Source organism: Sphingobacterium endophyticum, from assembly GCF_009733535.1.
GTDB lineage: Bacteria > Bacteroidota > Bacteroidia > Sphingobacteriales > Sphingobacteriaceae > Sphingobacterium > Sphingobacterium endophyticum.
Genome location: NZ_SMMI01000014.1, coordinates 1 through 57,671, shown reverse-complemented (window position 1 = coordinate 57,671; position 57,671 = coordinate 1). Strand labels below are relative to the sequence as shown.

The 57,671-nt window shown below is 37.8% G+C and carries 43 protein-coding genes; 22 read left to right on the top strand and 21 right to left on the bottom strand.

Features of this window, described 5'->3' with window-relative positions; all coding sequences use genetic code 11:
- The first annotated feature begins 20 nt into the window (after positions 1 to 20).
- Positions 21 to 548, top strand: coding sequence for a hypothetical protein (locus E0Y80_RS15870; protein ID WP_156308656.1), 528 nt, complete (start codon positions 21 to 23; stop codon positions 546 to 548).
- An 84-nt stretch (positions 549 to 632) separates the two neighbouring features.
- Here the strand turns inward: E0Y80_RS15870 and E0Y80_RS15865 are convergent, their stop codons facing one another.
- On the bottom strand, positions 633 to 3,173 hold the full coding sequence (locus E0Y80_RS15865) for a Kelch repeat-containing protein (RefSeq protein ID WP_156308655.1): 2,541 nt from the start codon (positions 3,171 to 3,173) through the stop codon (positions 633 to 635).
- 310 nt (positions 3,174 to 3,483) lie between these two features.
- On the opposite strand from E0Y80_RS15865, the gene E0Y80_RS15860 reads away from it, so the two are divergent.
- From E0Y80_RS15860 to E0Y80_RS15835, 6 genes are all read left to right on the top strand, one after another.
- Positions 3,484 to 6,660: a SusC/RagA family TonB-linked outer membrane protein gene (locus E0Y80_RS15860; protein WP_156308654.1), complete on the top strand. Its 3,177-nt coding sequence runs from the start codon at positions 3,484 to 3,486 to the stop codon at positions 6,658 to 6,660.
- A 24-nt stretch (positions 6,661 to 6,684) separates the two neighbouring features.
- The gene (locus tag E0Y80_RS15855) at positions 6,685 to 8,751 is read left to right on the top strand and encodes a RagB/SusD family nutrient uptake outer membrane protein (protein WP_197091631.1); all 2,067 of its coding nucleotides are present in this window, start codon (positions 6,685 to 6,687) and stop codon (positions 8,749 to 8,751) included.
- Between the two features lie 17 nt (positions 8,752 to 8,768).
- Positions 8,769 to 9,584, top strand: a complete 816-nt coding sequence (locus E0Y80_RS15850; protein WP_156308653.1) for a DUF3823 domain-containing protein — start codon at positions 8,769 to 8,771, stop codon at positions 9,582 to 9,584.
- A 26-nt stretch (positions 9,585 to 9,610) separates the two neighbouring features.
- Positions 9,611 to 11,791 (top strand): hypothetical protein, encoded by a 2,181-nt coding sequence (locus tag E0Y80_RS15845; RefSeq protein ID WP_156308652.1) that lies wholly within the window; start codon positions 9,611 to 9,613, stop codon positions 11,789 to 11,791.
- Between the two features lie 139 nt (positions 11,792 to 11,930).
- On the top strand, positions 11,931 to 12,083 hold the full coding sequence (locus E0Y80_RS15840; RefSeq protein WP_156308651.1) for a hypothetical protein: 153 nt from the start codon (positions 11,931 to 11,933) through the stop codon (positions 12,081 to 12,083).
- 19 nt (positions 12,084 to 12,102) lie between these two features.
- A complete protein-coding gene (locus tag E0Y80_RS15835; RefSeq protein ID WP_197091630.1) occupies positions 12,103 to 12,873 on the top strand; it encodes a CDGSH iron-sulfur domain-containing protein in 771 nt (256 codons plus the stop codon).
- A gap of 52 nt (positions 12,874 to 12,925) precedes the next feature.
- Here the strand turns inward: E0Y80_RS15835 and E0Y80_RS15830 are convergent, their stop codons facing one another.
- From E0Y80_RS15830 to E0Y80_RS15795, 8 genes are all read right to left on the bottom strand, one after another.
- Entirely contained in the window at positions 12,926 to 16,096 is a 3,171-nt protein-coding gene (locus tag E0Y80_RS15830) for an efflux RND transporter permease subunit (RefSeq protein WP_156308650.1), read from the bottom strand.
- A gap of 27 nt (positions 16,097 to 16,123) precedes the next feature.
- Complete coding sequence (locus E0Y80_RS15825; protein WP_156308649.1) at positions 16,124 to 17,284, bottom strand: efflux RND transporter periplasmic adaptor subunit; 1,161 nt, start codon at positions 17,282 to 17,284, stop codon at positions 16,124 to 16,126.
- Positions 17,285 to 17,328: 44 nt separating this feature from the next.
- Positions 17,329 to 18,660 carry a TolC family protein gene (locus E0Y80_RS15820; RefSeq protein ID WP_156308648.1) on the bottom strand — a complete coding sequence of 444 codons (1,332 nt, stop codon included), beginning with the start codon at positions 18,658 to 18,660 and terminating at the stop codon, positions 17,329 to 17,331.
- A gap of 5 nt (positions 18,661 to 18,665) precedes the next feature.
- The gene (locus tag E0Y80_RS15815; protein WP_156308647.1) at positions 18,666 to 19,244 is read right to left on the bottom strand and encodes a TetR/AcrR family transcriptional regulator; all 579 of its coding nucleotides are present in this window, start codon (positions 19,242 to 19,244) and stop codon (positions 18,666 to 18,668) included.
- Positions 19,245 to 19,602: 358 nt separating this feature from the next.
- A complete protein-coding gene (locus tag E0Y80_RS15810) occupies positions 19,603 to 20,037 on the bottom strand; it encodes a c-type cytochrome (RefSeq protein WP_156308646.1) in 435 nt (144 codons plus the stop codon).
- Complete coding sequence (locus E0Y80_RS15805; protein WP_156308645.1) at positions 20,037 to 20,681, bottom strand: SCO family protein; 645 nt, start codon at positions 20,679 to 20,681, stop codon at positions 20,037 to 20,039. Before E0Y80_RS15805 ends, E0Y80_RS15810 begins: the two co-directional genes overlap by 1 nt.
- A gap of 12 nt (positions 20,682 to 20,693) precedes the next feature.
- Positions 20,694 to 21,119: a transposase gene (locus E0Y80_RS15800; RefSeq protein ID WP_156308644.1), complete on the bottom strand. Its 426-nt coding sequence runs from the start codon at positions 21,117 to 21,119 to the stop codon at positions 20,694 to 20,696.
- 10 nt (positions 21,120 to 21,129) lie between these two features.
- Entirely contained in the window at positions 21,130 to 21,651 is a 522-nt protein-coding gene (locus E0Y80_RS15795) for a DUF4442 domain-containing protein (RefSeq protein ID WP_156308643.1), read from the bottom strand.
- Between the two features lie 92 nt (positions 21,652 to 21,743).
- Here E0Y80_RS15795 and E0Y80_RS15790 point away from each other — a divergent pair, with 92 nt between their 5' ends.
- Positions 21,744 to 22,967 (top strand): MFS transporter, encoded by a 1,224-nt coding sequence (locus tag E0Y80_RS15790; protein WP_156308642.1) that lies wholly within the window; start codon positions 21,744 to 21,746, stop codon positions 22,965 to 22,967.
- A 210-nt stretch (positions 22,968 to 23,177) separates the two neighbouring features.
- On the opposite strand, the gene E0Y80_RS15785 is transcribed toward E0Y80_RS15790, so the two are convergent.
- The 3 genes from E0Y80_RS15785 to E0Y80_RS15775 are packed head-to-tail and all read right to left on the bottom strand — an operon-like array spanning position 23,178 to position 25,510.
- Positions 23,178 to 23,807, bottom strand: coding sequence for a uridine kinase family protein (locus E0Y80_RS15785; protein ID WP_156308641.1), 630 nt, complete (start codon positions 23,805 to 23,807; stop codon positions 23,178 to 23,180).
- A 14-nt stretch (positions 23,808 to 23,821) separates the two neighbouring features.
- Positions 23,822 to 24,751: a DPBB and LysM peptidoglycan-binding domain-containing protein gene (locus tag E0Y80_RS15780; protein WP_231596075.1), complete on the bottom strand. Its 930-nt coding sequence runs from the start codon at positions 24,749 to 24,751 to the stop codon at positions 23,822 to 23,824.
- Positions 24,752 to 24,760: 9 nt separating this feature from the next.
- A complete protein-coding gene (locus E0Y80_RS15775; RefSeq protein WP_156308640.1) occupies positions 24,761 to 25,510 on the bottom strand; it encodes a hypothetical protein in 750 nt (249 codons plus the stop codon).
- A gap of 34 nt (positions 25,511 to 25,544) precedes the next feature.
- Here E0Y80_RS15775 and E0Y80_RS15770 point away from each other — a divergent pair, with 34 nt between their 5' ends.
- Positions 25,545 to 26,897, top strand: coding sequence for an NfeD family protein (locus E0Y80_RS15770; RefSeq protein ID WP_156308639.1), 1,353 nt, complete (start codon positions 25,545 to 25,547; stop codon positions 26,895 to 26,897).
- 67 nt (positions 26,898 to 26,964) lie between these two features.
- On the opposite strand, the gene E0Y80_RS15765 is transcribed toward E0Y80_RS15770, so the two are convergent.
- Both E0Y80_RS15765 and E0Y80_RS15760 read right to left on the bottom strand, forming a co-directional pair.
- Complete coding sequence (locus E0Y80_RS15765; RefSeq protein ID WP_156308638.1) at positions 26,965 to 28,521, bottom strand: hypothetical protein; 1,557 nt, start codon at positions 28,519 to 28,521, stop codon at positions 26,965 to 26,967.
- Positions 28,522 to 28,593: 72 nt separating this feature from the next.
- Entirely contained in the window at positions 28,594 to 29,763 is a 1,170-nt protein-coding gene (locus E0Y80_RS15760; RefSeq protein ID WP_231596074.1) for a hypothetical protein, read from the bottom strand.
- A gap of 179 nt (positions 29,764 to 29,942) precedes the next feature.
- On the opposite strand from E0Y80_RS15760, the gene proS reads away from it, so the two are divergent.
- From proS to E0Y80_RS15740, 4 genes are all read left to right on the top strand, one after another.
- The gene (gene proS, locus E0Y80_RS15755) at positions 29,943 to 31,415 is read left to right on the top strand and encodes a proline--tRNA ligase (RefSeq protein ID WP_156308636.1); all 1,473 of its coding nucleotides are present in this window, start codon (positions 29,943 to 29,945) and stop codon (positions 31,413 to 31,415) included.
- Between the two features lie 9 nt (positions 31,416 to 31,424).
- Positions 31,425 to 32,213, top strand: coding sequence for an NAD-dependent epimerase/dehydratase family protein (locus E0Y80_RS15750; protein ID WP_156308635.1), 789 nt, complete (start codon positions 31,425 to 31,427; stop codon positions 32,211 to 32,213).
- Between the two features lie 30 nt (positions 32,214 to 32,243).
- Positions 32,244 to 33,392, top strand: a complete 1,149-nt coding sequence (locus E0Y80_RS15745; RefSeq protein WP_156308634.1) for a cystathionine gamma-synthase — start codon at positions 32,244 to 32,246, stop codon at positions 33,390 to 33,392.
- Positions 33,393 to 33,467: 75 nt separating this feature from the next.
- Entirely contained in the window at positions 33,468 to 33,722 is a 255-nt protein-coding gene (locus E0Y80_RS15740; protein WP_156308633.1) for a hypothetical protein, read from the top strand.
- 140 nt (positions 33,723 to 33,862) lie between these two features.
- Here the strand turns inward: E0Y80_RS15740 and E0Y80_RS15735 are convergent, their stop codons facing one another.
- From E0Y80_RS15735 to E0Y80_RS15725, 3 genes are read right to left on the bottom strand one after another with little or no spacing between them, the layout of a single operon-like run.
- Positions 33,863 to 34,279, bottom strand: a complete 417-nt coding sequence (locus E0Y80_RS15735) for a hypothetical protein (protein ID WP_156308632.1) — start codon at positions 34,277 to 34,279, stop codon at positions 33,863 to 33,865.
- A 44-nt stretch (positions 34,280 to 34,323) separates the two neighbouring features.
- Positions 34,324 to 35,991: a M28 family metallopeptidase gene (locus E0Y80_RS15730; RefSeq protein WP_231596073.1), complete on the bottom strand. Its 1,668-nt coding sequence runs from the start codon at positions 35,989 to 35,991 to the stop codon at positions 34,324 to 34,326.
- A 41-nt stretch (positions 35,992 to 36,032) separates the two neighbouring features.
- A complete protein-coding gene (locus E0Y80_RS15725) occupies positions 36,033 to 36,659 on the bottom strand; it encodes a sprT domain-containing protein (RefSeq protein ID WP_156308631.1) in 627 nt (208 codons plus the stop codon).
- Positions 36,660 to 36,809: 150 nt separating this feature from the next.
- On the opposite strand from E0Y80_RS15725, the gene recN reads away from it, so the two are divergent.
- A complete protein-coding gene (gene recN, locus E0Y80_RS15720) occupies positions 36,810 to 38,462 on the top strand; it encodes a DNA repair protein RecN (protein ID WP_156308630.1) in 1,653 nt (550 codons plus the stop codon).
- Between the two features lie 41 nt (positions 38,463 to 38,503).
- Here the strand turns inward: recN and E0Y80_RS15715 are convergent, their stop codons facing one another.
- The 4 genes from E0Y80_RS15715 to ettA form a co-directional block, all read right to left on the bottom strand.
- On the bottom strand, positions 38,504 to 38,917 hold the full coding sequence (locus E0Y80_RS15715; protein ID WP_156308629.1) for a hypothetical protein: 414 nt from the start codon (positions 38,915 to 38,917) through the stop codon (positions 38,504 to 38,506).
- 135 nt (positions 38,918 to 39,052) lie between these two features.
- Complete coding sequence (locus E0Y80_RS15710; RefSeq protein ID WP_156308628.1) at positions 39,053 to 40,111, bottom strand: response regulator; 1,059 nt, start codon at positions 40,109 to 40,111, stop codon at positions 39,053 to 39,055.
- Positions 40,111 to 41,301 carry a PAS domain-containing sensor histidine kinase gene (locus E0Y80_RS15705; protein ID WP_156308627.1) on the bottom strand — a complete coding sequence of 397 codons (1,191 nt, stop codon included), beginning with the start codon at positions 41,299 to 41,301 and terminating at the stop codon, positions 40,111 to 40,113. Before E0Y80_RS15705 ends, E0Y80_RS15710 begins: the two co-directional genes overlap by 1 nt.
- Positions 41,302 to 41,305: 4 nt before the next feature.
- Positions 41,306 to 42,988 carry an energy-dependent translational throttle protein EttA gene (ettA, locus tag E0Y80_RS15700; protein WP_156308626.1) on the bottom strand — a complete coding sequence of 561 codons (1,683 nt, stop codon included), beginning with the start codon at positions 42,986 to 42,988 and terminating at the stop codon, positions 41,306 to 41,308.
- 179 nt (positions 42,989 to 43,167) lie between these two features.
- Between ettA and E0Y80_RS15695 the strand changes: the two genes are divergently transcribed.
- The 8 genes from E0Y80_RS15695 to E0Y80_RS15660 all read left to right on the top strand — a co-directional run bounded on the left by E0Y80_RS15695 (position 43,168) and on the right by E0Y80_RS15660 (position 56,638).
- Positions 43,168 to 45,729 (top strand): ATP-dependent Clp protease ATP-binding subunit, encoded by a 2,562-nt coding sequence (locus tag E0Y80_RS15695; RefSeq protein ID WP_156308625.1) that lies wholly within the window; start codon positions 43,168 to 43,170, stop codon positions 45,727 to 45,729.
- A 295-nt stretch (positions 45,730 to 46,024) separates the two neighbouring features.
- Positions 46,025 to 46,486, top strand: a complete 462-nt coding sequence (locus E0Y80_RS15690; protein WP_156308624.1) for a Rossmann-fold NAD(P)-binding domain-containing protein — start codon at positions 46,025 to 46,027, stop codon at positions 46,484 to 46,486.
- A complete protein-coding gene (gene hemN, locus E0Y80_RS15685; protein WP_156308623.1) occupies positions 46,446 to 47,810 on the top strand; it encodes an oxygen-independent coproporphyrinogen III oxidase in 1,365 nt (454 codons plus the stop codon). Before E0Y80_RS15690 ends, hemN begins: the two co-directional genes overlap by 41 nt.
- A 14-nt stretch (positions 47,811 to 47,824) precedes the next feature.
- Complete coding sequence (locus E0Y80_RS15680) at positions 47,825 to 50,221, top strand: heavy metal translocating P-type ATPase (protein WP_156308622.1); 2,397 nt, start codon at positions 47,825 to 47,827, stop codon at positions 50,219 to 50,221.
- A 10-nt stretch (positions 50,222 to 50,231) separates the two neighbouring features.
- Complete coding sequence (ccoS, locus tag E0Y80_RS15675; RefSeq protein ID WP_156308621.1) at positions 50,232 to 50,417, top strand: cbb3-type cytochrome oxidase assembly protein CcoS; 186 nt, start codon at positions 50,232 to 50,234, stop codon at positions 50,415 to 50,417.
- A gap of 63 nt (positions 50,418 to 50,480) precedes the next feature.
- Complete coding sequence (locus E0Y80_RS15670; protein ID WP_156308620.1) at positions 50,481 to 50,846, top strand: hypothetical protein; 366 nt, start codon at positions 50,481 to 50,483, stop codon at positions 50,844 to 50,846.
- 132 nt (positions 50,847 to 50,978) lie between these two features.
- Positions 50,979 to 52,070, top strand: coding sequence for an efflux RND transporter periplasmic adaptor subunit (locus E0Y80_RS15665; RefSeq protein WP_231596072.1), 1,092 nt, complete (start codon positions 50,979 to 50,981; stop codon positions 52,068 to 52,070).
- 17 nt (positions 52,071 to 52,087) lie between these two features.
- Positions 52,088 to 56,638 (top strand): efflux RND transporter permease subunit, encoded by a 4,551-nt coding sequence (locus E0Y80_RS15660; protein WP_156308618.1) that lies wholly within the window; start codon positions 52,088 to 52,090, stop codon positions 56,636 to 56,638.
- Positions 56,639 to 57,671: the final 1,033 nt, after the last annotated feature.

The window sequence follows — 57,671 nt, the reverse complement described above, 5'->3', positions numbered from 1 at the left end:
GCTTTTGCTTTCTTTTTTTCATGATAAGCTTTGGTTTTAGCCAAAGCTCTTACTATACCCAATTTCAAGGCGGTGGAAATATAGGTGTTTCAAATCCTAAATATCAAGGTACATTTAATGGATACTCACTGCACTTTATCTTTGGCAAAAACTTCAATGAGAAAGCCTTTATTGGTCTTGGCTTAGGCAATGAAACGCTAAAAGGCGATTATTCAGAAAATGAAAATCAGGGCGGAGAATCCAAAAAACTTAAATATGACCGCAATCTATTCCCCATTTTTATTGATGCGAGATTTCCTTTCAAGGATTTTGCTGAAGCCTCTAGAATAGGCGTTGTTGCGAATGCAGGATATGCACCTAGCATTGGGCCCGTTTATGATAAAGGATTTTTAGGAAAAGTGGGTCTGTTCTATTTATTTGACTCCCTGAACAAAACCAAGTTTACTATTTCTGCAACTTATGTGTACCAACAATTGCATGGAAATTATTATGGTCCTACTTTTTATCATCAACATATCAACCTATCTGCAGGTATAATGTTGAAGTAGGTTTTTCTGAAAGTTTTAATTTTTTAAGAAATCCAATAGAATGTCTGGCAATGATATCTTTCCATAGAAAAAAGGATAGGAGTGCTAAGACTCTTTCCAAAAATGATTAAAAGAAAACCTATATTTTTCTCCCATATTTAATTCAAATTGCTCAGTAAATTTATCAAATATAACTTTTGCTTTGCTTTCAGATTTCAACATATACAATGCATACAGACTTTTTTCTAATGCATTTTCATTAATAGGATCGATTATTAAAATTGTTTCTGCGACGAATGATATCTGACTATAATTTCTCTTCTGGATTTGCTGATTTAGGTCTTTCTCTAATATTTCAATAATAATTTTTTCCGTTTTGGATTTTTCCTCATCTAGAATAGGGTCGTCATGTCCTAATAAAAACTTTCCTTTACGTACGATATTGTAAAAATGATCTGATATTTGACTTTCATCATTAAGTAATTCTTTATTGATTTCAAGATAATCACAGAAACATTCACTGTTAATAATCATTCGGAAGTGCCCATCTTCGAAAACAATCTCAATCCCATCAATTTCTTGGAGCACTTTTCTCAGATTATTAATTGCAACACCTCTAGAAGTTTTTACTTTATCCTTTGGCTTATCAGGCCATAACGAATGACTAAGTAATTTGGAACTTATCCCTACTTCCTTGCTGTGAAATAAAATAAGGCAAAAAACTTGTTGTAGTCTTGTACTTAGTAGGTAAGAAATATCCTTCCCCTTTCTATCAATCAGGGTGAAATCACCAAACAGATAAATACAATTTCGAGTTTGACTTTTTAAAGGAGTAGTGGGATATGTGTCGATTTCAACAACTTGTTTTGTTCTTTTTGCATGAAGAATTCGATACAATAAATAACCAAAAATTAAAATAATAATGATGCAAGCAATTGCATATTGGAAAACTACGTTATGCTTCTTTGCTATTGGGAATGAATGTAATTCCTTAAAACTAATAGCCGGAAAGTTTAGTGTATGAATTATTATTTTTGATCGAATATCATCATCAGATTCTTGAACCAAACAAATTAATTTTTTCAACTGATTATCATAGTATAGTTTGGCTCTTGTACTTATTTTATCCGAATAAATTGGAATTGAATCGCCCAATTGTTCAAACCGTCCATCTTGAAGTGAAAATTTATAAAGTTTTATTAAGGAATGAGTTAAATGCTCAGGGTAACCTAAAACAAATAAGCTGTTAGAATCTTGAATAACTAAGCCCCTTGCAGGAACAAATGGCTTTTCCTTCCAATCAATTTCCCAAAGTTTATCCACTTTATTCGTGCTAGGATTGAGACTATATAAGTCGTAAAAATACCTTCTCCCAACAATGTGTTCCCCAGATTCATTGCCCATCCCACCAAAAATAAAGACCTTATCGAATATTTTTGAGTAGCCCATTGACGTAAAATATCTTGGAAAGATTTGAGGTCCACTGGTTGAAATATTCTGTTTCCATTTATCAGTGCCTATTGTATATTCAGCGAACTTATTGCTATAAGACATATCCCCGAATCCTCCAAAGATTAATAACTTGTGATAATCATTTAGAAAGACATAGCCATGATGATTAAGCTCTTTGTTTAAATTATCGAAACTTTCAATTTTCCATTGATTATTTTCTAGGTCTAAACTTGCCATGGTTGGACCTTTATATGTGGATGAATAAAAAGTTTCATACACATATAATTTGTTGTTTGAAGTATCAATAAATGTATTTCCACGATGTATCTTAACTGGGCAAGGACTGGAGAATTTGATTTTTTTTAGTTCCGAAGTTTGAAGGTTAAAAATTTGAAGGCTATCTCGATTAAAGTAGTAGATTGATTTGGTTTTCGAATTGTATTCAGAACCAGATTCTGAAGAAAATGAAGTAATAAGTCTTTTTTGCCAATGATAAGAATTATTGGATAACCAAATCCCATTATTTACTTCCCCTATTATATCTCCTCTTAAATTATGTAATAAGGTTCCTTTACTTTCCTTAAAAGGGATATATGTTTCCTTTTCACCGTTTCCCAATTTTAGATTTCTAATTGACATGGATGGAACATCAATCATATAATCACTTTTTCCAAAATATATGGTCGGTGTGTAAGGAATTGAAAGATTTGCTTTTGCTACTTGAGGTCTTTGATTAGAAATTTGCAAAATCACTTCCTTGTTTTCTAAATCAAATTTTATTTTAATTGGTATCCAACTGCCAATACTTAATTTTTCACTGGATAGTTCTGATGTTATTAAACTGAATTTGCCCTCTTCATTTAATCTAAAGATTGCTTTGTTGTTCTCCTCATCAAAATAAAGATTGAAAATTGGAGAATCTTCCTTTTCTTTTATCCTAAAAATATAACCAACTGCTGAGTTTTTGGAAATGTTTATTTCAAAGGAAATTTCAAAATACTTATAAGACTCAAAAAATTTAGACGGATAAATTTTTAATGAAGTCCTTTTTTCAATTGCTTGATCCCCTGCAACAAATTTCAACCCTTGACCAATCGATTGCTTGCAAAAAATAACAAAGAGGGTTATCAATAAAACCTTAATAATTCTTTCAGTTTTTTGACGTCTGGCAATATATCTTAAAATTGCTGGCATAAAGGGTTATAAGTATCGGTCTGACTAATTACCAAATATAACTAGAAAATAAATAAGAGGTATAAAACCGATTTAGCTAAACATTTATATAATGTAATTATAAGGTAAATGTTACAGTTATAAACTTGGGAATTATATATGGGTTAATGTTTTTTATTTGGGTTAATGGGGCTTTTTTAACCCAAAAATTAATCCTATTGCATTTATATTGTTTATGAATTTACTGACCAAATAAATTCAAGCTTTATAAATTGAACAAAAACCTATAATAATAAATAAATCTTTATATCAATTTTTTAACTAGCTAATTATGAATGTTCTTTTTTGTAATAGGAGTCCATTGCTGGGGATCTTGCTTGTACTATTTCTATGTACAATTTCTAGCGATTTATGGGCTCAGAGTCAAGTTTCAGGGACTGTAACTAACTCTTCTGGACAACCTATAAGCGGGGTCACTGTTTTAGTGAAGGGGTCTTCTCCTCAAATAGGAACCAGTACGGATGAAGATGGAAAATTTACTTTGCAAACTCCTGCAGAGGCTGTTTTAAGGTTCTCCTATGTAGGCTATGCCACATTGGAAGAGGCAGTTTCCAATAGATCCCAAATCAATATCGTTTTACAAGTTGATGATTCTGCATTAGATGAAGTAGTCGTTGTTGGATATGGTACACAGAAAAAAGTTACTTTAACTGGTGCCGTTTCTGGGGTGAAAGGTTCAGAAATGAGAGTTACAAAAAATGAAAACCCTCAGAATATGCTTGCTGGAAGAATTGCCGGAGTACGTGTTTGGCAAAAAAGTGCTGAACCTGGATCTTACCGAGCAAATTTTGATATCCGTGGTATGGGTGCTCCCTTAGTCATCATTGATGGAGTTCCAAGATCTATTGAAGACTTTCAACGATTAAATCCTAATGATATTGATGATGTATCGGTCTTAAAAGATGCCTCTGCATCAATTTATGGAGTTCGATCAGCAAATGGGGTCATGTTAGTTACCACACGAAAGGGGAAGGAAGGAACAATTTCTGTTGGTTATAATGGCTCCTTTACTTTTCAAAGACCATCAAATATGCCATATCTGGCCAGTGCGGTTGATGCTATGACAATATATAATGAAAGGGCTATGAATAATATAAATGGAGGATCTATTATTTATACTGAAAAAGATTTTGAAGAATTTGCAAATGGAACTCGCAGATCATCTGATTGGACCTCATTAATATTTTCCGAAACTTCTCCTCAAACTGCTCATGATTTAAGTATTTCGGGTGGTAGCAACAAAACTCAATATTATATTGGTGGCGGATATTCCTATCAACAAGGTTTTTTTAAAACTGGAGATTTAAACTACAACAAATTCAACCTAAGGTCTAATATATCAACACAGATTGTTGATGGTCTAAAATTGGATTTGAATATTGCAGGAATGGCCGATCAACAAAATAACCCATACACAAGTGCAGTTGAAATTATCCGTAATTATTGGAAACAAGGAATGCTTTTTCCTGCGTATGCAGATCCAGAAAATACACTGTTGAATTATGAAGGTCTGGACCTGGAACAAAATACTGTCGCCATGATAGATTCTGATATTTCAGGATACAGAAAGTTCAAGAAAAAAACACTTCAAACATCAGCAGCATTAAACTATGATTTTGGTACTATTTCTGAATCCTTACAAGGATTGTCCGCAAAAGCATTACTTTCTTATGATTATAGAACCGATAATAATGGTATTTACAGGAAAGAATATTTTCAATATGCTTTAGACCCAATCAATAATACCTACAATCAAAAGTTATTTGATTTAAGTAGTCCAAATAGATTAAGAAGAGAGTTTTTTGAGAAACAACAAATCCTGAGTCAATTTACTCTTAATTATAACAGACTCTTTGATTCTGGTCATCAAGTAGGTGCTGTCCTTGGTTGGGAGACACAGAAAAATGACGGAGATAACTTCTATGGAATGAAGAATTTAGCTTTTGGGTCGGATATACTTTTGTCAGGTGTTGAAGATGGGCAAATGACATCTATGTCGGGGTCCTTAGCAGATTATTATGACGAGGCAAAACAAGCTGCTTTAGGCCGATTAAATTATGATTACAAAGGCAGATACATTGCTGAATTTCAATTTCGTTATGATGGTTCCTCTAGATTTGCAAAAGGTCACCAATGGGGATTTTTTCCATCGGGATCAGCAGCATGGCGTATCTCTGAAGAGCCTTTTTTTAAATCAATTGATGCATTAAAATTTATCAACCAATTTAAAATACGTGCAAGTTATGGCGTTTTAGGTGATGATTTATCTAGTGGCTGGGATTTTGGCTGGGTTCCAGGATATAATTATCCCGCAACTTCAGGGAATGCCGAAAATGGGTATTATAATCAATATGCTCCTGGATATATTTTTGGAGATAAATTTGTCACCGGGGTTACTCGAAAGGCAATTGCTAATGAACTCCTAACTTGGTATAAAGCTCAAACTTTTAATGTTGGGGTAGATTTTGATGCTTGGAATGATAAGTTTGGATTTACATTGGATTATTTTGATCGAAGAAGAACAGGATTATTCCAAAGACGAAACGGCCTTTTCCCAACAGTAATCGGAGCTATTGCACCAATGGAGAATGCAAATAGTGACCAGCATTATGGTCTTGAATTAGAATTACGCCATAGAAACCAAATTGGCGAATTTGGTTATAGCGTAAAAGCAATTGCAACAATTACAAGAAATAAATATCTAACTGCAGTTCAAAATGGTCCTTATAAAAACTCCTACGATAGATGGAGAAATGACAATTTCAACAACAGGTATCAAGGATTCCAGTTTGGATATGAAGCAGATGGTCGTTTTATGGATTGGAATGATATCAGAAGTTTCCAACTCTATAAGGAAAGAGATGTGCTCCCAGGTGACTATAAATATATGGATTGGAATGGTGATGGAGAAATCTCGGGATTAGATGAGCACCCTTTCGCTTTCGATCAAACCCCTTGGTTGAATTATAGCACAAATCTGCAAGCAAATTACAAGAATTTTGATATTTCTGCACTATTCCAAGGTTCTGCTTTAGGTTCTATGGAGTATAAAGAACCATTATTTGCTATATGGGGTTCTAATGGTGGAGGTACATTAACTCAATATCTAGACCGATGGCATCCTGTTGACCCGACAGCAGATCCTTATGATCCTTCCACAGAATGGGTGCAAGGCTATTATGCATTTACTGGAAGATATCCACGAGCAAATTCTGCATTTAATAGAGTTAGTACAGCTTACCTTAGGTTAAAAAGCTTAGAGTTGGGCTATTCACTTCCTACATTCAATAAGTATCCCAATATGAGGTTACGAATATTTGCGAATACCTATAACTTATTTACAATTACTGCAGTGAAGTTTGTCGATCCTGAACATCCTGATGATGATTTAGGACGTATGTATCCATTGAATAAGACCTATACGATGGGTGTTTCAATGACTTTTTAATTAAGTGTGGTTAAATTAAGAAAAATGAAAATGAAAAGATTAATGATCATTTTGGCGTTAGCAGGTTCTTGTAGCATGCAATCATGTGTTGACTTGGATATTACGCCTAAAAATATTGTCACAGATAATGAATTGTTGAATACTCCTGCAGGAATGGATATATATCTAGCCAGAATTTATAGTATGATGCCTTTCGAGGATTTTAAATATACTGCTGAATGGGGATTCGAATATAATGGTTGGTTAAACTCGGTAGGGATAGAAGGAACGGGTGAAGCAGTAAATCGAGATGGTGTGACCACCTCATTCAGAGGTGAGAGAACTCCTTACTGGGGTAGGGCTTTTGAAACTATTAGAGATGCAAATCATCTCATTGAAAATTTGCCGAAATACAAAGATAATTTTAGTGAAGAATTGTATAACCATTATTTAGGAGAAGCATATTACATAAGGGCTACCGTCTTTTATACGTTAGCAAAAAGATTCGGAGGAGTTCCTCTAGTCACTAAATTAATTCAATATCCAGGAACAGCTGAAGAAATGGAAGTTCCAAGAGCTACTGAAGAGGAAACATGGAATCAAATTTTAGCAGACTTTGATCAGTCTATTTCCTTGTTAATGACAAAAAGTCCTAAAGCTGGATATTCAAATAAATATGTCGCTCTTGCATTCAAATCTGAGGCTATGCTCTATGCAGGATCTGTCGCAAAATATAATCAAAGTGTTTCAGGAAGATTAACGGGTATGGGACGTAAAACAGGGGTTCGTGTTATTGGTTTTGCTGAAAATTCGTGGCAATCTGCTTCAAAGAAATATTTTTCTGAAGCTTATAAAGCAGCCCGAGAAATCATGAAGGATGGCGGATACTCACTGTACAAAAAGAAATGGGCAGCAAATGACCCTGATGCACAATATCAGAATATGCTTGATATGTTCAGTGATTTAAGTAGTCCAGAAAATATTTATGTCAAGGAATATATTTATCCAACTGCTACCCATGCTTTTGATGGATATAATCTTCCATTTACTTTTAGAGCTCCTTTATCTGCGGGAACATGTCCAACTTTAGACTTTGTTGAACTATTTGATGGTTTCGATAGATATCCAGATGGCAGTATTAGGGTAACAACTGGAAATAATAATACTTCTGGCGATTATATAATGTATGATAGCCCATTAGAATTCTTTAAAAATGCTGAACCTAGACTTAGGGCTTATGTTATTTTTCCAAATGATGAATTCCGAGGAAAAGAAATTGAAATAAGAGGAGGGATTTTTACTGGGAATACACCAATAAAACCATTCTTCAGTAATTATTCCTATAATACTGCTGATACTAGATATCAGAACCTAGATATTTATGCAAAGTCTCCAAAAACTCTTTATCTAAGTCCCAGAGAGGGAAATCGACAAGAAATTGTAGAGTATAATGGGAAGCAGATGACTGCAGCAGGTGCCGAAGGTCCATTTTATGATAATGCTGAAGCTACTGTCACGGGATTATATTTACGAAAATGGTTAAATCCAAGTCCAACTGCTGAACCTGGTGAAGGAAAATCATCACAACCATTTGTATTAATGCGTTATGCAGAAGTTTTGCTAAATGCTGCAGAGGCAGCTGTAGAAATGCAACTTGCTGGTGTAGCATCTTCAGATGGAAGCAATTTAATGCAGGTGGCTTCAGATGCTATCAATGAAATCAGAGAAAGAGCTGGAGCTGTCAAGTTAAGTTCCAATTTAACAGCTGATGTTAATGGTAGAAATATTGTTCGAAAGGAACGTAGAAAAGAACTTGCATTTGAAAACAAAGCAAAATGGGATTTGCGTCGTTGGAGGGTTTCTCATTATGAAGGTAGGGATGGATTCTGGGGTGAAACCAGAGATAAGAACAAATATAGTAACAATGAAAACTTCCGGTTCCGAGGATTATACCCATTCTTTTCAACCAAATCTGGTAAATATTTTTATGACGCTAGATTTCAATGGGTAGCATCAAAGACTTTTGCTTACACTCCAATTGATTACTATTTCGAAATCCCTAGTGGAGAAGTCGCCAAAAGTGAATTCATTGATCAACAACCTAATAGATAGATACTCATTTAAGAATTATGAAAAAGATAAAATTGATTGGGCTATTTGCCCTAATTATATTGATTAGTTCATGCAGTATGTTTGAACGAGATAATTTTGATGCGCCAGATGTAACATTGGAAGGGGAAGTCGTGGATGTCTTAACTGGAGATAGAGTTCTTACAGATCAAGGTGGTGAAGGAATTCGAGTTAGATTAACTGAATTGAGTTGGGGAGATAATGTAGAACCAAATCCTGATTTTTATTGTATGCCTGATGGAACCTTTCGAAACAGTAAATTGTTTGCAGGAAAGTATCATATTACTGTTGACGGTCCTTTCGTACCATTATTAAGAAAAGATGCAGATGGTAAGGAATTAGCTGATGAAAGCTTGGTAATGGACTTGAGCGGAAATGTAAAAGTTAAATTTGAGGTACAACCATTTCTAAAAGTTGAGTGGGTAGGAGAACCTACAGTAAAAGATGGAAAAGTTACAGCTAAGGTAAAAGTAACAAGGGCAGTTTCTCCAGCTGATTTTAAAACTAAAGTTAGTCCTATGGGTAATTATTCTGATGACTTTCTAAATATGACTGATATTCAGTTTTTTGTTAGTTATTCTTCATCCGTAGGCTATCGAGCTAGAGATGAACGATGGTCAAGTAGGCTTGACTATGCAGGAAAAACATTTGATCCTTTATTTGGTGAAACAATTACACTTGTGTCAAGTGGTGAAATCCCAAATGGAAGAACTGTTTATGTCCGCGCTGCCGCTAGAATTAACTTTGATACTCCTACTGGTAGTGGAACTAAAAGATGGAATTATAATCAGGCTAAAGAAGTCTTAATTAAGTAAATTGTTAATTTTTTAAACTGTAAATTATGTCAAAATGGAAGAAAAATGCATGCTTTTATTGTTTATTGCTGCTTTCGATTCAAACTTTTGCACAGACAAAAGATCCTGTAAAAACTACCTTTCAAACTTCAAGAGAATGGAGACCAACAATTGATAATAGGGCAGATGCTGTTATGATATATGGTGTTGGTGGAAATCCTTCTGACAAATCCAAAAGGATACCTTTTGAAGAAAGGGTAAAATCTTGGCGCGATCGCGGCTATATTACTCATTTTATGACTGGAATAGCTTGGGGGGAATATCAAGATTATTTCACTGGTCAATGGGATGGTAAATGGCATTTGGATGAAGGTCAAGTTACCCAAAACCAAGATACAATCTGGCATGGTCATATGGTTCCTTATATTGTTCCAACAGAGAATTTTTTAAATTATTTAAAAGAGAGACACGTAAAACCTGTAATAGATGCAGGCATTGATGCAATCTTCATGGAAGAGCCTGAATTCTGGGCGAGGGCAGGCTATAGTGAATCATTCAAGAAAGAATGGAAGAAATATTATGGATTTGATTGGAGACCACAACATGAATCCCCTGAAAACACCTATCTCTCAAATAAATTAAAGTATTGGTTATACTATAATGCTTTAAATGAAGTTTTCACTTTCGCGAAAGAATATGGAAAGTCTAAGGGTATGGATGTGAAATGTTATGTTCCAACTCACTCTTTAGTTAACTATTCCCAATGGAAAATTGTTTCTCCAGAAGCGAGTTTGGCTTCACTTCCTGTTGTTGATGGTTATATTGCTCAAGTATGGACTGGTACTTCAAGAGAACCTAATTTCTTTAATGGCATTGAAAAAGAGCGAGTATTTGAAACAGCCTACCTGGAATACGGATCAATGGAATCAATGACTGCACCAACCGGTCGAAAAATGTTCTTTTTAACAGATCCTATTGAGGATTGGCCAAGAGATTGGAAGGATTATAAAAAGAATTATCAAGCCACTTTTACAGCTCAATTATTATATCCTAATATCGCTGATTTTGAAATTATGCCTTGGCCAGAAAGGATATACGAAGGATTATATAAAACTGACCCTAATAGTGATAAAAAAGAAAGAATTCCTAGACATTATTCTACTCAAATGCAGGTAATGATTAATTCCCTTAATCAGATGCCATTAAGTAATAATAAACTTTCAGGTAATGAGGGAGTATCTATTTTAATGTCAAATTCTCTAATGTTTCAAAGGTTCCCAGTCCATGCAAGTTATGATGATCCGCAATTAGCAAATTTTTATGGATTAGCACTTCCCTTTCTAAAGCGTGGCGTGCCTGTAAAAACAGTTCATATTGAGAATGTGGGATATAAAGAGGCTTTGGCCAATACTAAAGTTTTATTAATGACTTATTCAAACATGAAACCATTGGAGGAAAAAGCTCATGAACACCTCGCAGAATGGGTAAAAGCTGGAGGGCAATTAATTTTTTGTGGCACTGACGAGGATCCCTTCCAAACTGTACAAGAATGGTGGAATACAAATGGAAAGGATTTCTCTGCACCTTCTGAACATCTTTTTGGTTTGATGGGAATGAAAGGAAGTCCAAAAGATGGAAATTATTCCTTTGGTAAAGGAACTGTTCAAATTATCAGAACAGATCCAAAAGAATTTGCAATAAAATCTAATAACAGTCAAAAATTAATAAAAGCTGTTGAGGAGAGATATGAAAAATCTGGTGCCGGAAAATTAAAATATAAAAATAATTATTATCTACAAAGAGGACCTTTTGAATTGATTGCTGTCTTAGATGAAAGTATCTCTAATGATAATTACACATTGAAAGGAACTTTGATAGATCTTTTCGATCCAACACTTCCAATTTTTACTTCAAAAACTATCTCTCCAGGGGAACAAGGTTATTTCTTTAATGTTGATTTAATAAAGGATAAAACAAAACCTCAAGTTTTAGCCTCAGCTAGTCGTAATTATGAAGAGGTTAGAGGGAAAAATGATTACTCATATCTTGCTAAAAGTCCAATTGAAACAAGTAATATTTCAAGAGTCCTTCTTCCAAAACAACCAAAAAGCGTAAAAGTTAATAATGAAGAAGTTTTTCAAGTTAAGAATTGGGATACTAAATCCAATACATATTTAATTGGGTTTGAAAATAGTCCTGAAGGTGTGAAAGTTGAATTTCAGTGGTAATTATTGAATGTTGTTAGTTAGAATAAATAATGGATTTGGGTAGCTTTTGCTACCCATTTTTTTTGAATACCAATTCCTCTCCTTCTTCCTTTCTTCGTGTTTCAGTCGTGTTTTGCTCGTGTCTCATCCGCACCTCGGTATGACATTATCCACAGCTCGTCCGCTTGTGAGCGGACGAGCTCCGGATGACTTTTGGACAAGCTGTGGACGAGACACGAGCAAAACACGAGCAATACACGAGGAAAACAAAATCGCAGTCAATCATATTATTGAATTAATAAGTATTAAATAAATCAAAACACTCAAGGGCTATGGAATTGGAAAAAGATAAACTCGATGTGCAATTAGGCACAGAACTAAATCCGAAAGGTCTTTTTATAGAGGTTACAGAAAATGGACCTTATGTACTACATGGAACGACGAAAATTATACAACAATTCATCGTTGCGAATTCTCAGGGTATTTCGGTTGCTTATAAAGAGGGTAAGCAATTTCAATCCGATAAGGAAACCTATCTATGTCGGTGTGGTTTATCTAAAAATAAACCTTACTGCGATAATTCTCATTTAAAAGCCAAAGAAAATGGGGTAGACTTAACAGAAACGGCGTCTTTTAAGCCTGAATTTACAACTGTTGAAATTATTGAAGGTCCTATTGTTTCACTGAGTGATGATGAAAAGCTATGTGCATTTGCTCGATTTTGCGATAATGGGAAAAGGATTTGGAATGAGGTTAAGGAAACGGATCATCAGTCGGTTGAATTGAGTGTAGGTATGGCCCATCGCTGTCCATCAGGTAGGCTTATTGTTTGGGATGGTGGTACACCAATTGAGGATAAAGATGTCGAACCGACTGTAGGGCTAATCGAAGATATGCCTAATCAATGCAGTGGACCTATTGCCTTGTGGGGAGGCATTCCGGTTAAAAGTTCAAATGGGAATTATTTTGAGGTGAGGAATCGGCAGACCTTATGCCGCTGCGGTCAATCCTCCAATAAACCATTTTGTGATGGTACCCATTCCTCCATGGAGTTTCAGGATGGATTGGATACTGAGCCTGCAGAAAATGCTAGGATATTTTAATTGAAAAAGGCCCATTTTTTTGAATGGGCCTTTTCTATGATATTTCTGTGCACTAGTGAGCACTTAGATTTTTCTTTTTCTCTTCATCAAAACTAGCTTCTAATTCAGCTAACTTTTTCTTGCCGTATGCAAATCGAGTGATCACTACGAAAAGCACAGGAACAATAAAGATGGCTAAGAATGTTGCAGCGGTCATCCCACCGAATACCGTCCAGCCGATTGTCTGTCTGGAAACAGCTCCGGCACCGGTTGATAACATCAATGGTATGATACCTAAAATAAAGGCTAATGAAGTCATGATAATCGGTCTTAAACGAAGTTTAACGGCATCAATCGTGGCATCAATAAGATTCATTCCAATATCAACCCTTTCTTTAGCAAACTCTACAATCAAGATCGCATTTTTCGCTGCTAGACCAATAATCGTTACGAGACCAATCTGAGCATAGATGTTATTATCCAAATTAGGTAATAACGTCAAGGCTAGGATCGCACCAAAGATACCAAGAGGTACCGAAAGTAGGATCGAGAATGGTACAGACCAACTTTCATAAAGTGAAGCCAATAATAAGAATACGAATAGGATACAGAGCGCGAAGATCTGCACCGTACTGCTACCAGATTGTTTTTCCTGTAAGGACAGTCCTGAAAACTCGTAGGAGTATCCGTCCGTTAAAGTTTGGGCAGCAACTTCCTCTAAGGCTTTGATCGCATCACCAGAAGAATATCCCGGTCCAGCCTCACCAGAAATTTGGATAGAACGGAAAATGTTAAAGTGGTTTACAATCGAAGGATTAGTCGTCAGCTCATATCTAACCAAATTGGAGATAGGAACCGGCTGTCCTTGAACATTTTTCACATAAAGCTTATTGATATCTTCAATATGCATTCTGTAGCTTGTATCTGCCTGAGTTACCACACGGAAATTTCTTCCGTATTTAGTAAAGTCATTGACATAGCTACTACCTAAATAAGATGATATCGTGCTGTAAATATTAGAAATAGGAACACCCATTCTTTTAGCCATTTCACGGTCTACCTGTAGCTTATAGTTTGGTGAATTACTGTTAAATAATGTATAAGCCATTCCGATTTCTGGACGTTGATTAGCAGCGGCCAAGAATCGGCCTACCATCGCTTCGAAATCTTTGATATCAACGGTCTGTCTATCTTGGATCTCCATGGTAAAACCACCGGCAGTACCCAAACCAGGAATTGGAGGCGGAGTCGCCGCAATCACGGTTGCTTTAGAATAGCCACGGTATTTACCCATGATGGCACCCGTGATTTGAGCTACCGTTTTTTCCCTTTGTTCCCATGGTTTTAAGGATACAAATAGGGAAGCACCATTTGGTTTTGCGGATCGATTCAATAAGTTCATACCGTTAATGGAAGTCACGTAATTAATTTCTGGGAAATCTTTACGTAGATCATTCGTTAATTCGGTAAGGACTTCCTCCGTACGCGCACTTGAGGCACCCTCGGGCAGACTGACACCCATAAAGAATATACCACCATCTTCATTTGGAATAAATCCGGCTTTTTTAGCAGTAAACATCCAGCCTGTTCCGATGAAGATACACAGCAAGATAATTAACACTAAAGGTGCAGCTTTAATAGCTTTTTTAACTCCCTTGGAGTATCTGTAGGTAACCTTGTCAAACCAGACGTTGAATTTATAGAAGAATTTATTTAATCCCTTCGAGTCTTTTGTAGTTGCGGAAGGTCTCAACATGATTGAACATAATGCAGGAGTCAAAGAAAGTGCGATAAATGCAGATAGCATTACCGATACCGCAATAGTAATGGCAAACTGTTGATAAAGCTTACCAACCATCCCCGGGATAAAACCTACTGGAACGAATACCGCTGCCAAGATTAGGGCAATCGCGATTACAGGTGCCGTGATGTCTTTCATGGCGCGCATGGTCGCTTCCTTGGCATCCATTTTATAATGGTCAATATAATGTTGGACGGCCTCAACAACGACAATCGCATCATCCACCACAATACCAATGGCGAGGACGAATGCCAACATCGTTAAATTGTTGATTGAGAATCCAAATAGGGTAAAGAAAATAAAGGTACCTACAATGGAAACTGGAATGGCCAATAAAGGAATCAAGGTTGCTCTCCAGCTTTGCAAGAAGAAGAATACAACTAAGGTTACCAAGATCAATGCTTCGATTAGGGTATGGATAACCGAGCTGATGGATGCATTAACTACGGATACTGTTTCGTAACCAACAACATAATCAACACCTGGAGGGAATGATTTTTTCAAATCTTCCAAGGTCTTGTAGATACCGTCAGCAGTTTGCACCGCGTTACCACCCGGAGTCTGAGAAATCATCATACCCGAAGCAGTACTGCCGTTCACTTTGTTTGTGATACCATAGTTAAACTGACCCAGTTCTACGCGTGCTATATTTTTTAATAATACAATTGAACCATCTGCGTTCGTTTTTACGACAATATTTTCGAATTGATCAACTTCTTCAAGGTCAGAATCCATCACAATAGGGTATTCAAATACCTGCATGTTTTCTTGCGGGCGGGCACCTACGGAACCCCCAGGCATACGCGTATTCTGTTCCTGAATGGCAACATTCACATCTGCAGGCGACATTCCGATATTAGCCAGTTTATTGGCATCCAACCATACACGCATAGCGAATGGTTGACCAAAGGCCTGCACATCACCCACCCCCGGAACACGCAATAATGCGTCTTTTAAGTAGAGGTTGATGTAGTTTGAAAGGAAATTAATATCGCGGCTACCGTCTGGAGAAATTAAAGATACCATCATTAAGATATCTGTATTTACCTTACGTGTTGTTACCCCTAAACGACGAACGGCTTCTGGTAATACCGGTTCAGCGATACTTACCCTGTTCTGTACGTCAAGGGTTGCGATATCGATATCGGTACCAACTTCAAAAGTTACGGTAATACGGGAACCACCATCAGACGTACTGTTGGAACTCATGTAAATCATTCCAGGGGTACCGTTAATCTGACTTTCGATAGGGGTAGTTACTGTTTTTTCTACGGTTTGAGCATCCGCACCGGTATACGTTGCAGAAACGGAAACCGTTGGCGGAGCAATATTTGGATATTGACTGATTGGTAAGGTTGTGATGGCAATTATCCCAATGATCGAAATCAATATGGAAGCCACCATCGCCGTTACCGGTCTTTTTATAAATACTTCTGAGATCATGCTTTAAATATTTTTGAGGAATAGCACTTATTTTTTCGGTTGTTGTTGTGGAGCTGCTTGCGGAGCCATGGTTGCTTTATCTACCACTTTTGCGCCGGGCTTTAAGGAAGTAACTCCATCTACGACAACTTTATCACCTGGAGTTAATCCAGTAGCAATAACAACACGATCACCTAATTTCTGTCCTAAAGTCACCTGTTTCAAGTCTGCAGTACTGCTATCAGAAACGGTATACACAGAGAATGAACCTAATTGCTCAAATATTGCACGGTAAGGAATTACAATCGCTTCTTCCTTCGATGTGCTCAAAACATTCAGGTTTAAGTTCATACCTGCACGTAGCGTATTATTCGGATTATCAAAAGTTGCTCTAACCTTTAAAGTACCTGTTTGAGGATCTACAGCACGGTCAATCGTTGAAATTCTTCCTTGAGAACCATAGGTGCTCGCATCTGGAAGGGTCAAGTTGATTTGTGTATGTTCTTTTCCAGACTGCAGGTTACTGAATTCCATAATTTCCTTTTCATTGATTTGGAATTCGACAGCGATCGGATTTGTTGAACTGATGGTGTTCAGAAGGGTAGTACCTGCCGATACCAATGCCCCCGTACGAACTTGTGAGATTCCGATTGTTCCAGAGAATGGAGCAACGATGGTTGAACGTTGTAAGTTCACTCTAGCCGTAGTTAAAGCCGCTTCGGCAGCTTGAACTTGTGCTTTCTGATTATTTACATCTGTAAAAGCATAGTCTAATGTTTGTTTGGCAATCGCATCCTTGTCTGCCAATGTTTGGTAACGCTGTAAGTCTTTTTCAACTCTAGCTAGATTTGCTCTAGCAATTTCAAGATTAGCTTTTGCTTGATCAACAGCTGCAGCGTAACGAACACGGTCAATTTCATAGAGCCTTTGTCCCTTACTTACGAAAGCACCATCAGCCACACTGATGCTTGTGATATATCCAGATACTTCAGCTCTGATTTCTGTTTCTTGTAACGGAACTACATTTGAAGGGTAGCTACGTTGTCCAGAAACAACTTCTTGTTGAACCACGGCCATCGTAACCGGGGTTGCCTGCGCCTGAATTTGCCCAGGACCTTGTTTTTGTTGTGCTCCATCTTTGTTGCCACACGCTGTAAAGAACAGTCCAGAGCCTATAATAAGTGTTGAAAGTATGCGATTCGTATTCATGTTGTTGTAATTTCTGATGTATATTGAGTTGAGGTTGTTTTTTGTTAATTCGCAATATTGACGCTTCCCAATGCTTTTTGGATATCCAACTTGCTTGATAATACAGCATATAATGAATTCAGATAATTCAATTGGCTGGTTTTTAAATCGGTTTCAGCAGTCATTAATTCCAAATAGGTCTTCACGCCAGCATCATACTGCAATTTTATGGTGTTATAAACTTCTTCAGATAAGTCCACATTTTCTTTAGCATTTCTCCATTCATTGATATTAGACCTATAATTCGCCATTGCTGCCGAATACTGAGCTCCAATCTGGTTCTCTAAATTTTCGATGTCCATATCAATTCTTGATTCAAGAAGTTCGGATCTTTTGATTTCCTGAACTCTTTTACCCCCTTGGAAGATGGGAAAAGTTAAACTTAGACCAATACTTGATTGTGGGAAATTATCACCGTACATATCAGCAAATGAATTATTTCTATAGTTTAACCCATAGTTTGCAAAAGCCCCTAAACGAGGAAGGAACTGCCATTTTTGATATTGAGTATTTAACTTTTGAATATCTTTTAGCGTTTGTAATTGTTTGATTTCAACACGATTGGCATAGGATAATACCTCCGTTGTGTCCATCAATACATTACTTTCCATGTTTTGATTTTCAAAAGATAGGGTCAAACCATTATTAGGATTCATACCCAATAAGGATTTTAGATAATCATATTTATATTTTCTGAATTCTAAAGCTGATTTTAATTCAGCATTGGCATTATTCAAGGAGATTTGAGCTCTTTTATAATCTGTTTTATCGACTAATCCAGTTTCATAACGAGCGTTTGCTTCGGTGTACTGTCTGTTGAGGCGAGCAATGTTTTCCTGAATAATATTAATCTGTTCTTCGCTAGTTAATATATCGTAATAAGCTTTGCTAACATCGACAACGGTATTGATTTTAGTATCTTCTACACTCAAGTTGTTTTGTTGTCTGATATATTTAGCAGCTTTCGAAGCTTGAAAAAGTCCAGGGTTAATGATTGCTTGATCAGCTTGAAAGGTAAGAGCAGATGTATTTTTCTGCCCCATAGAAATAGTTTGTCCACCGATGTTGGCGGTAGGTAGCTGCATAAAATGGGAAATGTTTCCAGAAGCATTGATTTGAGGAAACCAGCCCGATAATGCCGAAGCAATTTCACGTTCACCAATTTCTTGGTCGAGTTTAGATTGTTTCACCTCGATTTTGTTTTCCAATGCATATTGAATCAATTCATCCAATGTCGCATTACTGTTTAAATTATTTGTCGTTTGGGCAAATACAGATCCTACAGAGATCGCAGTAAAGGAAACATAAAGTAATAAGTCCTTAATTCTTAAATTCATATATATTATTTTTTAACCCCGTTCCAAATGATGTCTACCATGATGTCAATTTCTTCATCGGTAGGTTTAGTGTTTTCGTATAAACAACCTCTAACCAGGGAGATAGCAACTCCTAGATAAGCGGAAATTAATAATCGAACATTCAAATCCTTTAAAAGTTTTAGCTTAACACCTTCATCCATAAAATTGATTAAGACATTTCTTTCAGACTTTTGTTGGAAGATGTTCTTTCGGATACCTTCATAGAAAGGCGAGCCATAGAATTGTTCCAAGAATCCAAAATGTTGAAGATTGTCTAGGTAGTAAAGCACTAAGTTTCTCCAGGTTTCTTTAAATCTGACTTCATAAGGCAATGTAGTATCTACAGTTGAAAAAACTTTCTTGTTTAAGATTTCTTTACAATACCAGTATAATTCCAGAATTAAATCCTCTTTTGAAGGGAAGTAATGGTAGATTGAGCCGACGGCTACATCGGCATCCTTAGCAATCTTGCTCATCGGAGATCCGTGGAATCCGAATGTGTTGATTAATTTGAGCGTGCTAATGAATATCTGCTCTTTTTTTTCTGTCAATTGAATGTTCATTCGGGTGCAAATGTAGGCTTTTTTTTCACTCTATTTTGTCACGTATTCGTTATAAAACACATTGTTTAGGGGTTTTTTACCCTGCTTGTCATTTCAGTGTTAAGAAATTGTTAAATATTCAATTTGCTCTTGACGTGTGTATTATTTACACTTACCTTTGTAGTATCATAATTTAGGTTTATAATTGGTTATTAAAGGTTTTCATTCTCCCCGTTTGAAAACCTTTTTCTTTATCTAAACTTTTTTATAAACAATTGATAATCAGTAGGTTTTTACTAAATAAAGGGCTGGAAATAGATTTTTGATTTTTGAATATTCGAAAAGATATCATCAATTTCAGTAGATAGACAGCTCGGGATTAGCGCTGAGTATTACAATTCTTTAAAAATTCTTCGATTTCTTCTTTTTTGAAATGGGTTTTGCTATCCCCGAAATATGTAGTTACATAGGTTAGCACATAGGCAATATCGACAGCGGAGAGTTGGGGTACTCCTGGCATCTGTTGATTGTATAAGGTATTATTGACCTTGATTTCTCCGGACATACCGTTCTTGACGATGCAGGCCAATTGACTTCTGTTTTCCTGAAGGAAATGTACATCTGTTAAAGGAGGATAGAGTTTACCCAAACCTTCACCTTTTGCTCCATGGCAATTTTGGCAATGGGTAACATATAATTTTTGACCATTCGTTGCATATTGCATCGTTTCCACACTTAAATCCGTATTGCAGGAGAATAGAAAGTAAAGTATGGAAACGAGGCTTATACAAGCAAAAAAATAACGGCGTATCATTATTTATATTCTGCTAGGATGACATCTAAATCTTTTAGAAATTGATTGACCTGTTCTTCGTTGGTGCCGTCATAAGCGCCACGAATTCTTTTTTCAGGATCAATGATAACCAAATAGCCTTGATGGTCATAACCTCCCGGCACATTAGCGTCTTCCTTGGTATATACCATATATTTTTCGGCTATACCATAAATGTCAGCTTTTGAGCCTGTGACGAATTGCCACTGATCATTATCAACACCCAACTTATTGGCATAATCTTTCAATACCGAAGGTTGATCATATTTAAAATCGATGCTGTGAGATAGAAATGCAATTTTATCATTTCCTTTATACTTCTCGTAGGCCTTTAACAGATTACGCTGCATGGTAGGGCAGATACTAGGACAATGCGTAAAGAAGAAATTCGCTACGTATATTTTTCCATTAAAGAAATCCTGCGTTAGAGCGGTACTGTCTTGATTTAAAAAGGAGAAATTTGGAATGGTATGGTAAACCGTATCGATTACTTTCTTACCATCAACTTCCCTCTCTATGGGATTTCTTTCCCCATATATAGGAAGTTTTTTCTCTGATGAGCTGCAGGAATATAAAATAACACTTGAGATTAAGGCTGCTAATGCTCCGCCAAAATACTTTTTCATGTGGTCAAAGGATTAATTGTATGCTGCTAAAGAGGTTTTAATATTTTCTGATACACGGTCAAACTGCTTTTTCATGGCTGTGATTTTATCGACTTCTTTTTGTTGATAAGCTTCGTCTTCATTCATAGCATCATAATCTTTCATCCAGGTCATCATGTTATCAGTTGCATTCTCGATGCTGTCTTTCAGGTTCGATAGGTCAACTCTTGCCTTAGCGGTATCTAAATCAGCTTTTGAAGTTTTGATGGTTGCAAGGTTGTTGATGATGGAATCTATAACAATCGTAGTTTTGTCGAAAGAAGAAATCTGTGGCATTATCTCATCATGGATTGCGATTGCTTGATCAGATAATTTTTGATCTTTATTTTCAACTTGTTTGTTTTGACATGATGCAAAGGCAATTGAAAATACTGCACTTAATAAGAATAATTTTTTCATGATTTTTTAATTATAATTCAATGCTCGTATTCTCCATAGGAGTGGGAGCAGGATTTAAAGTTTCAAAATTAAAGTCGAGATCACGGATATAGATTTCATTATGCGCTACGGCACATAAAGTTCCATGTTTATCGAATACTTGGGTTTGAAATGTGCGAACGACTTTACCTTCCTTTTTAATGGTATGCAAGGTTTCATCGAGGATCGATTGATTCAATCGGATGCTCACTTCGAGGTCAAACTTTCCGGGTTTAATATAATCGATATGAGCTGTTTTCAACCATGCAACCGTCCTTTCAATTCCTTGATGTTTAAAATACTGATCGAGAAGGATGGGGTAAAAAGGATCTATTGCAGAAAAAATGGTACCTCCGAAAATGGTTTTGTTGGAATTTATATTGAAAATATTTTTGTTTATTTTTACATCTGCGCCAAGGAAATTATCCATAATCCGACGCACCCAGATGCGTTGGAAAAAGAAAGGTGGGTATAAGCGCAAACCCCATTTTAAAGTATTTGGAGATACTTTCATGGGGGTAAAAGTACAGTTAATTTCTAAGAAAATCTATCCTTCTATTGTAATAAAAGATTAAGTACCCTATATTCAATAAATAATCCTGATTTATGAATTCCCCAAAATCAAATAAGAATGTTTGGATATTAATTTTCGTGGCGGCATTAGGCTACTTTGTTGATATTTATGATCTCATAATCTTTTCTATCGTACGCATCCAATCGTTTAGCGACATTGGTGTACCATTAGATCAAATGCGAAGTAAAGGAGAGTATGTCCTGAACATGCAAATGGGCGGATTGCTCATCGGAGGTATCATCTGGGGTGTGCTCGGGGATAAATATGGTCGATTAAAGGTTTTGTTTGGATCTATTTTATTGTATTCTATAGCTAATATCGCCAATGGATTTGTACAAGATGTCACGACCTATGGTATCATCCGTTTTATTGCGGGAATAGGATTGGCAGGTGAACTGGGAGCGGGGATTACTTTAGTTTCAGAATCCATGCATCGTAAAAAGCGGGGTTATGGAACTATGATTGTTGCTGGAGTAGGCGTATTGGGAGCAATTTTAGCCTATTTTATATCCGAATGGTTCAGTTGGCGAACAGCCTATTTTGTAGGTGGTGGAATGGGGATATTACTTTTGTTTATGCGTGTTGGGGTTTTAGAATCAGGTATGTTTTCTTCGTTAGAAACAAAGAAGGTGCAGAAAGGGAAGATATCCATGTTGTTCAACAATGCGGCGCGGTTTTGGCGGTATCTGTATTGTTTGTGCATTGGGTTGCCTATTTGGTTTGTTGTCGGAGTATTAGTAACCCAAGCTCCAGAAATAGGTGAAGCATTGCATGCACAAACCGCTTTAAGTGCTGGCAAAGGAGTGATGTTTACTTATTTGGGAATTTCCTTAGGCGATTTCCTTGCAGGATGGATGGCACAAATCTTTAAATCCAGACGGAAAGTTGTCTTTATCTATCAATTGCTGATTTTAATATTTTCATGTATCTATTTGACCAGGCAGGGAATTACGGAGATTGAGTTTCTGTGGCTGGCATTTTTCATGGGCTTAGGTGTAGGTTATTGGGCGACCTTTATCACGATTGCAGCTGAACAGTTTGGTACCAACATTCGTTCTACCGTTACAACCACGGCTCCTAACTTTGTTCGGGGAGCGCTAATTCCTTCGACATTGCTTTATGGGGTTCTTGTAGATTGGGTAGGGATCATCGCGGCTGCCATGATCATGATTGTTCTATTGACTTTAATTGCAATTTTTGCTTTATCGAGATTAAAGGAAAGTTTTGATAAAGACTTGGATTATGTGGAGGAGTAGAAGTTAAAATTACCCGATTCTACCAGGGCATTTTTTGCAGCGTTTTCCTTTTTTATATTTTTTGCAGCATTTTTTGAAATCTGTATCGCCATTTGGATTAAATGGAGAATGCCCCTTCTGATCTTCAAAAGGATTGTTTTCCAAAACATGCAGCTTAATCATCGATTCAAACATGCTGCAAATATAGTTATTTAGATTAATTAAAAATAATTAACCAATTATTTTTCTTAGTTCTAAAGCGATGTCGTTTGTAAATGCTTGTATGATTTGCGGGTCGTCAACATTATTACGGATAACTAAATCACATTCATCCCGATGTGGCAGAAGATATTGATTATATGAAGGAACCACGTGATTATTCCATTTATACATGACATCATCATGGTCATAGCCTCTTTCAATTAAATCTCTTCTCAATCTTCTTTCAAGTGCGATCGGTTCATCGGCATCTAAGAAAATCCGGTAGTCCAATAGCTCATTGATTTCCTCATAATGAAAGATAAATAAACCTTCAACCACCAAGATTGGTGCAGGATTTATTTGTAGCATTTTAGGAGTAATATTGGGATTGTTAAATGTATATTCTTTTTGATATACCGTATTTCCATCAAATAATTCTTTGATATGATGGTAGAATGCCTCCCTATTGATCGAAGTTGGTAAGTCAAAATTGTAAAGTCTGTTTTCTTCCCTTGTTTTGGTGTTAGCGGGAATGTAGTAGTCATCTTGAGAAATCAAGGTGACTTCTTCTTCAGAAAAATGATTTAAAAAGCTTTTTAAAAAGAATGTTTTTCCGGAACCGCTACTTCCAGCGATTCCAATTACGTATGGTTTGTCCATTTTATATTACTGCACTAATTTACCGGCGCGCCGTAGGTAATTTCTATCAGGAATCTTTTGTCCAAAGCACCAATATATGACGCAGCAGATTTGGAAAGAATGACAATGGCATCCCTACTTTCAGAAGTATCCGAGAATTTTCCTACAACTTTGGCAAAGGTAACACTTTTTGTCAATGGGTTCGTAATTTTTAAAATGGTACCTACGGGTGCGGTACGATGTAATGCTAAATTACTTTTTCCAGCAGATTCTAAGTTTTCCATCCAGATTCCGATTCCCTTTTCTTTCTTTTCACGAATACCATAGCGGTTGGTTTCAAATTCGATTTCCTCTTTGCTGATGTTGTCCGGTACAGGAATACTGATTGCGGCAGGAGCTGTCTCCCTTTCAATAACCACGACGTTTCCGTCTGGAATTTTAAGGGTCTGGCCCTCATGTAATGTATCTGTGCTTAGGCTGTTTAATTTTTTGATATTATCTACTGACGTTGAAAACCTTTTGGCGATGGAATAAAGAGTTTCATTGGATCCAACCTTATATTCTGTTAGGATCTTTGCTTGGATGGTCTGCCCATTTGGATTTCCTAATGTTTTATTATCCTTTTCTTTAGTGGTATCATTTTGAACTACCTGTGGCTTTTGTTCTGCTTTTTTAGGTTCTTCCTTTGCTGGAATGATAACAGCATCGCCAACCCGCAAGTTCTTTTTGTTATTTGCCGCCATAATGTCCTTTACAGGAACACCATAGATACGGCTTAACTGATAATAGGTATCCTTAGCGGAAACACTATGCTGTATATATGTTTTGCCGTTGATGACGGTAGTTTTTTGACTTTGATTGTTGGTTTGTGCCTGAGCTAGAGAGACTCCAGCGAATAAAAAAGTGGCAGAAAATATAATAATTGTCTTTTTAATAGACTTGTTGAATAATCGTTCTCTCATCATTGATTGCAATTATACTAAATATGAAACAATTTCTCTCTTGTTAAAGGACATAAAGAAGATCTGATTGCCCAGCTGAAAATAAGGTTGGGGAATCATCTTATCCATGTTTTGGAGTATGACTTGTTGATCTAGTATCTGGTTTAAATTACTTGTTGCTAAACATAGCTCAAAGTGGTCATTTTTGGGTTTATGATAACACCAAAGGTAATGGTTGCCATATTTACTTAACCATAAAGGACCAATCCTTTCTTCTTGTTTTAAAAATCGTGGAATTTGTTGATAGGTTACCGGAAATTGGATTTTATTGCATGCCATTTCAAACTGATGTTCAGCAGAGCTGGAATATTCACCATTTTTAATATCGATTGCAATAGATTCCCCGGACGATATACTGCGATGCCTAGCATGGATATAATCTTTGTAAACATCTAATAAAACGAATTCATAGGAACTGAAAATAACTTCATTGTTGAGGATTTGGATGATTCGTATTCCTTCCTGAACAGGAGTTTGTTCACCGACCCTTTTGAGGATCAAGTATCCATTTTGTATAGAATCTAATGTCCATTCTTTACCATCAGCTTGACAAGGAGACATAATGCAATTTCCGTCGAAATCAAACACGAAAAAGGAAGCGACCGTAGTTTCCACATCCCTTGTTTCCACGGCAACATAGGGTTTGCTGGAGTCTACCTCGATTTTCCAGATATTCGTCGGGAAGGCTTTCTCGAAAATTTTATTTATCGTATATTTAGTCATCCGATGACAAGCAAATTCGGTAAAAAACACTATTATGAACAAAATTACAAAATACATTTTAGGTATTCTCGTCATTTGCTTTATGTCGGTCTTCCACACTCAGGCACAGAGCGTTTATTCTGTGTCAATCAAAGAAGATATTGGGCCAAATGCGTGGCGTACCATGAAAAATGCTGTAAAGCAAGCCAAATTGAACAAATCTGAATATTTTCTAATAGATCTTAATACGTTTGGAGGAGCTTTAAATTTCGCTGATTCTATTCGTTCTAGCCTATTAAACGACAATCCATTCAAAACTATTGTATATGTTAATAATAATGCGGCTTCTGCAGGTGCATTGATCTCATTAGCAGCAGATTATATTTACATGCACTCCGGCTCGAGCCTTGGTGCTGCATCTGTTGTTAATGAAAGCGGAGAAGTTCTTCCTGAGAAATACCAATCCTACATGCGGGGTCTGATGCGTGCGACAGCTGAAGCTAAAGGACGCGACCCTAAAATGGCAGAGGCATTTGTAGATCCAACTATTTCCATACCTGAGATAAAGGAAGACGGAAAATTGCTTACACTGACTGCTTCTGAAGCCGTAAAAGTTGGATTGGCCAAAAAGGAAGTTAAAGGTCAATCTGATATATTTTCTGATTTGAGCATTGAGAAACCGGATGTACAAAACCATCAATTAACTTGGGTTGATCATTTAGTGGCCTTATTGATAAATCCTTTGGTAAGCGGTTTGCTCATTATGGGGATTATAGGAGGTATTTATTTTGAGCTTCAAGCACCGGGAATCGGTTTTGCACTGTTGGTTGCTTTAGTTTGTGGAGCTTTATTCTTTGCCCCATTATACCTACAGGGCTTGGCCGACAATTGGGAAATTGCCATTTTTGTCTTAGGTGTCATCCTGCTGATTCTTGAAATATTTGTTATTCCAGGCTTTGGAGTCGCAGGAATTGCCGGAATTATCTTAGTTTTATGCGGTTTAGCTTTCTCAATGGTAGCTAATGATTATTTTGATTTTAAACTTACCCAACCCGGATTATTAATGAATTCCTTTATTATCGTAATTGGAGCCATGATTCTTACCATCATATTGATGGTCATATTTGGTAAAAATGTGTTACAGTCGCCAACATTTAAAAGATTAGTTCTTCAAGATGAACAGAAAGCAACGGAGGGTTATACCTCGTCTGTTGCCAAACCAAACTTGATTAATAAAGTTGGTGTCACAAAAACAGTGTTAAGACCAAGCGGTAAAATTGAGATTGATAATGTGTGGTATGATGCTGTTGCTTTGGATAGTTTTATCGATGTAGGTGAGGAGATTTATGTTGAAAAGCATGAGAACTACAACCTTTTTGTAAGAAAGTTGGCAGAGAAGAAAGCTTAACGCGATGATATACAATAAAAAAGGTCAGAAATTGTTTCTGACCTTTTTTATTGTATTTTATATTTCTTTAGAATTTAGCCCCTAAAGTCAATACGACATTTGTTCTAGTGTTTTTCACATCTGCAGTAGGAATTGGGCTATTCCAGGAAGTGAAAGAATATGGGGAGTGACCGTAATTCATTTGCTTGTATTGCATTGCCGCTAAATCTACATAAAGCGATTTTGTTAGTACATAGCCTAGCCCTAAACTAGCGATATAATCACTTTTAGAATCTCCTTTATAAGGAGAGCCAATCAAATTGAAACCAGCACGGCCCGCTAAACGGTCAGTAAATAAGATTTCACCACCAATCTTTAAATTAAAAGCTCCTCTGAATGAATCCTTGATGTTATTGTTCACTTCATTTTCGAAGGCATAATCTGCACTGGCTACAACTTCCCTGTACTTAATGGTAGAATAGTTTAAGTATTCAACTTCAGCTGAAATAAGTCCTGCTCCAAAGAATTTTGTCAATCCCACTGCGGTTTTCCAAGGGGAAACGATGGCGTAGTCATAAGATTGACCATAGTTTTTTGAACCATATCCTGGATGTAAGGATGTTGTAGTATTCTCGTCTTTATAGTAGTCAACGATTGTTTCAATGTTACTATCTTCTTGAATCTCTGTCCAAGTAGGGGTAGAGATATTAACACCAATATTCCAATCCCAAGTAGGTTTTATGATTGCACCTAAACTGAAGTTAACACCTGTACCTTTTAAGGTATAGTCGTTAAAGTCGGTTAGGTCATAGCTGATATCTGTGTATTTATAGGCTGAGTTATTTGGTTTTCCGAAATCGGATGTTGGATTTTCAGCTAATATTTCGCTAGCTGTTTTAGTCCATCCTTTTTCTAGGAAAGTAGATTTTGAATCATATTTGAAAGATGCAAATCCAAATTTAGCACCGATATAAAATTTATTGCTATAATTAGCTCCAAAAGAAATGTTCGTGTTGTATTTGTAACCATTGGTCACCATATCAACCTGTTGATTTTTATTGTCTGCTTCAAGTACTGTTGGGAAATATCGGCCGCTATTGGCAGAGCCTTTGTCTACTAAGTATGAATTCCAGAAATCGTCTGCAAATACCTTGTCTTCATCCATAATGTCAGTATAAGAATGGACGATTGAGTTTTGGTTGTTGTTGCCAGAATATTTTAAATTATCTGAGAAGTTGTTGGTTTTATCCACATTTAAACCCATGTTGAAATTTTGCCAACCATAATCAGGGTCATTATGCGTAGGGTAATGAAGTACAATACCTACATTTTCAAAGCCAATTTTCCCTTGATTTTGAGTTGTGGATGTTCCAAAGTAATTGGTTTTATTGTTATTATTTAAATAATTCAACGAAACCGCCACATCTGATTGGCCATAAAAACCTAGTCCAGCAGGGTTACCAGAGATGGAACTGATATCTCCACCAAGAGCTGTGTTCACACCGCCCATAGCTTTGAAACGTGCTGTACCTGAATTTAAGTCTCTTGAAATAATTAATGAATTATCGACAAGCGATTGAGCTTGAAGGTTCGAGTAGTTGTAAGAAAGTGCTAAACAGGTAAGTGAGAGTAAAATTTTTTTCATTGGATATTGAGATTCTTATATAAAGATATAGCCAATATAAATTTATATTGGCTATAGCATATTTCGTGTTAATTAGCGTCTACTTCCGCTTCTTCCTGAAGATGCACCACCGCCAGAACTTCTGCTACTTCCGCCGCCAGAGCTACTTCCTCTGCTGAAGCCACCTGAGCTTCCTGAACTTCCTCTGTCAAAGCTACCGTTTGAACGTGGAGGAGTTGAAGATCTTGTGCTTGGAGCAGATGATCTTGAAGAAGGAGTTCTTTGGATAGTTCCTTGGCTTCTGCTTGATCCTGATCTTGATGATGGGTTCCTTTGTATGGTTCCGTTATTTCCAGACCCTGATCTTGAAGAAGGGTTTCTTTGAATTGTTCCGTTATTCCTTGATCCTGATCTTGAAGAAGGAGTTCTATTGATCTTACCGTCAGTTCTTGATCCAGCTCTTCCTGATGAATTACGATTTATCGTTCCATCATTTCTAGATCCTGATCTTGAAGAAGGTGTTCTACCAATAGTTCCGTCAGTTCTTGATCCACTTCTACCAGAAGCTACACCCGATCTGCTGTTAACAAATCGACCGCTTGCATCACGGGTAACTCTTCCACTGTTGGCTCTTGGCGCATATCCTGAAGAATAACTTCTTCCAGAAGCAGTACGTCTGTTGCCATAGTAGTTACCACCGTAGTAGTTACCGTAGTAACCTCCGCCACCGTAGTAGTAAGGGTGACCCCAATAGCTGTAGTATGAGTTTGGTCCCCAGTAGTTACCCCAGCCATAGCTGCCGTAACCATATCCGAAGCCTCCCCATCCGCCATAGTATGGGTTACCATATCCGTAGCCCCAAGGAGAACCCCAGCCGAAGCCAAGTGACCATCCCCATCCTGAGTTCCAGCCTAAGCCGAAACCTGAATAGCCGTACCATGGATCAAACCAAGGATCATAGTACATCATTCCAGGGGAATTATAATAAAACCTATTGATACGGTTTGCGTATTCAAGGTCTTGGATTCCGCCTTCTACATAATCCTCGTCAGCATAGTCGTCGGAATAATATTCTGATTGCGCAATTGATCCATCATCTGTGCCATCAGTATAATAGTAATCGGGACTTTGGTAAACCGATCGCGAGTCTTGATTATTGTAGACGTCGTCACGATATACTGTCCGGCTTGTAGTCGAACAGGAGCTAATCAAAGCCGCAAACGCGATGGCTAACCCTCCCAAAAATATCTTGTTGTTTTTCATGATTCTAAAACAGTTAAAATTCGATATTACAGTCATTAATTATTATCTTAGACCCGATTTTATCGTCAGGGTTTAATCTACCACTCAAAATTACTAATTATTTTTTGTTTTGGTGATAATGTGTGTTAAAGTACACATAAACCCCGTTTTTTTTAGTAAATGACAATTTTATTTTTCGAATGAGTAAAGGGATAACTAGCCGTAGCGAAGATTATTCGCAGTGGTACAATGATTTGGTAATTAAAGCCGATCTAGCAGAATATTCTGCAGTAAGAGGATGTATGGTTATTAAACCATACGGTTATGCAATCTGGGAGAGGATGCAAGCTGTTCTTGACAAGAGATTTAAAGAAACTGGCCACTCTAATGCCTATTTCCCCTTATTTATCCCCAAATCTTTCTTCTCTAAAGAAGCTTCTCACGTAGAAGGTTTCGCTACAGAATGTGCTGTCGTTACACACTACAGACTAAAAAATGACGGTAATGGAAACATTATCGTCGATGAGGACGCCAAGCTGGAAGAAGAATTGATCGTTCGGCCTACGTCGGAAACCATTATCTGGAATACCTACCGTGGATGGATCGAATCTTATCGTGACCTTCCTATATTAGTTAACCAGTGGGCAAACGTTGTTCGTTGGGAAATGCGTACTCGTCTTTTCTTACGTACTGCGGAATTCCTTTGGCAAGAAGGCCATACCGCACATGCTACTAGTGATGAGGCTATTGCAGAAGCACAACAGATGCTAGAGGTTTATGCTGATTTTGCAGAAGGCACTTTGGCCGTTCCAGTTGTACGTGGTAGGAAAACTGAAAATGAACGTTTTGCAGGTGCTGTTGATACCTTATGTATTGAAGCCTTGATGCAAGATGGTAAAGCATTGCAAGCAGGTACATCCCATTTCTTAGGACAGAACTTCGCGAAAGCTTTTGATGTGAAGTTTACATCGAAGGAAGGCAAGTTGGATTATGTTTGGGCTACATCATGGGGTGTTTCTACTCGTTTGATGGGGGCTTTGATCATGGCTCATTCCGATGACCAAGGATTGGTGTTGCCTCCAAAATTAGCTCCAACGCAAGTTGTTATCGTTCCGATCTATAAGACAGATGAGGAGAAAGCTAATCTTGATGCTTATGTAGATCAATTGTCTGCAGCCTTGAAACAATTAGATATCCGTGTTAAATATGATGATAGAGATACGCAAAGACCAGGTTTTAAATTTGCAGAATGGGAATTAAAAGGCGTGCCATTACGTGTTGCATTAGGTTCTCGTGATATGCAAAATGGCACAGTTGAATTAGCTCGTCGTGATACACAAACGAAGGAGACTGTTCAACAAGCAGGTTTGCCAGATCGTATTGCTGCCTTACTGGAAGAAATCCAGGATAACATCTATAACAAAGCATTAACTTTCCGTGATGAGCATATCACCGAAGTGAATTCTTATGATGAATTCAAGCAGGTATTAGTAGAAAAAGGTGGATTTATTTCTGCGCATTGGGATGGAACCGTTGAAACTGAGAAACGCGTGAAGGAAGAGACCAAAGCAACAATCCGTTGTATTCCTTTGGACTCAAAAGAGGAAGAAGGAGTTTGTGTTTTTACAGGGAAACCTTCTAAACAAAGAGTGTTATTTGCGAAAGCATATTAATATAAGCTTATGAAAAACCTTCTGATATTGGGTTGTGGTTGGGTAGGTGAGGAACTTGCCTATCAGCTCAAAAGAAAAGGTTGGAATGTGTGGGTAACAACCACCACAGAAGAAAAATACCATCGTTTGAAAAACGATGGTATTTTTGCCTATATACATAACTTTGATCGAGACCTTGATGTGGACCTTCCGATCGATGTTTCATTTGATGCGGTCGTTAATTCAATTCCGACTACACAAAGAAATTCTGAAGTCGAAATTGAACATCGATTTTCCTATGTATTTAGAACCCTCTGTTCAATCAATTATAAACAGCATATCTTTTTGAGTTCAGTTGGAGTTTATCCTGATCTGGATGATACCTTCTTTGAGTCATATGCTGAGGAGGAACAGATGAGCCCAAAATTGAGGTTGGCTGAAAAGAAAATGATGAGCCTTCCTGCTACTTCAACTTTCAGGCTGGGTGGCCTATTTGGTAAGAATAGAGTTTTTGGAAAATACTTTCAGGATAAGGTAGTAAGTATTGGAGATCAACCTGCTAATTTTATCCATTTAGATGATGTAGTAGGAATCATCGAAAAAGCTATTGAAACCAAATTGCCGATTGGCTATTATAATTTGGTAGCTCCGGAGCACCCATCTAAAAAGGACGTTATTCTGAAAAGCGCACAAAAATATATGTATAGTTACCCTACATCCTTCGAGCCAAGTCATAGTTTTCAGAAGATTGTCAATGGGGATAAGATCAGCAAATTGTTGAATTACGAGTTTAAATACCCTTCTCCATTAGATTTTTAATATCTTAGTCAGATTAATAAACAATACAATATGAATTACAAATTTGCAACCAAGGCAATACATGCCGGTCAGGAGGCAGATCCTACTACTGGCGCCGTGATGACGCCGATATATCAAACCTCTACTTATCAACAAAAAGCTCCAGGTGACCATAAAGGTTACGAATATTCTCGCGGAACCAATCCGACGCGTAAAGCATTAGAGGATTGTTTGGCTGCTTTAGAGAAGGGGAAATTTGGATTGGCATTTTCAAGTGGCATGGCAGCAACCGACTGCGTTTTGAGATTATTAAAACCAGGTGATGAAGTTGTTACTGGAGATGATCTTTATGGAGGTTCCTACCGTATCTTTACGAAAGTATATGAGCCATTGGGCATCGTTTTCAAATTCGTCAATACATCTGATGTTGATGCTGTAACGGCTGCAATTACAGGTAAGACCAAGTTAATATGGGTTGAAACGCCAACCAATCCTACCTTAAAATTAGCTGATATCGAAGCAATCGGTAGAATTGCAAAGGAAAAGGGAATTCTTTATGCTGTTGACAATACGTTCGCATCTCCATATTTACAAAATCCATTGGATTTAGGAGCTGATATCGTTATGCACTCTGTGACAAAATACTTAGGAGGCCACTCTGACGTGGTAATGGGAGCATTGATTGTCAATGATGAAGATCTTTATAAATTATTATGGTTCTATTACAATGCCTGTGGGGGAACTCCAGGTCCTCAGGATTCCTTCTTAGTGCTGCGTGGAATTAAAACCCTTCACTTGCGTATGAAAGCACATTGTGAAAATGGAAGGAAAGTAGCGGAATATTTGAAAAACCATCCTAAAATTGAGAAAATCTATTGGCCAGGATTTGAAGATCATCCCGGACATGAGGTGGCAAAAAAACAAATGAAAGATTTTGGCGGTATGGTATCCATCGTCATAAAAGGTGCTGATCTTGCAGAGACTTTCCGCGTTGCTTCAGGGTTCAAGGTCTTTACCCTTGCTGAATCATTGGGTGGCGTTGAATCGTTAATCAATCATCCTGCAACTATGACCCATGGATCTATCCCAAAGGAAACTCGGGAAAAAGTAGGAGTGGTTGACAATTTATTGCGTCTTTCTGTAGGTATTGAAGATGCTGATGATTTGATTGCGGATTTAGAACAAGCCTTATCCCGTTAATTTATTGTAATTATTATTTTATTTGCACACAGACTTTTGTACATTTGTGCAGCTTTAATAGGAGAATTATCAATTATGGAAAATACAACTGTAGAAAGACCAGCAAAACATACGGACAATAATGCAAACCGTACAGAATATTATGTTTCATTAACTATTGCAATCGTAATCGGATTAGTAGGTGTATTCATTCGTTTCGTACCGGATGTAATTCCTGCATTAAACCAAATGGGATCAATTTTCTCTTGGATCGCTAACATCGCTGTTATTATAGCTTCTTACTTAGCAATCAAAGTTGTTTTTGCAATCTTAGGTTTCGGAAAGAAATAATTGTAAATTATATAGACAAAGGAAAAGGGTTTGACGCAAGTCAAACCCTTTTTTCTTACAGCATACATTCTGAATAAAATGCTTTACATAAAAAAGGTCCGACTATCATAGCCGGACCTTTTCATTGATATAAAATCTTCTTAGTTAAGAATTGACCAAGTTGACCAAGGAATTCTTGAAAGAATTAAGATCAGTCCTAAAATATAGAATATGATAACCGTTTTGTTTGCGGCTTTCTGATCTGTTAATTTTTTAGCTTTTGAATAACCGATTGTAATTAATACAAGGGCAATGATCATCATTAAAGGATGCTCAAGGAAATACAAACGAAGTTCACTGTTTTTCATGTTTTCACCGGAAAAACTACTCAAACCCAATGGAGAGGTAAAGTAAAGTACAAGACCAATTACTCCTTGTAGGTGAGCACTTATAAGACCGATCAATGCAATTTTACGGTTGTAAGGTTTGTTTCCAGCATAATTTGCTATTGTAATAATAATAGCGATTACCAGAGCTAGCAATAGGACAATAGCCAGTGTCGAGTGTAGATGTTTCATACCTGTAAGCATAGTTTTTCAATTATATTAATATCACAAATATACTATTTTGAAAGTCGTTTGTCGCCTAATTCTTTAAACTCTGATTTTGCTTTAAAGTTAGGAAAGATTTTATCCATACTTAAAGTGTAACCAATATCAAAGAAGAGACGGATATCAGCAAGGATTCCTTCGAAGTTCCAATTATCATCCAATTCATCAGTAACCGCATGATAGCGTCCTGCCAAAGCTTGTTGACGGTTCTTTATGATAGTAGTATCAGTTTCTAAATAATCACCTCCACTACCCATATATAAACCGGGAACACCAACTTTCACAAAATTAAAATGGTCCGAACGATAGAAACCTCCCGCAGTAGGGGAGCCTTCTGGAACTAACTTTCTGTTAAATTTAGCGCCAGACAATACAGCATAATCCTCCAATTCCGTCTGCCCAGTTCCTGTTACACGGAAGCCGTTCATTGCTCCAACGGGATTGAATGAATCCATATTTAAGTTTGCTACTGTTTTATTTAACGGATAGATGGGGTGTTCTGCATAATATTGCGATCCCAATAATCCTTGTTCTTCAGCCGTTACAGCCAAGAATACTACGCTACGCTCTGGTTGTACCTTTGCTGTCTTGAATGCTTTTGCCAATTCAAATAAGGCTGCTACACCTGTAGCATTATCCATAGCACCATTGAAAATTGAGTCTCCATTTGAAGCTTCACCGATACCAAGGTGATCCCAGTGCGCTGTATAGATTATAGTCTCATCAGGTCTTTTTGATCCTTTTATTGTTCCAATAACGTTGTTGGATTTAGATTCCCGGAATGTATTGGCTAATTTCACTCCAGTCGTTACATTCATTGGGACCGCTTTGAATCCGGGCTTTTTAGCCTGCTCCATCAAATCAGGACTTAAACCACCAATTTGAAACAATTTCTTAGCAGTTTCATTATTAACCCACCCTTGGAACTTCGTTAAATCAGCACCTTTGTTTTCCGGAACCAATGATAGCCTAGGTCCTGTCCATCCACTTCTTACAACATTCCATGGGTAACTAGCAGCCTCTGTTTCATGAACCAATAGGATACCTGCAGCACCTTGTCTTGATGCCTCTTCAAATTTATAGATCCAACGACCATAATATGTCATGGTATCTGCCTTAAACAAGGTTTTATCATATCGACCCGGATCAGAAACCATAACCACTACGGTTTTTCCCTTTACATCGAGCCCTTCATAATCGTTCCATTTAAATTCTGGAGCAACAATACCGAATCCCGCAAATACTAATTCTGTGTTTTCAATATCAATGTTTTCGGCCATTTGAGGCGTTCCAATCACATAATCGTCCAAATACTTAGCCGTCAAATCTCCATTCTTTCCTTTAAAGATGAGGTTTGGATTGACTGGTTTTGAATTGATCTCTACCATTGGAACTTCCTGAAAATAAGAATCTCCATTTCCTGGTTCAAGTCCTAAGGCTTTATATTGCTCCTGAATATAATTGACGGTGATGGTATCACCTTTACTGAAAGGTTTACGCCCCATAAATTCATCTGAGGATAATTTGGCTACGTAAGCTTTGTAGCTGTCTTCAGTAATGGCAGATATAGCCGCCGAATCTAAGCTGTTTTTGTCGTAGGAAGAACTTTCGCTCCCTGATTTACAAGATGCAAAACCTAATAACAAGGCCGCACTAATAAATAGTTTGTTGTTCATCATGCTAGTTGATTATTCAATTTTAGATTATTTGGTAATGCAATTTAAGCATTTGGATTCAAATCAACAGGAACCACCTCCGCAATAGGGTGAAATAGGTAGATTCTTTGTGTTTTAACCTCTAAACATTTATATCTTTTTCTTAATCTTTCAAGTTTTTGAAAAACTCGCCCGTTTTTAATGCTGAAATAACTATTTATTTCAATGCAATCGATCGTAACGGTTTCTGACTCTTCCTTATCGTAAGATTTTAATGTTTTATATAGGTTTAAATCTGTGCAGCTAGATGCTGCAGGATTGTTCATGTATTTAATTAGCGCAATATTGATATCCTCTGGAAATAAATTCAACCGAATAAAAGGGTTCATCAAATTCTTGAAGTTGTTTTTCCATTCAAGTCCATGAGGCTTAACCTTTCCTTTGTGAATCTGCCAAGTTTTAAGGTGTGCAAATTCATGAACGGTAGTAATCAGAAAAGAATAAGGATTTAGATCATGATTGATCGTAATTTGATGCGGTTCATTTTTAAATGGAGAGCGGTAATCGCCGAGTTTTGAAGCTCGGGACCGAGTTACCTTGAACCGGCATCCCGTATCATTAATCCATTCAGAAATGATTGGCGCTGCGGCAGATGGAATGTATTTACTTAACTGTTTGCTAAAATCAGGCATGAATTACAAACATATCAGTTTTTTACTGATTTCAGAATAATCGATCTGTAATTTTAGCATGGGATTAGAATTAATTATATTTGATGAAGATCAATGTTTCTATAAATCATATAGATTATTGGACCTTGATTGCAAAACGGATAAGATCGAATGTTAAGTAAACTACAGATAAAAAATTATGCATTGATTGATGCATTAGATATAAATTTCGATAACAAACTCAATATTATTACAGGGGAAACTGGTGCTGGAAAGTCTATTATAATGGGTGCTTTGGGTTTGATCTTAGGAAATAGGGCCGAAACAAAACATTTCTTTGATGAATCACGAAAGTGTATTATTGAAGGGCACTTCCAGATTAAGAACTATCATCTTCAGGACCTTTTTGTATCGCTCGACCTTGATTACGAAGATACAAGTACAATTCGAAGAGAACTACATGCCGATGGTAAATCCCGTGCTTTCGTAAATGATACTCCTGTCAATCTGCAAACATTAAAAGTTCTTGGTGAAAAATTGATTGACATTCATTCCCAACATGCAACTTTGCAGATAAATACGGAGACATTTCAGTTATTGGTCCTTGATACGGTAGCTCAAAATCAATCCTTACTTTCTGATTATAAAAAGAAATACCACGATTATAAAAAAACGATCTCTGAACTAAAACAGTTGGAAGAAGATCTTGAAAAATCGAGGTTGGAATCTGACTACCAACAATTCGTTTTCAATGAATTGGATCAAGCAAACTTACAGGAGAATGAACAGGAAGATCTGGAGGCAGAACAGACCCAACTTGAAAATGCAGAAGAAATAAAACGTCATTTTCATTCGGCCAGTTCTCAACTTCAAGATGGAGAAATCAATGTTTTAGATAGCCTAAAGCAGGTGCAGTCATCTCTTCAAAATGGAGTTCGCTATCTTCCTACTTCTGAACCACTATTGGAACGTCTTCAAAGTACCTTGATTGAACTGAAGGACCTTAGCGCAGAGGTAGAGCAAGTTGCTGATGGTATAAATATGGATGAGGAACGGTTAAGTATCGTCAATGAACGACTTTCTATTTTATATGACCTACAGAAAAAACACCGTGTAACTACCGTACGCGAGCTTTTGGATCTTAAGCAAGAGTTGGAGGATAAGCTTCAGGCAACAGATTCGCAGGGAGAGCAGATCGAGGTTCTTAAACTGAAGATTGAAAAATTCAATCAGGAGATTGCAAAGCTAGCCGAGCAGCTCACAAAAAATAGAACAAAAGCAACCAAAGTGGTTGAAAAAGAAGTTCAGGAGGTCTTAACTCGTGTGGGAATGCCGCATGCACAATTAAAGGTTGAGTTGAATAGACTTTCGGATTTTAAATCTACGGGTCAAGATGAGGTATCCTATTTATTTTCAGCAAATAAAGGACAGGCTTTACATCCCATTAGCAAAGTAGCATCAGGTGGGGAGCTTTCAAGGGTGATGTTGGCTATAAAATCTTTGGTTGCAAAAACCTCGGCCTTACCAACCATAATTTTTGATGAGATCGATACAGGTATTTCTGGGGAAGTGGCATTAAGAGTGGGGGAGCTTATGGAAGAACTTGCCGAGAATATGCAAGTTATCAGCATAACGCACTTACCACAGATCGCTTCACAAGGAAATAGCCACTTTAAAGTGTATAAAGAGGATAAAGGAAATAAGACAAAATCGAATATTGTGTTGATGAATGAAGAAGAGAGGGTATTAGAGATTGCACAAATGTTGAGTGGTGCCAATCCGGAAGATACGGCAATCAAACATGCCAAAGAGATGTTGAAATAATACAAAAAAAGCATTCCGATTTGGAATGCTTTTTTTATTTCTTAGTTGCCAGGATCAGCATCAGTTAAAACAATTTTAACTCGCATTGGATCTGGAGCTTTGTCTCCTGTAGTTGGAAGATAATAAGCATCAAGATATACCTTACCAACAGAATAAGCAGCATTGTATCCATGACCGCGAAGTCCTTCAGTTGGAACGTTGTAGAAAGTTCCTTTTTCATCTTCAAATTGAATAGAAACATCTACATGGCCATCTTCAAAATACAAATCATCTAAATCTGCAATATTAATTGTTGTCGTATACTCTTTTGCTTCATTTTTTGTCCAATCTGCTGAAGAAATTGGAAAATAATAACTTTTTCCTGCAAGGACTGTCGTATTATATTCTTTAGTACAAGAGCTAAAACTTACAAGTGAAGCAGTACCAATAGCTAGTGCTAATAAAAGTTTTTTCATGAGTGGTAATGTTGTTATTAGTAAATAATTTCGTTCGTTTCTTTTATACAGACACATAAATCTGCTTAAAGTTTAAATTGAATAACAAAATCATTGCCATTTTTTGTAATATTTTAAATAACAACAGACATTTCCTTATTGTTTTATGTTTTTCAGCCTGTTAACAGAAAAGATTTTTATTGCATTCCCTTCTTTAGTTAACAGTTTTTCGTCCTTAAAATCAGCCAACATTCTACTTATGGTTTCATTTGCAGTACCCGCTAAGGCAGCCAAATCATCCCTGGAGATTTTAATCGTGACTTCATCCGCTTCTGAATCAGATTTTTCCGCAACGTTAACCAATGCATTGGCAACCCTCTTACGGACAGAATCATATGCAAAACCCAACATTTGCTCTTCTTTCTCACGAATGTTCTGAGAAAGGACCTTAATAAGTTTAGAAGCAATTCCTGGTTTTTTGTATAACAATTCAAAGAAGTTGTCCTTATGGATCAATGCAACTTCAGCATCTTCCAATGTAGCTGAATTATCGCCATATTTTATGTTCAACAGAACAGATTCTAAACCAAAGAATTGTCCTTCTACAAAAATGTTTGTCGATAGTTCTCTGCCATCCTTGTAATTTAAAAAGCTTCGAACTTTCCCCTTTTTTATGTAGTAGACATACACAGGTGTATCGCCGGCTTCATATATGGTTTGTTTTTTCTTTATGTTTTTGGTTCTACCATGGTCGGCTAAGTCCTGCAATAGATAGGCTTGTTCCTGTTCGTCCAGTCTTAAGCTATCCATATTAGGTTCTACCTTCACATTTAATTGTGCACGCTTTTTAAATCGGCTTTCAATGGCATTCAACAATTCCATATCATCAAATGGTTTTGTTAAATAATCATCGGCGCCCATTTCCATGGCTTTTCTTAGGTCCGCCTTTTCTGCTTTGGCAGTCAAAAAGATGAAGGGAATTTGTTGTGTGTTTTCATGCTTATTGAGCATGTATAAAACCCCGTATCCATCTAATTCCGGCATCATGATATCACAAAGAATTAAATCAGGCTTATGTTTTATGGCCATATCTACTCCCGTTTTACCTTCTTCGGCAACTAGAACAGAATATTCACCTGTTAATTCCAGTATTTCAGCAGTGCTTTCACGAATGTCACTGTTGTCTTCGATAATTAATATCTTCCTTTTTTCCATTACTCTTGGATAAAAAACATCTTAAAAATTGCACCTTGGTTCACTTCAGACCAGTATTCTAATTTTCCACCCATCAATTCAACATAGCGTTTTACAATATTCAATCCCAATCCTGTACCCGGGATATTTCCCGTATTATTTGCTCTAAAGAAAGGTTCAAATAAATTGGCTTGCTCCTCTAAAGGGATTCCTATACCATTGTCCTTGACCGTAACTAACAATTGATTTCTGCCAATTTGGGTATTAAACTCAATAAAAGTATCTTCCCCCGAATATTTAATCGCATTGGAAACCAAATTAATAATACTGTTCTTAAGCAGGTTTGAATCAATAAAGAATCCAGATTCTTCCCCTGTATGTTGATAGATGATATGCTGATTTTTCTTGCAGATCATCTGCATTTCCTCAGCGATTTCTTCCCCAAGATGTACAATGTTTGTATTCGTTTTATTGACCACCACGACTCCTGCCTCTAATTTTTCTAAATTCAGGAAGTCATTTAATATTGTATTCAATAATTGAACGGAGCTTTTGATTCTTGTAGTATGCTTTTCAATAGGTCCATATTCCTCCTTTTCAACATATCTGTCTATTAAGGATGCAGAGAGCTGAACGGAACTTAAAGGAGTTCTAAATTCATGGGATGCCATAGAAACAAAACGAGACTTTAACTGACTTAGCTCTTTTTCTTTTTCCAAAGAAACACTAACATCCGCTTTCGCCCTTTCAAGCTCCGAAACCAATTTGATAAGATCTTTTGTGCGTTCTCTTACTTTCAGTTCAAGTTCTTGGGTATGCTTTTTAAGCTCGTTTTCGGCCAGTTTTTCCTTCGTCAGGTCATGAATAAATCCCGTAAAAATCTTACGGTCTTTATAAAAAACCTCGCTAACAGCTAGACGGAAAGGGAAGGTAGAACCATCTTTTTTTAATCCCCTTACCTCACGTCCAATCCCAATAATTCGCTTATTGCCAGTTTCTTCATAATTGGCAATATATCGATCGTGATTTGACCGGTCGGGTTCTGGCATCAATACAGAGATATTCTTGCCGACAACTTCCTCCGCTTGATAGCCAAACAGCTCCAGTGCAGCCGGATTGATACTTTCGACAATTCCATGCTTGTCAATGGTAATAATACCATCGATTGCATTATCGATTATGGCTTCTAATAGTCTAGCTGATTCTAACACAGTTCTACTTTACTAATTTTTTGTATTTAATTCTTTTTGGACCTATATCACCAAGGCGTTTCTTACGGTTTTCCTCGTATTCTGTATAGTTTCCTTCAAAGAAATAAACTTGAGAGTCTCCTTCAAATGCCAAGATATGCGTACAGATTCTGTTTAAAAACCAACGGTCGTGGGAAATAATAACGGCACAGCCACCAAAATTTTCCAAACCTTCCTCCAAAGCACGTAGCGTATTAACATCAATATCATTTGTAGGCTCATCCAGTAACAACACGTTGGAGCCTTTTTTCAAAGTAATCGCCAAGTGAACTCGGTTCCGCTCTCCTCCAGATAAGACGCCAACTTTCTTCTGTTGGTCACCGCCATTAAAATTGAATTTAGATACATATGCTCTTGAATTCATGGCTTTATTTCCAAGCATGATATTCTCATTTCCACCCGTAACATTTTCCCACACGGTTTTATTAGGATCCAAGTCATCATGCATCTGGTCAACATATCCCAGTGCAACGGTTTCACCAACTCGGAAAGTTCCGGAATCGGCCTGTTCCTGACCCGTGATTAATCTAAATAAAGTGGTTTTACCAGCTCCATTGGGACCGATAATTCCTACAATTCCTGCCGGAGGTAATGAAAAACTTAAGTTTTCAAATAGGATGCGATCGCCGTAAGCTTTACTAACATTATTTGCTTCAATAACTACATTTCCCAAACGTGGTCCTGGCGGGATAAATAGTTCTAGTTTTTCTTCGCGCTCTTTCGTTTCTTCCGAAGCTAATTTCTCATAATTATGTAAACGAGCTTTTGACTTCGCATGCCTTGCTTTTGGCGCCATTCTAACCCATTCCAACTCGCGTTCCAAGGTCTTTTGGCGTTTGCTTTCCGTTTTTTCCTCTTGCGATAAACGCTTAGCTTTTTGATCTAACCAAGAAGAATAGTTTCCTTTCCAAGGAATACCTTCACCACGGTCTAGCTCTAGAATCCAACCCGCCACATTATCTAGGAAGTAACGGTCGTGGGTTACGGCAATTACGGTTCCTTTATACTGTTGAAGGTGCTGCTCTAACCAATCGATGGACTCAGCATCCAAGTGGTTGGTTGGCTCATCCAATAACAAAACGTCAGGCTCTTGTAATAATAACCTACACATCGCAACCCTTCTGCGTTCTCCTCCTGACAAATTGGCAATTAAAGCGTCAGGCTCCGGACATCTTAGAGCGTCCATTGCCCTCTCTAATTTACTGTCTAATTCCCAAGCATTTGTCGCATCAATAATATCCTGTAATTCACCCTGTCTAGCTAAAAGTTTATCCATCTCATCCGGGTTTTCATAAACCTCTGGAAGACCAAATTTCTCATTGATTTCTTCATATTCTTTAAGGATGGAAGCGGTCTCCGCAACACCCTCCTCAACAATATCTTTTACAGTTTTTGTGGGGTCTAATTCGGGTTCTTGAGCTAAATAACCCACAGAATATCCCGGAGAGAAGACAACCTCACCTTGGTAGGATTTGTCCAGTCCAGCTATGATCTTTAATAAAGATGATTTACCGGAACCATTTAAACCAATTACACCGATTTTCGCTCCATAGAAGAAAGAAAGGTAAATGTTCTTAAGTACTTGTTTGGATGGGGGATAAATTTTGTTTACCCCAGCCATTGAGAAGATAATTTTTTCGTCAGACATAGGTTCTATGAAAATTTCTTAATGTTTTTACACAAAGATAATGTAATTACTGACAAATTGATAGTTTTCGACCGGTGGCGCAATTGTTGATAAAAAATATATATAACAAATGGGTGTGATTCGTATTTTTAGTACATTTATACTGTTGATCACCCGAATTTAATTGAGAAAGGAATTTAATGGAAGCAAAATTTTCACCCCGAGTTAAAGATGTTATCTCTTATAGTCGTGAAGAAGCACTACGCTTACGTCACGATTATATCGGTACCGAACATCTATTGCTGGGATTAATACGTGAGGGCGATGGAGTGGCAATTAAGATATTGAAGAATATCGGAGTTGACATGGGCGCTGTACGCCAATCAGTGGAGGATGCTGTGAAAGGTTCTTCCGTATCTCGCTCCCCAATCACTAATATGCCTCTTACCAAACAAGCCGAAAAGGTCTTGAAAATTACTTATTTGGAAGCTAAAATTTTTAAAAGTGATATAATTGGAACAGAGCATTTATTGTTGGCTATATTGCGTGACGAAGAGAACATCGCATCACAAATCTTACAGCAATTTAATGTTTCTTATAACGTATTCAAATCTGAAGTTGAACAGAATGCCACTGGTATCACTGATGAAGCTTCAAACACCCCTTCTGGTGGCGATGAAGAATACGCTGATGAAGATTCACAATTTTCTTCACCTAAGAAAGTGTCTGATATCAAATCTAAAACTCCTGTTTTAGACAACTTCGGTCGCGACTTAACCAAAGCCGCTGAAGAAGGTAAATTAGACCCTATCGTTGGTCGTGAGAAAGAAATCGAAAGGGTTTCGCAGATTCTTTCTCGTAGAAAGAAAAACAACCCTATTTTAATTGGTGAACCTGGAGTTGGTAAATCAGCAATCGCTGAAGGACTTGCTCTCCGGATTATCCAACGAAAAGTTTCAAGAGTTCTATTTAATAAACGTGTCGTTACTTTGGATCTAGCATCTTTGGTTGCTGGTACTAAGTATCGCGGTCAGTTTGAAGAACGTATGAAAGCCGTGATGAATGAACTGGAAAAATCACCGGATGTAATCTTATTTATTGATGAGATTCATACCATCGTAGGTGCTGGTGGCGCTTCTGGATCATTGGACGCTTCTAACATGTTCAAACCGGCATTAGCACGTGGAGAGATTCAATGTATTGGTGCAACTACCTTAGATGAATACCGTCAGTATATTGAAAAAGATGGTGCTTTAGACCGTCGATTCCAAAAGGTAACTGTTGAACCAACATCTATCGACGATACAATCGAAATCTTAAACCGTATCAAAGATAAATACGAAGAACACCACAATGTAACTTATACTCCTGAAGCTATCGACGCTTGTGTGTCACTGACTACAAGATATATCACGGATCGTTTCTTACCAGATAAAGCTATTGATGCTTTAGATGAGTCAGGTTCTCGTGTGCACTTAAATAATATCCATGTTCCTCAGAGCATCATCGATATCGAAGAGAAAATTGAGGAAGTTAAAGTGGAGAAAAATAAAGTTGTCCGCAGTCAGAAGTATGAAGAAGCAGCTAAACTTCGTGATACTGAAAAGAAATTGATCGAGGAGCTTGAAAAAGAAAAAGCTGCATGGGAAGCGGAAACTAAAACCAAACGCTATACCGTTACGGAAGATAACGTAGCTGAGGTGGTTTCTATGATGACCGGTATCCCTGTTCAACGTGTGAGCCAATCTGATAGTCAAAAACTATTGAATATGGGTGACTCTATGAAAGGTAGAATCATTGGTCAAGATGATGCGGTTCAAAAATTGGTTAAAGCAATTCAACGTACTCGTGCCGGGCTGAAAGATCCTAAAAAACCAATTGGTTCTTTCATCTTCTTAGGTCCTACGGGTGTTGGTAAGACTGAATTAGCAAAAGAGCTTGCACGCTTTATGTTTGATTCAGAGGATGCCTTAATCCAGATTGACATGAGTGAATATATGGAGAAATTTGCCGTATCTCGCTTGGTTGGAGCGCCTCCAGGATATGTTGGCTACGAAGAAGGTGGTCAGTTAACAGAGAAAGTTCGTCGTAAACCGTATGCTGTCGTATTGTTAGATGAGATCGAAAAAGCTCACCCAGATGTATTCAACTTGTTGCTACAAGTGTTGGATGAAGGTCAATTGACTGACAGTCTTGGACGCAAGGTGGACTTTAGAAATACCATCATTATCATGACTTCAAACATCGGTGCACGTCAATTGAAGGAATTTGGACAAGGGGTTGGATTTACAACTGCAGCCAAAGAAACTCAAGCAGACTCGCATTCCAGAGGAGTAATCGAAACAGCACTAAAACGTGCTTTTGCTCCGGAGTTCTTGAACCGTATTGATGATGTCATTGTATTCAACTCATTGACTAAAGAACATATCTTTAAAATCATTGATATTGAACTTAGATCATTATTCGCTCGTATCGAAGGTTTAGGTCATAAAATTAACTTGACTGAAACCGCCAAAAACTACATCGCCGAGAAAGGTTATGATAGTAACTTTGGTGCAAGACCTTTAAAACGTGCTATTCAGAAATATCTTGAAGATCCAATCGCTGAGGAAATTCTTAAAGGAGAACTTAAAACCGGAGAGACAATCTTAGTAGATTATGATGATGATAAAAAAGAAATCGTTGTTTCTTCTGCAAAGAACGAAAAAGACGATGATTCTTCATTAGCTTCAGATGTTAAGAATAACAAGAAGAAAGATTAATTTAAAACTTCATAAAAAAAGGTGGGTGGGAATTCCCAACCACCTTTTTTTATGAAGTTTTGAGTAGTTAGTAGTTAGTATTTAGTATTAAGATGACTGTATGGGTTGGTATTAAAGTTGAAATTTAGAATTGTTTTATAAAGTGTAAAATCATCTAAATACTAACTACTATATACTAAATACTATTTCCCACATCTTCCCAAGGTGATTTATATCACTTTCTGTCATGATGCAGTTCACTCGTTTCTGTGCATTTATAATCTACTTTTGACATTATAAACTACTTTACTTAGGGATGAGAGTGATTGCATATAACATATTGGGTCCAGAAAAGGAACACCTCGCCAAAGCAAATGGGAAGGTACATGATTTAACTTTGATATCGAACGAGTTGAATTTCAGTACGATGCATTATGCAATGGGTAAAGAGGCTATTATTATTTCTGACCGGGATGTGTTGGATAGAGTAATGTTATTTGAGCTCTTCAAAATTGGGGTGAGAAATATTGTCACCCGTTCAAAATCCACTGAACATATTGACCTAGATTATGCCGGAGAATTGAAAATACATGTTGCGAACGTTCCCATCGATAATAGCTTAGAAGGTATTGCAAAACAGACTATCCAGAATCTTACACAATGGATGGTAGGTGGATGCGCCGGTGAAGCTTGTCAATGTAGAATGGATTGTACGAATAAGGTAAAATTTAGAAAATATGGAAAAGGAGACTCTAAACAAACTGATCAACAAATATAACGTAGCGGCACCCCGCTATACCAGTTATCCAACCGTTCCTTTCTGGGAAAACGATCGATTCAATGAATCTGATTGGACAGATCGTGTGGCCTTGAATTTTGAAAAATCAAAAGACAAGGGGATAAGTATCTATGTGCACTTACCATATTGTGAAAGCCTGTGTACTTATTGTGGATGCAATACCCGTATTACCAAAAATCATAAAGTAGAAGATCCTTACATCACTTCATTATTGAAAGAGTGGCAGATGTACAAGGAAATCTTAAAAGAAGATAAACTTAGAATTGCTGAAATCCATCTGGGTGGGGGGACTCCAACTTTCTTCACTGCAGAGAATTTGCACCGTCTGATTGCAGGACTTTTGGACGGAAATGAAAAAACAGAAGATGCTTCCTATTCATTCGAAGCTCACCCTGCCAATACAACTTTTGAGCACTTAAAAACCCTTTTTAATTTAGGATTTAAAAGATTAAGCCTAGGTATTCAAGACTTTGATGAGAAAGTTCAATTCATCATCAATAGGCATCAAACAGTCGAGGATGTTGCCCGTGTTATGGAAGATGCCAGATCATTAGGATATGAATCAATCAATTTTGACTTGATTTATGGTCTGCCTTTACAAACTCCTGAATCTGTTCGAATGACCATTGAACATTCTATGAAACTAAACCCAGACCGTATTTCCTTTTATAGTTATGCCCATGTGCCTTGGATTAAACCTGGTCAAAGAAGATTTACTGAACATGACCTTCCAGTAGGTGAGGATAAGCTGAACCTCTATAAATTAGGAAAACAAATGATCCTAGATTGTGGTTTCAAAGATGTAGGTATGGATCACTTTGCAAAAACAGATGATGCCTTATATATTGCTGCAATGGACGGAACTCTTCACCGAAACTTTATGGGATATGCAGATCGTTATACTCCATTATTGATTGGATTAGGCGTTTCCTCCATCAGTGATGCTTGGACAGCATTTGCTCAGAACGTTAAAACAGTGGAAGAATATCACGAACTTATCGGTAAAGGGCAGTTACCAGTTGTAAAAGGGCATATCTTGAACGAAGAAGATTTAATAGTACGTGAATATATTTTGGATATGATGTGCCGAGGAAAAGTCCTTCTTAAGGATGGTTTTGATCTGAATGATAAAATCATTGAAAGATTAGAACCCTTGATTATGGACGAGCTTGTACAAGTTAATGGTAATATTGTTCAAATTACGGAAGTTGGAAAATCCTTTTTAAGGAATGTCTGCATGGCATTTGATGAACGCCTGCAAAAAACAAAAGAAAGAGAAAATTTATTTAGTCAAGCTATTTAATCTATTTTTATATTATGCCAACAAAAGGGGATTTACAATTAACAACTACCTGTTATCACTGTGGTGACCCGGTGGAGGATTCTGCCTATATATTGGAAGACCATCGCTTTTGTTGTCTAGGTTGTCAAACGGTATATCAAATACTGAATGACAACAATATGGCTAGCTATTATAAATACAATACACATCCAGGAAAATCCCAAAAAGCACAGAAAGAAGATTTATCCTATCTGGATGAGCCAAATATTATTGCCAAGTTAGTTGATTATCAAGACGAAGATATTGCTATCATAACCTTTTATGTTCCTGCAATACACTGTAGTTCCTGTATTTGGCTATTGGAACATCTTTACAAATTAAACCCCGGAGTCAAAACCTCACAAGTTGACTTCATGAAGAAACAAGCCAGCATTACTTTTGAGAAGAATGAAATCTCCTTACGAGAACTGGTAGACCTGCTTCATAAAATAGGGTACGATCCGAAAATTACCCTTCAAGATGTTGTTAAGGAAGGAAAGAAAATCAATCAAAATAAACTGATTGCAAAAATAACTGTTGCGGGTTTCTGTTTCGGAAATTCCATGATGATTTCTTTCCCGGAATATTTTGGAATGGCAGAATTTGAACGCCAATATTCCAATTTTTTCGGATATATGAATCTTGCCTTCGGACTACCTGTTCTATTATATAGCGCATCGGATTATTTTAAATCAGCATGGTTGAGCTTAAAACAAAAAAGACTCAATCTGGATGTCCCATTAGCATTGGGGATTTTTGTGCTCTTCTTCCGTTCGGCCTATGAAATTCTATCCCAAACTGGAGCAGGTTTTATGGATACCCTTTGTAGTTTGGTATTCTTTATCCTGATCGGAAAATATGTACAGCAACGCACTTATTACCATATTTCATTCGAACGTGATTATCGGTCCTATTTTCCTGTTGCGGTTACTGTATTGGAAAATGAATCCTCAAAACCTACGCAAATTGCTGATTTGAAGGTAGGGGACCGGATATTGGTGAGGAACAATGAAATTATTCCTGCTGATGCAATCTTATTAAAAGGGAATGCTTCTGTCGATTTCAGTTTTGTAACTGGTGAAAGCAAGCCCGTGGAGAAAGTGCTTGGCGAGGTCGTTTATGCCGGAGGTCGGCAAATGGGTGAAGCCATTGAGCTGGAAGTGGTGAAAGCGGTTTCTCAAAGTTATCTGACTAAGTTATGGAACAACGATAGTTTCAAACAATATGAAAAGAAATTTGAAACCTTTGTAGGCTATATCAGTAAATATTTTACGATTGGTTTATTAATTATCGCTTTTTCCGCCTGTATATTTTGGGCTTTGGGAGGAAATGCAGACAAAGCATGGGCAGCATTTACTGCAGTGCTCATTATTGCATGTCCTTGCGCATTGGCATTAAGCTCACCTTTTACCCTGTCGGCAGCATTAAGCATCTTTGATAAAAATAAATTATATATCAAAAACACTGCTGCAATTGAGCAAATGGCAGCGATTGATACGGTTGTGTTTGATAAGACAGGTACAATATCATCGCCTACAGCTTCAAGTATGTATTTTGAAGGGAAACTTAACAGCATTGAACGCAATTTATTGGCTTCCCTTTGTCGAAACTCGAATCATCCTTTAAGCAGGGAGATCTTAAAATATTTAGGAAATGTTGATATGTTAAATATCAATCATTATCAAGAAGTCGTTGGAAGAGGACAATCAGGGGTTTATCAAGATTATAGAATCAAAGTTGGAAGTGCCTCTTATGTAAATACCGATAAGGTGGATCTTGAAGGATCTGTGGTCTATGTTAAAATCAATGATACCTTAAAAGGATATTTTACGTTGGAGCAATCCTGGCGTTCAGGTTTGAATGATGTCATCAATGAATTAAAAGCGGAAAAGTATGATCTTCATTTAATTTCCGGGGACAATGAGAGAAGGGCAGAAGCATTACGAATGATCTTCCCATCCAAGGCATTCTTATTATTCAATCAAACTCCATCCGAAAAATTAAATAGGATCTCCGATTGGCAGAGCCATGGCAAAAAAGTTTGTATGCTTGGTGATGGTCTGAATGATGCTGGTGCATTAAGAAAGGCCGACTTGGGAATTGCTGTTTCTGATGATATCAACAATTTTTCCCCAGGCTGTGATGCGATCTTGGATGGTGAGGCATTCCATAAATTGCCAAAATTTTTTGAATTCAGTAAGGATGCAGTCAAAGTGATAAAAATGTCTTTTGTCATCTCCTTATTATATAATGTTGTCGGATTAAGCTTTGCTGTCCAAGGGACCATGTCTCCGCTTTTTGCTGCAATCTTAATGCCTATCAGTACAGTCACGATTATATCCTTCACCAGTTTAATGACTCGGGGATATGCAAAACGTAGAAAATTAATTTAACTTTGTTATCATGAACATCATATTTTTCTTAATCGGTTGTAGTGTTCTTATTGCGCTGTTTTTCCTTGGAGCTTTCTTTTGGGCTAGTAAGAACGGACAGCATGAGGATACTTATACACCATCGGTCAGAATTTTGTTTGATGATGAACCACTGGAGGAATCTCCTCAGCCTGAAAAATCCGCTCCAAAAAACTAAAATCACAGCTTTTTTACATTTCTAGTACCTTTTTACTTAGGGTCTTCCTTATCTTTGTGCCGTATGTTTCGACTATTGCACTTCTTGGCGCTATTCGGTTACCTAAATGTTTTATGTTTAGAGGTAAAGTCTAGTGACTTATTTGGCTCATCAGCATTGATAGCCAATGAAACTTTAGTTGAAGTCGTATTGGAAGAGGTCCTAGACCTAACTCATGCGGAGCAATCCGAAACTCTTCCAGAAATTATTTTCGATGAATATCGAATCTTTTCACTTATGCTCGGTTTAATTCCTTTAGTGTTGGTTTTTACTTGGTTATTATCAAGGCTGTCAAGGATTATTCCGCTCATCAAACATCCATTTTATCTATCCAAGACTTTATGCCTCCCGGGTTATTATCAATTCTTGTATAGATACCGTCCATTCTAATTTCTTTATTTTTTAGGCACTTCTAAATCTAGAGGTGTTGGCTTTGCTATGCCTAATCCTTAGCAAGGCTATTCCATCGTATTCTATTTTATATTTATACCCACATTTTTAATTGCTATGAAAAAAATGAACATGCTACTACCCGTAGTCGGTGGTGCATTATTTTTTGCCTCGTGTACTGCTAACAGTAACGAAAAAACAACAACCGATGCACCTAAATTGGTTCCGGTTACAAATTTAGTTCAATTGGATACGGTTGTGTACAAAGAGTATATCGCCGATATTCAATCTCAAAGAAATGTCGAACTGCGTTCGCGTTTAGTAGGTTTCTTAGATCGCATTTTTGTTGATGAAGGTGCTTTTGTAAAAAAAGGACAGGTGTTGTTCTCTTTAGTTGCAGATGAATATAAAGCAGATTTAGCGCAAGCTCAAGCTGCTGTGAGTAGCGCTGAGGCGGAAGTGAAGAAAGTTGAACTTGAAATGGAAAGAACACAAAAATTAGTTCAGAAGAATATCGTTAGTTCGACAGAATATGATTTATTAAAAGTTCAGCTTCGTGCTGCCAAAGCTAAAGTAGGTGAAGCTGATGCTGTTTTAAATCAAGCAAAAACTAAACTTGCAAATACTCAGATTCGTGCCCCATTTGATGGAAGGATTGACAGAATCCAGTTAAAAGAAGGGTCTTTATTAGAAGAGGGTTCTTTATTAACCACAATATCTGATATGGCCAACATGAACGTTTATTTTGATATTTCTGAACAAGAATATTTAGGAATTGCTTCTGACTCGGCATTTAATAGAAACAATTTCAAAAAAGAAGTACAGTTAATCCTTGCAAATGGAACTGCTTATCCAGACAAAGGAATTGCTGAAATCGTAGAAAGTGAATTCGAAGCAAGTACGGGATCCATTTCTTTGAGAGCGAAGTTTCAAAATCCTCATGGATTGTTGAAACATGGGGCGACCGGAAGGATTGGAGTACCCGTTCAGACTGGAGATCTACTGCTTGTTCATCAGAAATCTGTTTTCGAAATTCAGGATAAAGCCTATGTATATATGTTAAAAGGTGACACTGTTAAAATGACTCCTTTCCAAAACGGTCAGCGTGTAGGGCATTATTATGTCGTTGAAAATGGTCTCCCTGCTGATTCCAAAGTTGTTTATGAAGGTGTAAAAACCTTGCGTGACGGAATGGTAATTAAACCAAAAATGGTCAATAACTAAGGAGGGAGAAGAAATTAATGTTTGAAAAATTTATTAAGAGGCCAGTGCTATCGCTGGTCATCTCGATCTTTATTACCCTTTTGGGTGTACTGGCTCTCTTTACTTTGCCAATTACCCAATTCCCTGATATTGTTCCACCTTCAGTTGTTGTAACGGCAAATTATACCGGTGCAAATGCCGAAGTAAGTACAAATGCTGTTGCTATTCCTTTGGAAAAAGCGATTAACGGTGTGGCCGGAATGACGTATATGAGTTCCGTATCCACCAATAATGGTAACACCTTAATTCAAGTATTCTTCGAGGTTGGAACAGATCCAGATATTGCTGCCGTTAACGTGCAGAATAGGGTGACAACCGTTTTGGATGAATTACCTGAAGAAGTAATCAAAGCTGGTGTTACCACAGAGAAAGAGGTAAACAGTATGTTGATGTATCTGAACCTCTATACCGATGATGAAACCGCTGACGAACGTTTTATCTACAACTTTACGGATATCAATATCCTGAAGGAATTGAAGCGTATTGAAGGTGTTGGTTTTGCGCAGATCATGGGGATGAAAGATTACGCCATGCGTATATGGGTAAAACCTGATCGATTATCTGCATATTCCATCTCGACAGAAGAGTTGGTGGCTGCCTTACGTAGACAAAATATTGAAGCTGCTCCTGGTCAAACGGGTATCAGCTCGGATAAGACGGTCAATATGCAACAATATGTATTGCGTTATCCTGGTAAGTTTACTGAAATCAGCGAATATGAAAATATACCAATCCGTGCTAATGTCGATGGATCGATAATCCGTGTTAAAGACATCGCGGATGTTGAATTTGGATCACTGGATTATGAAATGGTATCTAAGACAGATGGTCGTCCTTCTGCATCGATCATGATTAAGCAATTACCGGGATCAAATGCGCAAGAAGTTATCCAACGTGTAAAAGATAGGATGGCAGAATTAAAGGAAGCTACTTTCCCTCCGGGAATGACTTACACAATGGGTTACGATGTTTCTCGATTCTTGAACGCATCTATTTCCAGCGTATTAGTAACCTTGGTTGAAGCTTTTATCTTGGTATTCTTGGTTGTATTTATTTTCCTTCAGGACTTTAGAGCGACCGTTATCCCGATCTTGGCTGTTCCAGTCTGTTTGATTGGTTCCTTATTCTTTATGCAGATGATGGGCTTCTCCATCAATTTATTGACGCTGTTCGCCCTCGTCCTCGCGATAGGAATTGTCGTCGACAACGGGATTGTCGTCGTCGAGGCCGTCTATGCCAAAATGGAAGAAGAACATCTTTCTCCTATGGAGGCTACTTTGGCGGCAATGGACGAAGTTGGTTCTGCTGTAATTGCAATTACCTTAGTCATGTCTGCAGTATTCGTTCCGGTAGCATTCTTGTCAGGTCCGGTTGGTATATTCTATCGACAATTCTCATTGACACTGGCAGCAGCAATCGTAATCTCGGGTATTAATGCATTGACGCTGACACCAGCATTATGTGCCATTATTTTAAGGTCACCACATGATAAAAAACCTGGAAATGGAATTTTAGACCGTTTCTTTAGAGGGTTCAACAAAGTATATGATCGTATTTCTGGAGGGTATAAAGGATTGCTCTCAAAAATTGCGGGTCGTCGCATAATCACTTTATTAGGGTTAGTTATTATGTTCGTCGCAACTTGGGGTTCCGCAGCAATCCTTCCTTCCGGATTTATTCCAACAGAGGATCAAGGTATGATCTATGTGGCAGTGACTACGCCACCAGGAGCAACAGTCGACCGTACCGAAGCTGTATTGAATGAGGTTGATGCCATCTCCAGACAATTGGAAATGGTAGAAACTGTTTCCATTCTTGCAGGTTATAGTATAGTAACGGAGGTGTCTGGTGCATCCTATGGAATGGGTATGATCAACCTAAAATCTTGGGACGATCGTAAAGAATCCGTAGAGGATGTCATGACCATACTTCGTGAGAAAACAGCTCATATTGCCGATGCTGAAATCGAATTCTTTCCACCGCCAACTGTACCTGGATTCGGTAACTCCTCAGGTTTCGAACTTAGGCTTTTGGATAGGTCCGGAAATGAAGACCTCGCACAGACCAATCTGGTTGTGGATGAGTTTATCAGCAAACTTGAGCAAGATGACGTAATTGAAAGTGCAAGTACTACTTTTGACGTAAACTTCCCTCAATATATGCTCAAGATCGATTATGATCTTGCTGCTAAAAAAGGTATTTCCGTTGAAAATTCAATGAATACCCTTCAGACTCTATTAGGTAGTTTGTATGCAACCAACTTCATCCGTTATGGACAGATGTATAAAGTGATGGTTCAATCGGACGCTTTCGCAAGGCAGAAACCTGAAGATGTTCTTAACCTATATGTTAAGACTGAAGAGGGGGAGATGGTTCCATACTCATCTTTTATGACCATGGAACGTGTCTATGGACCGGAGCAGATTACAAGATATAATATGTTTACTTCAGCAATGATCACCGGACAAGCTGCACCAGGATTCAGTTCCGGACAGGCGATCGAAGCTGTTGAACGTATTTCTGCAGAATTACCTCAGGGCTATGCTATTGAATGGTCGGGTATGACCCGTGAGCAAAAGATCTCGGGTAACCAAGCTGCCTATATCTTTTTACTATGTTTGGTATTCGTCTATCTTCTACTGGCAGCCCAATATGAAAGCTTTCTATTACCGTTGCCTGTATTACTATGTTTACCGGCTGGTTTATTCGGAGCATTCCTTTTCCTAAAGGTGTTTGGGTTAGAAAATAATATTTATGCTCAGGTATCCCTTGTCATGTTGATAGGTCTACTGGGTAAGAATGCTATTCTTATTGTAGAATATGCCAATCTTAAACGCAAGCAGGGAATGGATGTTTTGACTGCCTCCATTGAAGGAGCGGTTGCACGTTTACGTCCAATCCTTATGACTTCATTTGCATTCGCTGCAGGGTTAATCCCATTGATGCTGGCAAGTGGTGCGGGTGCAATTGGTAATAGAACAATCGGTTCTGCTGCGGTTGGCGGTATGGTTATCGGTACGATAATCGGAGTAATTGTAATTCCTGGACTGGTGGTTCTATTTTCAAAAAAAGCAAAGGCAAAGAAGGTTAAACATGCAACTGCAGTTGTAGCGATTTTACTCTTTATTACTTCCTGTTCCGTACCAAAAACAACCATTGAAAAAGACGTATCTCCAGAGTTGGCTGGTCAAGCTGATCGAGTTTTAAATGATACGGCCTCAGTTGGTAGCTTGAAATGGAAAGATGTCTTTACAGATACACAGCTGATATCCTTAATTGATTCAGCCTTATTATACAATTTAGATGTACGTCAAGCGATACATAGGATTGAAATGGCTCAGGCAAACTTTAGATTCCGCAAATCGGCGCTCTATCCGACATTGGATGCTGCCGTTGAAGGTGGGTTGAGAAAGTATGGGCATTATACGGAGTCGGGGATAGGTAACTACGACTCCAATTTCTCGGATAACTTAAAGGATGATGAAAAGTTGCCAGAGCCCTTCATTCCTGATTACTTTGTAGGCGTACGCTCTTCTTGGGAGCTTGATCTTTGGGGTAAGCTCAGAAATAGGAGAGAAGCTGCTTTCCTGCAATTGATGTCTGAAAGTGAATTGAAAAGACTTATTGAAACGGAGTTGATCTCCAGTATAGCTTCTGCATATTATGAGTTAATCAGTTTGGATGAGAAAGTTCAGGTCTATGAAGAAAACATCAAGCTTCATGAGCGGGCATTGGAGATTATTGAAGCGCAAAAGGAAGCTGGACGTGCTGATGAACTAGCCGTACAGCAGTTTAAATCCCTATTGTCAGAATCCAAAGCAAATAGTGCACATGCCAAGCAGGAAATTCTGGCTTATGAGCATCAGATCAATTCGCTGTTGGGAAGAGTCTATCAGCCGATCGCTAGAAACAATCAGGTTATTGGATCGAATCTATTGTTTCAAGACTTGAAAGTGGGTAGCCTTGAGGAGCTTTTAAATAATCGGTTGGATATTCGAAAAGCTGGAATGGATTTGAAAGCTGATTTTCATGAATTGGAATCCTCTCGGTTGGCATTTTTACCAACAGTGGCAATCAGTCCTTATTTAGGATTGCAGTCATTTAGTTTGGATAAACTCTTCAGCCTGGACAAGTCTGTAACCTATGGGCTTTTCGGAGGGATTACCATGCCGATCTTTAGACAGCGTGAATTAAAGTCAGAATATGAAACCATGAAGGCTAGCTATGGGATTAGTTTCTTGGAATATGAGAAAACGGTGGTGAATGCGGTAAACGAAGTTTCTTTAGCATTAAATACGCAAGATGCGATTGTAGATCGTTCGACACATGTAAAAGATCAGGTAGCAGCATTGGAATCTTCCATCGGAGCTGCCGAGGAATTATTTATAGCAGGACGGGTCACCTACCTCGACATCATCACTGCACAAAAAGGTTTGATAGCCGCTCAGGTTGCTGATGTGGATATCAATAAAGAAAAAATGCTTAACCAAGTTGTTCTTTATAAAGCCTTAGGTGGTGGATGGCAATAAATGGGTAAAATAGAATAGATGAAATGGGGGAGCGTTAGTTCCCCCATTTTTTTGGCTGTAACCTTTATTTCCATTTATTAATTTTTGATTTTGCTAATCATTCTTTTCAAAATTTTAATTCTCCACTTTTCCAAATTTTGTTGTTTTGAGACTCTTGAACAGTTTTGAGATTTCGTTAATCTTTAGTCGTGTTCTCTTCGAGTTTTGTTCGAGTATTGCTCGTGTCTCGTCCACAGCTTGTCCAAAACTCGTCCGGAGTTCGTCCGCCTGTGAGCGGACGAACTCCGGATCATTCCCGGACGGGGTGCGGACCATTCACGAGCGAAACCCGAGCGAAACCCGAGCGGAAGCAGGGCAGGGCCCTTTTTCCAGGGAAATAGGTTTACTTTCCCGGGCGGTTTCCTATATGAGGTTTGCATCCCGGTTTTTTTTTGCCGTCGAGCTGCCCCTGCGCGGCCCTGCGTTTCCGCCCCCGGTCGGTCCTTTCCTGCTGGGCATGTTTCCCGCCGTTCCTGCCGTTTCCGTCCCCTGATGGCGTCGTGGGCCATGCATCCCGACCCTTTTCTAAAAATTATCGGCCAATGGGATAGCGAGTTACGGTTCCTGGGTAAAAATACTTTGCCGCGGGGCTTGGAAGTGAATGTAATTTGTCCCTATCTTTGCACCACTCCGCAAGGGAGGGACGGCCCACGGGCCACTGAAATAAGGGCAAGAAGCATGCGAGGCGAACGGCGGATCCAGGTCCCCAGCAGCGCAGGAAAAATCACTCCGCAAATTATTTTAAAATAAATTTTGCGGATTCAAAAAAAGCTTCTACCTTTGCAGTCCCAACCAGGGAATACGGCACAGGGCGCGACGCCCGGGGCCAAAGAAAATGAAAGTTTGGAAGTGCCGAAAGGTACTTTACGACATAGAGCCGAAGCGCGAAGCGGAGGCGAGATAAGTTCTTTAAATGATCATGTAGCGCAGCGAAGTTCCCAGTGATGGGAGCATAGCTGAAAAGATAAACAAGATAATCGATTCAGATATCCCG

What these genes read in the sequence shown, in the direction of transcription:
- ccoS (WP_156308621.1), top strand. Translation starts at nt 50,232, where the DNA reads ATGAACATCATATTTTTCTTAATCGGTTGTAGTGTTCTTATTGCGCTG.
- E0Y80_RS15845 (WP_156308652.1), top strand. Translation starts at nt 9,611, where the DNA reads ATGTCAAAATGGAAGAAAAATGCATGCTTTTATTGTTTATTGCTGCTT.
- E0Y80_RS15670 (WP_156308620.1), top strand. Translation starts at nt 50,481, where the DNA reads ATGTTTCGACTATTGCACTTCTTGGCGCTATTCGGTTACCTAAATGTT.
- E0Y80_RS15865 (WP_156308655.1), bottom strand. Translation starts at nt 3,173, where the DNA reads ATGCCAGCAATTTTAAGATATATTGCCAGACGTCAAAAAACTGAAAGA.
- E0Y80_RS15810 (WP_156308646.1), bottom strand. Translation starts at nt 20,037, where the DNA reads ATGATACGCCGTTATTTTTTTGCTTGTATAAGCCTCGTTTCCATACTT.
- E0Y80_RS15695 (WP_156308625.1), top strand. Translation starts at nt 43,168, where the DNA reads ATGGAAGCAAAATTTTCACCCCGAGTTAAAGATGTTATCTCTTATAGT.
- ettA (WP_156308626.1), bottom strand. Translation starts at nt 42,988, where the DNA reads ATGTCTGACGAAAAAATTATCTTCTCAATGGCTGGGGTAAACAAAATT.
- E0Y80_RS15820 (WP_156308648.1), bottom strand. Translation starts at nt 18,660, where the DNA reads ATGAATTTAAGAATTAAGGACTTATTACTTTATGTTTCCTTTACTGCG.
- E0Y80_RS15740 (WP_156308633.1), top strand. Translation starts at nt 33,468, where the DNA reads ATGGAAAATACAACTGTAGAAAGACCAGCAAAACATACGGACAATAAT.
- recN (WP_156308630.1), top strand. Translation starts at nt 36,810, where the DNA reads ATGTTAAGTAAACTACAGATAAAAAATTATGCATTGATTGATGCATTA.
- E0Y80_RS15855 (WP_197091631.1), top strand. Translation starts at nt 6,685, where the DNA reads ATGAAAATGAAAAGATTAATGATCATTTTGGCGTTAGCAGGTTCTTGT.
- E0Y80_RS15730 (WP_231596073.1), bottom strand. Translation starts at nt 35,991, where the DNA reads ATGATGAACAACAAACTATTTATTAGTGCGGCCTTGTTATTAGGTTTT.
- E0Y80_RS15775 (WP_156308640.1), bottom strand. Translation starts at nt 25,510, where the DNA reads ATGACTAAATATACGATAAATAAAATTTTCGAGAAAGCCTTCCCGACG.
- E0Y80_RS15835 (WP_197091630.1), top strand. Translation starts at nt 12,103, where the DNA reads ATGGAATTGGAAAAAGATAAACTCGATGTGCAATTAGGCACAGAACTA.
- E0Y80_RS15750 (WP_156308635.1), top strand. Translation starts at nt 31,425, where the DNA reads ATGAAAAACCTTCTGATATTGGGTTGTGGTTGGGTAGGTGAGGAACTT.
- E0Y80_RS15870 (WP_156308656.1), top strand. Translation starts at nt 21, where the DNA reads ATGATAAGCTTTGGTTTTAGCCAAAGCTCTTACTATACCCAATTTCAA.
- E0Y80_RS15735 (WP_156308632.1), bottom strand. Translation starts at nt 34,279, where the DNA reads ATGAAACATCTACACTCGACACTGGCTATTGTCCTATTGCTAGCTCTG.
- E0Y80_RS15850 (WP_156308653.1), top strand. Translation starts at nt 8,769, where the DNA reads ATGAAAAAGATAAAATTGATTGGGCTATTTGCCCTAATTATATTGATT.
- E0Y80_RS15785 (WP_156308641.1), bottom strand. Translation starts at nt 23,807, where the DNA reads ATGGACAAACCATACGTAATTGGAATCGCTGGAAGTAGCGGTTCCGGA.
- E0Y80_RS15805 (WP_156308645.1), bottom strand. Translation starts at nt 20,681, where the DNA reads ATGAAAAAGTATTTTGGCGGAGCATTAGCAGCCTTAATCTCAAGTGTT.
- E0Y80_RS15790 (WP_156308642.1), top strand. Translation starts at nt 21,744, where the DNA reads ATGAATTCCCCAAAATCAAATAAGAATGTTTGGATATTAATTTTCGTG.
- E0Y80_RS15860 (WP_156308654.1), top strand. Translation starts at nt 3,484, where the DNA reads ATGAATGTTCTTTTTTGTAATAGGAGTCCATTGCTGGGGATCTTGCTT.
- E0Y80_RS15680 (WP_156308622.1), top strand. Translation starts at nt 47,825, where the DNA reads ATGCCAACAAAAGGGGATTTACAATTAACAACTACCTGTTATCACTGT.
- E0Y80_RS15815 (WP_156308647.1), bottom strand. Translation starts at nt 19,244, where the DNA reads ATGAACATTCAATTGACAGAAAAAAAAGAGCAGATATTCATTAGCACG.
- E0Y80_RS15830 (WP_156308650.1), bottom strand. Translation starts at nt 16,096, where the DNA reads ATGATCTCAGAAGTATTTATAAAAAGACCGGTAACGGCGATGGTGGCT.
- E0Y80_RS15660 (WP_156308618.1), top strand. Translation starts at nt 52,088, where the DNA reads ATGTTTGAAAAATTTATTAAGAGGCCAGTGCTATCGCTGGTCATCTCG.
- hemN (WP_156308623.1), top strand. Translation starts at nt 46,446, where the DNA reads ATGGAAAAGGAGACTCTAAACAAACTGATCAACAAATATAACGTAGCG.
- E0Y80_RS15770 (WP_156308639.1), top strand. Translation starts at nt 25,545, where the DNA reads ATGAACAAAATTACAAAATACATTTTAGGTATTCTCGTCATTTGCTTT.
- E0Y80_RS15765 (WP_156308638.1), bottom strand. Translation starts at nt 28,521, where the DNA reads ATGAAAAAAATTTTACTCTCACTTACCTGTTTAGCACTTTCTTACAAC.
- E0Y80_RS15825 (WP_156308649.1), bottom strand. Translation starts at nt 17,284, where the DNA reads ATGAATACGAATCGCATACTTTCAACACTTATTATAGGCTCTGGACTG.
- E0Y80_RS15710 (WP_156308628.1), bottom strand. Translation starts at nt 40,111, where the DNA reads ATGGAAAAAAGGAAGATATTAATTATCGAAGACAACAGTGACATTCGT.
- E0Y80_RS15840 (WP_156308651.1), top strand. Translation starts at nt 11,931, where the DNA reads ATGACATTATCCACAGCTCGTCCGCTTGTGAGCGGACGAGCTCCGGAT.
- E0Y80_RS15800 (WP_156308644.1), bottom strand. Translation starts at nt 21,119, where the DNA reads ATGAAAAAATTATTCTTATTAAGTGCAGTATTTTCAATTGCCTTTGCA.
- E0Y80_RS15745 (WP_156308634.1), top strand. Translation starts at nt 32,244, where the DNA reads ATGAATTACAAATTTGCAACCAAGGCAATACATGCCGGTCAGGAGGCA.
- E0Y80_RS15665 (WP_231596072.1), top strand. Translation starts at nt 50,979, where the DNA reads ATGCTACTACCCGTAGTCGGTGGTGCATTATTTTTTGCCTCGTGTACT.
- proS (WP_156308636.1), top strand. Translation starts at nt 29,943, where the DNA reads ATGAGTAAAGGGATAACTAGCCGTAGCGAAGATTATTCGCAGTGGTAC.
- E0Y80_RS15690 (WP_156308624.1), top strand. Translation starts at nt 46,025, where the DNA reads ATGAGAGTGATTGCATATAACATATTGGGTCCAGAAAAGGAACACCTC.
- E0Y80_RS15780 (WP_231596075.1), bottom strand. Translation starts at nt 24,751, where the DNA reads ATGATGAGAGAACGATTATTCAACAAGTCTATTAAAAAGACAATTATT.
- E0Y80_RS15725 (WP_156308631.1), bottom strand. Translation starts at nt 36,659, where the DNA reads ATGCCTGATTTTAGCAAACAGTTAAGTAAATACATTCCATCTGCCGCA.
- E0Y80_RS15715 (WP_156308629.1), bottom strand. Translation starts at nt 38,917, where the DNA reads ATGAAAAAACTTTTATTAGCACTAGCTATTGGTACTGCTTCACTTGTA.
- E0Y80_RS15760 (WP_231596074.1), bottom strand. Translation starts at nt 29,763, where the DNA reads ATGAAAAACAACAAGATATTTTTGGGAGGGTTAGCCATCGCGTTTGCG.
- E0Y80_RS15795 (WP_156308643.1), bottom strand. Translation starts at nt 21,651, where the DNA reads ATGAAAGTATCTCCAAATACTTTAAAATGGGGTTTGCGCTTATACCCA.